Origin of the sequence: Acidovorax benzenivorans (assembly GCF_028680575.1) — a bacterium.
In the GTDB taxonomy this organism is placed as follows: domain Bacteria; phylum Pseudomonadota; class Gammaproteobacteria; order Burkholderiales; family Burkholderiaceae_C; genus Acidovorax; species Acidovorax benzenivorans.
Map to the genome: position 1 here is coordinate 399756 of NZ_JAPCKI010000003.1, position 56561 is coordinate 456316.

Here is a 56561-nt window from a genome sequence, read left to right on the forward strand (position 1 = left end):
CGCCCACCAGCAGCTTGTGGGTGCGGCCGGCCACCTGCACCGGCGTGGCCAGGAAAGCGTCGTAGTTGCGGGTGCGCACGTGGAAGTCCCCGTCCACCGTCTCCATGGTGAAGCTGCCGTTGGCGGCCAGGGCGCTGTTGGCGCGGGCCGACCGGTAGAACGCCGTGCGGTCGATGTCCCGCGCGGACAGGCGCACCAGGCCACCGCCGTCCAAGCGGTGCTCCAGTTCCGCGAAGACGTCGGTGGTCTCCAGGTCTTGCCGGTTGGCACGCAGGCCGGCGAAGGCGCTGCGGGGCAGGTCGGCCAGGCGGCCATCGGCGTAGGTGGGCAGGCCTTGGTCGATGGCGGCTCGCACACGCTGCTGCGCTGCGCCTACCGACACGGTGGTGGAGGGGGCGATGTCCCATTCCAGCGTTCCGTAGCCCAGGCGCTTGTTGTTGAACAGGGTGTCTACAAAGCTGTCCTTGTTTTCCACCACGGCAACGGCACGCGCGCGGATCGTGCCTTCGGCATTGAGTCCGCCGCCCACATCCACCGTGCTGCGGCGCAGTCCGAAGGAGCCCACGGCCGCATCTGCACCGATGGCCAGCTTGGCCTGCGCGCGCTTGCGCACCAGGTTGACGGTGCCACCGGGTTCGCTGGCACCCTGCAGCAGCCCGGCCGGGCCGCGCAGGACTTCAATGCGGTCGTAGATGGCGGTATCCAGCGTGCTGTAGTTGCCTTGGGGAATCGGCACGCCGTCGAGCTGGATGGACCCCAGATCGAACCCGCGCGACTGGAAGCTGTTGTAGTTGCCCGCCCCGTCAAAGCGCGTGACCGTCATGCCCGTGCTGAGCTTGACCGCGTCTTCCACCTTGGTCAGGTTGCGGTCATCCAGTTGCTGGCGCGTGACCACGCTGATCGACTGAGGTGTTTCGCGCGGCGCCAACGGCATCTTGCCCACGTTGACCTCGCGTGCGACGTACTGGCCCGAGCCCTCGGTGGCCGCGCTGTCTGCCCCGTCGGTCACTTTCACTTCGGGCAGCGCAGTGGTGGTCTGCGCTTGGGCCGTCGCCATCGTGGCCAGCAGCGAGACCGCAAGGGCCAGTGGGTGCATGTGCATGATGTTTCTCCTCCTCGTCATTTGATTATTTGCTATCAAAAATAGAGCTAATAGCGCTTATGGATAAAGCGCTATAGGCCAATTTCATTGGTAAAACGTGCTCGAACGAAGCGCACGTACGCTGGCGTGCGCTGGTCAGAACCGCGTCCGCAACGTCACCTGCAGCGCGCGTGGCGAGCCGGGCAGGATCAGGTTGTCGTTGCTGCCGTGGGCCGATACGTAATATTTGCGGTTGGCCAGGTTCTTGATGTTCACGTCTACATCCCACTGGCCCAGCGTGTACTGCAGGGCCGCGTCCAGCGTGGTGTAGCTGGGCAGGGTGACCAGGTTGGTCAGCGAGGTGAAGCGCGCACCCACATAGTTCACACCGCCGCCCACGCGCAGGCCGTGGCCCAGGTCCTTCATGGCCCACAGGAAGGCCGAGTTGCGCGGCGTGAGCGCGGGCACCTTGCCTTGGGCTGCGATGGCTGCGGTGGGCAACTGGGTGGACGTGGTGGTGGCCAGCGACTTCGTCATGCGGCCGTCCAGCCAGGCGTAGCCTGCGCTCACATCCCAGCGGCCGGGCAGGCGGCCGTTGGCGGTCAGCTCCAGGCCGTTGGTGCGCTGCGTGCCCACGTTGATCTGGCGGCCAGGGTTGGCGGGGTCGGTGTTCTTGATGTTGGTGCGTTCCAGGTTGAACAGCGCACCGGTCACGTTCAGGCGGCCGTCCAGCAGGTCGAGCTTCACGCCGATTTCCTTGTTCTCGGTGATCTCGGGTTCGGCGCCCGTGTTGTTGGCCGCCAGCGCAAATGCCTCGGCCGAGGGCTGGAAGGATTTGCTGTACGACACGTAGTACGACACCGTATCGCTGGGCTGCCAGACCAGGCCTGCGCGGGGGCTGAACTTCTTGTCGGTGCGCTCGAGCGTGGCGAGCTTGCGGTCAAACGCGGTCTGCTGTTTGAACACGTCGTAGCGTGCACCCACCAGCGCTTTCCACTGCGGGGCCAGCGTGATCTGGTCTTGCCAGTACAGCGCGGCGGTGTCCTGTGTGGTGTGGCTGGGGATGGCGTTGTCGGCGTTGTAGTTGGCCGCCGGGATGACGGGCGCCGCACCGGTGGGGTTGAAGATGGACACGCGGTCCGCACCGCCCGATACCGATTCAGAGCGTTTTTTCTGCTGGCCCAGTTCCATGCCCATCAACCATTCCTGCTTCAGGCCACCGAGCTGGTTGCGCCAGGTCACGTCGGTCTGGTTGAAGACCCCTGTTTCGTCGCGCAGGATGAAGGCCCGGGTGCGGCCCACCGTCAGGTTCACCGGGTTGGTCGTGCCGCCGGGCAGGGTGTTGTAGCGGTCCAGCGCGTAGTCGTACAGGCGCGTGACGTTGCGCACTGACCAGTCGTCATTGAAGCGGTGGTTCAGCGTGGCCGCGAGCGACTGCATGGTGCTGGTGGTGGTGTCGTCCTGCGCGGCGTTGCTGGAGCCGTAGTAGGTGCCTGCGGGTACGTTGACGGGGCGGCCGTTCAGGGCGGGGATGCCGAAGTCCGTCAGGCGCTTGTCGCGGGCGTTGGTGTATTGCAGCAGCAGATCGGTCTGCGCCGCGAGCTTGAGCGCGAGCGAGGGTGCGAAGTTGTGGCGCTTGACGAACTGCTGGTCGCGGTAGCTGCCCGAGTCTTCCACGGCGGTATTGATGCGGAAGGCGGCGGTGTCGCTGATGCCCACGTTGACGTCGGCGGTGGCGCGGCGGTAGTCAAAGCTGCCCAGGCCCAGCGATGCCTCGCCCGAGGTTTCGCCAAACTTGGGTTTCTTGGTCACGCGGTTGATGAGCCCGCCCGACGAGCCGCGCCCGTACAGCACGGCGGCGGGGCCCTTGAGCACCTCCACGCGCTCGATGTCGGCCAGATCGCGGAAGTACAAGGCATCGTCGCGCACGCCATCCACAAACTGGTCGGCAATGGCGGTGAAGCCGCGGATCACCACCTGGTCGCGCTGGCCGTCGCCATGGCTCATGGCCACGCCGGGCACGTTGCGCAGCGCGTCTTCCATCGAGCGAGCGCCCTGGTCACGCATGAGCTGTGCGGGCACCACGTTCACGGCCTGGGGCACGTCGCGCAGTGGCGCGCTGCCCTTGGTGGCCGTGCTGGCGGCGGCGGGCGAATAGCCATCGTCCTCCGCGCTGGACTGCACGGTGACTTCGCCCAGTGTCTGTGGCGTGGTCTGCGCCAGCGCAGTGCCACACAGCGTGGCAAGCAGGGCGGCCACCAGCGGGTGGAGGCGATGGGGGGTTGGTGTGTAAGCGTGCATGGTTTTCCTTGGAGTGAGCGCAACGCGGTTGGCAAAAAGCCCTGCACCCCATGGCCTGGCGCGGGCCACGACGGGCCGCTGTCTGGGAGGTGGTGGGGGCCGTGAAAACAGAAAAGCGAGATCGAGCCGGGGAGGGCTCAGCACGGGGCGGCGCGTGCGCTGCGCCCGGCCGTCACCACCCCAGGGCGCGGGCCAGCAGGCCCGCCAGCAGGGCAGCGCCACCCATCTCGGGTGTGCGCCGGGGCTGCCAGGTGACGGTGGCGGTGACTGCCACAGCAGCCATCGACAGGGCCACTGCCCATGCCGCTACGCCCAGTGACGCAGGCACGCCCCCCGGCGGGTGTGCCGTGGCCAGCCACAGCGAAAGCACCAGCAGCAGCCAGCCCGAGCGGCGCAGCGCCGCCAGGCGGGGCACGGCGCCCTCATGGCCCAGGGCGTCTTCGTGGTGGCGGTCCATGCCCAGCGCAATGGCCGACCAGGCGGCAAAGCAGAGAAGAAAGGCGGACATGGCTCAGGCTCCCGAGGTGGAGGTTTCGGCGGGCGCTACGGGCGCTATGGGCACCGATGGGGCAGGCCGTGCGGGCCGTGCAGTTTGTGCAGGCCGGGCGGTGGGTGCGCCGCGCCGGGGCGTGCGGCCAGGGCGCACACGCCACGCCAGCCAGCCCAGCAGCAGCCCGGTGGCCAAAAACGCCAGGTCCATGCTGGCCCACACCCATTCGCGCGCGGGCAGGCTCACGCCCAGGTGGGTGTGTGTGGTCAGCGCGTTGATCAGTGGCAGCGCTGCCCACACCAGGCCTGCAGCGGCCAGCGGCACCGTCCAACCCATGCGGTGTGGGCGCGCCACCGCGCAGGCCAGCGCCCACAGCAGCGTGAGGCCCCAGGTGCTGAAGAACCAGGCCAGCTCTGTATCTGCACGGCCTTCTATGCCCACGGGGATCAGGCGGTTGGCGGCCAGGTACACGCCACAGGCCAGCGGCAGCCCGGCCAGCGTGGCGATGTTGATGCCAGCCACCAGTCGTTCGCCAAACGGCGCTTTGGTGGGGGCGATGTTGGCGGCCCCTTGGCGGCTGGCTTGCGTTTGCGACTTGGCGCTGCGCTTGACCGACCACAGCACCATGCCCGTGGCAATCATCAGGCTGCCCAGCACCCCAAACCCAAACAGTGCCCAGCGCAGGCCCACATCGGCAAACCGCGCCATGTGCAGGCCGTATAGCACGCCATAGGTCTTGACGGCGGGGCTGGTGGCATCGGCCTGGTCCAGCCATTGGCCGGTGGTGGCATCAAACAGCAGGCGCGGGGGGCGGTACTGCAGGCGGTCGCCTTCGTGGCGCGTGACCTCCACCACGGCGCGACCGTTGGCATCGCGGAGGCCCTGCAGGCTGCCGATGCGCCCGCCCTGCCAGCGGGTGGTGGCCGCGTCGATGATGGGCTGCAGGGTGATGGCGGGCAGGGGCTCCATCTTGTCGGTGGCGCCACGGCGGGGGCGGCTCTCGGGCTTCTCACCTTGCAGGTCGGCAAAGTAGGCGTTGGAGTCCACGCCTTTCTCGGTCTTGTAGGTGTTGGCAATGCCCGCAGGCATGTACAGCGTGTGGAAGATCATCAGCCCGCTGAAGGTGATCAGCAGATAGAAGGGCAGCACCAGCACACCGGTGACGTTGTGTGCGTCCAGCCAGGCGCGCTGCCCGCCTTTGGTGGGGCGGAAGGTGAAGAAGTCCTTGAAGATGCGGCGGTGCGTGATGACGCCCGTGATCAGCGCCACAAACATCAGCATCGTGGCCACGCCCACCACCCAGCGGCCCTGCAGGGCCCAACGGCCTTTTTGCGCGGTGCGCAGCTCGAAGTGAAAGCGGTAGAAAAAGTCACCCCCCATGGTCTGGCGCGCCTCGATGGGCTCGCCGGTCTGCGGGTTCATGCGCAAGGTTTCAAACCGGCCGTTGCTGGTGTCGCGCCACAACATGTTGACGGCCGGGTCGCGGTCATCGGGCAGGTGCAGGATCCATTGGGTGACGTCGGGTGCCTTGCGCACCAGCGCGTCCAGCGACTTCTGAGCCACCTGCGCATCGGCCGCGTCGGTGCTCGGCAGCCCGTGCATCTCGGGCCGCATCCACAGGTTGAACTCGTTCTTGAAGAACGACAGCGTGCCCGTGAAGAAGATCGCAAACAGTAGCCAGCCCAGGATGAGCCCGGCCCAGGTGTGTAGCCACGACATGGCCTGGCGAAAGCCCTCGCGGTCGGCACTCTTGCGCGTGGAGGTGGAGGTGGCTGTTGTCATGGCGCGCCCCTCATCCATTGCGGCGCCATGGCGCACGCGCCCAGCACCAGGGCGGGTAGCAGCGTGCCGCCCCAGGCGCCCCAGGCCGTGCGCGCATAAAACGCCCAGCCAGCGGCGATGGCATAGACCAGCCAGGCCAGCATGGTGGCGGCCAGCACGGCCTCGACACGCGGCATGCATTGCGCCAGCGCGAGCGAAAGCGCGGCCGCGAACCCCGCCGCCAATGCATACCCACCCCCGATGGCCGCCACGGCGCGGGAGGTGACGCCCAAGCGGTAGCGCCAGTCAACGCGGGCCGCTTTCATGGCCGGCCTTCGGCGGCGCCAGATGTGGCGCGACATGCAGGAAACGAGAGAAACAGAGGCCCCGCAGTGCAGGGGCTGGCAGCGCTGCGCAGCATCAGAAAGGCTCCAGGCAGTGTTGGTGTACGGCAAAACGTACCAACGCTGGCTGCAGCGGCGGAGAGCCCGGCTGACTGGCTGGCTAGGTGTGGAAGAGATTCATTGGATCGGGCGCCATGCAGGTGGGCTGCAAATTGAATGGCACCGATCGCAAAAAATGTATTCTACTTTTGTTGAGAAGCATTCGCATTTATAAAAATGCTATTTGTGTTGTTTTGATGTGTGGTTGCAACAGCTTGTGACGGGCATGACAGGCGGAGTTTTCACGGGAGGCTCACTGTTGCCCCACATTCGAGGCCCCCCACGTTCAGATGGACGAAGCTTTGCGTCTAACACGACTGGTTTTGACCAAACGCAAAAACGCACATCTGCCGCTGTGTTGCTTCCGGGGCTTCCGGGCTTCAAGGGTGAGATCACTGAGTCACTTTGAGACCGTGCCCGAACGCATTTCACGCTTCCCCAGGGCCAAGCGGGCAACCTGAATCAGGTTGGCCTGCAGATTAGCGCCCCATAAAAAAACGGGCCGAAGCCCGTTCATTCCACTCTGCTGGCGAAGCGTCTTGTGAGACCTCTTCGCGCCGTGCAGGCGTTGCGGTGGATTACTCCACGTCACCCATCTGCGACTGCAGGTAGTTCTGCAAGCCCACCTTGCCGATCAGATCGATCTGGGTTTCCAGGAAGTCGATGTGCTCCTCGGTGTCGTCCAGGATCTTTTGCAGCAGGTCGCGCGAGACATAGTCACGCACCGTTTCACAGTGGGCGATGCCGTCCTTGATGGTGGCCTGGGCGCCTTGTTCGGCGCGCAGGTCGCAGGCCAGGATCTCTGGCACGTCTTCGCCGACCTGGATTTTGGCCAGGTCCTGCAGGTTGGGCAGGCCGTCCAGCATGAAGATACGGTCCATGAGCCAGTCGGCGTGCTTCATCTCGCCGATGGATTCCGAATACTCCTTCTTGGCCAGCTTGTCGAAGCCCCAGTGCTTGAGCATGCGGTAGTGCAAGAAGTATTGGTTGATGGCCGTGAGTTCGTTCTTGAGCTGGGCCTGCAGATGGCCAATGACCTGTGCGTCACCTTTCATGGGGGACTCCTTGTAGTGTGTGGATTCGGCGTCGATTGTCGTGACCCGCACCCAGCAGCGCAAGGCAAGCCCCTGTTGCGCCGCGCGGGCTGCGGGTGATGCTGAGAGGTGTTCGCGTTTACATGCGCTGTGCCCTGGTTTTGCGTGGGCGGGCCATGCGATCTACTCTGTCGTTGTATAGTAATAAACAATTGATTCAATGAAATCAATTAATTGGATTGATGGCTGCGAAATGCCTAAACTTCAGTCCTGTTCAGTTAACCAACCACCAAGGAAACAGCAATGTCCCTGATCAATACGCAAGTTCAGCCCTTCAAAACCACCGCTTTCGTCAACCGTGACGGCAAGGGTGAATTCATCGAAGTGACCGAAGCCAGCCTGAAGGGCAAGTGGTCCGTGCTGATCTTCATGCCTGCAGCTTTCACCTTCAACTGCCCCACCGAAATCGAAGACGCTGCCGACAACTACGCTGAGTTCCAGAAGGCCGGTGCCGAGGTCTACATCGTGACCACCGACACGCATTTCTCGCACAAGGTGTGGCACGAAACCTCCGACGCCGTGGGCAAGGCCAAGTTCCCCCTGGTCGGCGACCCAACGCACCAACTGACCAACGCTTTCGGCGTGCACATCCCTGAAGAAGGCCTGGCACTGCGTGGCACGTTCGTGATCAACCCCGATGGCGTGATCAAGACTCTGGAAATCCACTCCAACGAAATCGCCCGTGACGTGTCGGAAACCCTGCGCAAGCTCAAGGCTGCCCAGTTCACCGCTGCCAACCCTGGCCAAGTCTGCCCCGCCAAGTGGAAGGAAGGCGCCAAGACCCTGACGCCTTCGCTGGACCTGGTCGGCAAGATTTAAGAAGGTGTGAGAGAACCCACCTTCTAGGCTTTTTTTCGGCCCCCCCAAAGCCGGACAGCGTCATGGTGCTATTGCGCCATGCCGTCCGGCTTTTTTACGCCCGGAAGTTGATACGCAGGCTTGAACTGCCGCCCGTTTGGCTTCAACCTTCCAGACAACACAACTCGAATTTCAAAGGACACCACCATGCTCGACGAACAACTCAAGACCCAACTCGCCGCCTATCTGGAGCGCGTGCAGCAGCCGTTTGAGCTGGTGGCTTCCCTGGACGACAGCGAGACAGCGCGCGACATGCGCGAGCTGCTGACGACCATTCAATCACTGCGCAGCGACAAGATCACCCTGCGCACTGATGGCAACGATGCGCGCAAGCCCTCGTTCAGCCTGCAGCGCGTGGGCGCCACCAACAGCCTGCGCTTCGCCGGCCTGCCCTTGGGCCATGAGTTCACCTCGCTGGTGCTGGCCCTGCTGTGGACGGGCGGCCACCCACCCAAGGTCGAGCAGGACGTGCTCGACTCCATCAAGGCCCTGGATGGAGACTTCAATTTCGAGGTCTACATGAGCCTGACCTGCCATAACTGCCCGGACGTGGTGCAGGCGCTGTCGCTCATGGCCATCGTCAACCCCCACATCAAAACCACCGTGATCGAAGGCGGCGCCTTCCAGCAAGAAGTGACCGAGCGCGAAATCATGGCCGTGCCCATGGTGTTCCTGAACGGCCAAGTCTTTGGTTCTGGCCGCATGACGATTGAAGAGATCGTGGCCAAGCTGGACACCGGCTCTGCCGCCCGTGAAGCCGCCAAGCTCAGCGCCAAGGCGCCGTACGACGTGCTTATCGTCGGTGGTGGCCCCGCAGGCGCCGCAGCCGCTGTGTATGCTGCCCGCAAGGGCATCCGCACCGGAGTGGCTGCCGAGCGATTTGGTGGCCAGGTGAATGACACGCTGGCCATTGAGAACTACATCTCGGTGCTCGAAACCGACGGCCCCAAGTTCGCTGCCGCGCTCGAAGCCCACACCCGCGCCTATGGCGTGGACATCATGAACCTGCAGCGCGCTGACAAGCTGATCCCGGCGGCCGAGCCCGGTGGCCTGATCAGCGTGCAAATGGCCAACGGCGCCACGCTGCAGTCCAAGACGGTGATCCTGTCCACCGGCGCGCGCTGGCGCAACGTGAACGTGCCCGGTGAAGCCGAGTACAAGAACAAGGGCGTGGCCTACTGCCCGCACTGCGACGGCCCGCTGTTCAAGGGCAAGCGCACGGCGGTCATCGGCGGCGGCAACTCGGGTGTCGAGGCTGCCATCGATCTGGCTGGCATCGTGGCCCACGTCACGCTCATCGAGTTTGCCGACCAGCTCAAGGCCGACGCCGTGCTGGTCAACAAGCTCAAGAGCCTGCCCAACGTGACCATCCACACCAACGCGCAGACCACCGAAATCACCGGCGCCGATGGCAAGGTCAACGGCCTCAAGTACAAGGACCGCGCGACGAACGTGGAGCACACCGTGCAGCTCGAAGGCGTGTTCGTGCAGATCGGCCTGGTGCCCAACACCGAATGGCTCAAGGGCACGGTGGAGCTGTCGAAGTTTGGCGAGATCATGGTGGACTCGCACGGTCGCACCAACATCCCCGGCGTGTTTGCGGCGGGCGATTGCACCACGGTGCCGTTCAAACAGATTGTGATCGCGGCAGGAGACGGATCGAAGGCCGCGCTGAGTGCGTTTGACCACCTGATCCGCATGCCCGTGGTGGCTGCCGAAGGGGCCAAGACCCAGGCTCCGCAGCCCGAAGCGGTCGCTGCCTGATTCCGCTCAGGCGCGAGGGGCACTACGTATGCCCCGGCATGCCGGGCGGTCCGCTTCGTTGGCCGCTTGGGGAGCGCTGGTGCGGGCTTTTGCCCCGCACGCCACTTGGTCAGCGCCGCCCTAAAGCCCCTCGACTTGGACTGGGCGATTCGCTTTTTTGGCGGTGGGTTCTGAAAACCTCCATAGAATCCCGCTGCCCATGCGCCGCTTGCTGTTGATCTTCCTGTTGGTGTTTATGCCGCTCCAGTCCATCTGGGCGGCGGCTTCGCCATATTGCGGGCACGAAACGGTGTCGCAGTCCTCGCACTTCGGCCACCACGCGCACGAGCACGCAGCCGACGAATCCCCTGCTGCGGCCAAGGCATCCACTGCTACTGCGGCCGACATGGACTGTCACACTTGCCATGGCGCTGGTTGCGGCCTGGCGCACAGCCCCAGTGCCCAGGCCATCGTGGTGGCCACGGTACACCCGCCAGGCCATGCTGTGTCGGCTTGGCCACCGGTCCCCCTCGCACGCCCCGAACGCCCCAACTGGTCCGTCCTCGCCTGAGCGGCGAGGCGGGGGCGTGGGCCGTCCCGTTTTCATTTTGTTGATGGTGTTGGAGACCTGCCTTCTGAGGCAGTCGCGGTGCGTGCGCTGGCGCTTGCTGGCGCATGCCGCTGATCGTTTCTTCCGTCCATCGCGCCTCGCCGATTTCAACCTGTGGCCCCTGGCCACTGCAGAGGAATCGGATGCAACCAACGAAACAACGACAACACGCATCGGCCGCCGCTTTGGCGGCCATGGCGCTGGGCTGGGCACTGCTGGGCAGTGCTGCGCAGGCCCAGGCCGCAATAGCCACCACACCCACCATACCCACCCCATCCACCTCACCGCCACTCACACTCCAGGCCCTGTTTGAGCAGGCCTGGCAGCGCCAGCCTGAGGCACAGTCTGCCTCCCTGCGGCGCGAGGCCGCGCAGGCCACGCGCAACGCGGCAGCAGCCTGGACCGCCGAGCCTGTGGTGCTGGAGCTGGCCACCAAAACCGACCGCCCTGGCAGCAACCACGGCAACCGCGAAGCCGAAGTGGGCCTGGCCTTGCCGCTGTGGTTGCCGGGTGAGCGCACACGCAAGGCCGCGCTGGCCGACGCTGAAGTGCAGGCACTGGAAAGCCGCCGACAAGCCGCGCAGCTGCAGCTGGCCGCCACTGTGCGCGAGACCTGGTGGGCGGCGCAACGTGCGCAGGCCGACTGGGCTCTGGCGCAAGACCGGCTGCTGAACGCCCAGCGCCTGGCCGCCGATGTGGCGCGCCGCGTGCGCGCGGGCGATCTGTCGCGCGCCGACCAGGCGCAGGCCGACGGCGCGGTGGCCCAGGCCGAAGCCGCCATGGCCGAGGCCCAGGGCGCGCGCGACGTGGCACAAGCCGCGCTGGCCGCGTGGGGGGTAAAAGCCGCGCCAGACTTGACGCTGGCTGACGGTGCCGAGTCCGAACCCGCCGTGCCGGGCGCCATGGCACCGCCCGCCCAGCACCCCGCCGTGGCCGACTGGCTGGACCAGGCCGAGGTGGCCCGCCGCGCTGCCGACCTGGCCGCCGTGCAGACCCGTGCCAACCCCGAACTCACGCTGGCTGCCACGCGCGGGCGTGAGCAGGCGAGCGACCGCTACCAGCAGACCTTCACCGTGGGCCTGCGCGTGCCTCTGGGCGGGGGCGACCGCGCGCAGGCCAAGCAGGCAGCGGCCCGCGCCGATGCCCTGGCTGCCGAGGCACGCGCCGCTGTGGAGCGTGACCGCCTGGCCGCTGACATAGCCGCCGCAGTGGTCCGCGTGAAGGCCACCCAGGCCCAGCGCGACGCTCTGGCCCGCCACGCGGCGCTGGCGCAGGGCACGCGCGGTTTTATCGATAAGGCCTTCCGACTGGGCGAAGCCGACGGGCCTACCCGCTTGCGCGTGGAGCTGGAAGCCGCCCAGGCCGAACGCCAGCTGGCCCGTGCCCGCATCGACGCCGCCGCCGCCATCTCTCACCTGCGCCAGGCCCTGGGCCTGCTGCCGCAGTGAACCACCTGTGGACCCCGACAAGCTTTCTATGACAACCATGACACTCTCTTCCACTTTCTCCACACTGGGCCTGGCCCTGCTGCTGGGCTTGCTACCGCCGACAGCGCTGGCCGGTGATGGTCACGACCATGGCGAAGCCCCCGCTGCCGCAGCGGGCACGGCCCTGCCGCGCTTTGCTGCTACCTCGGACCTGTTTGAGCTGGTGGGCGTGCTCGACGGGCAAAAAATCGCGCTCTACCTGGACCACGCGGGCGACAACAGCCCCGTGAAAGACGCTCGGCTGGAGCTGGATATTGCGGGCACCAGCGTGCCCGTCACCCGCGTGGCGGAGGGCGAGTTCCAGGCCACCCTGGCCGCGCCGCTGGCCGAAGGCGTGAGCCCCGTCACCGCCACCGTGGCCGCAGGCAATGACACCGACCTGCTCGCAGGCGAGATCGACCTGCACCCCGCCGCACATACCGATGCCGCACCCGCAGGACTGGCCCGCCGTACCGCGCTGATCGCGGGCGCCGTAGTCGCCGTGCTGCTGGCGCTGGCCGCCGCATGGGGACTGCGCCGGGGCCGAGTTGCCCGCACCGCGCACAGCCAGCGCGTGGGAGGTGCCGCATGAAGCGCCTCACCCCCATGCCTTCTCTGCTGGCCCTGCTGATGGCGGCCGCCCTGTGGACGCCGCTGCCCGCCATGGCAGGCCCCGGCCACGACCATGGCGATGCGCCCGCCGCAGCCACCGGCAACGGCCCCAGCCGCCAGCCCGATGGCAGCGTGTTTCTGCCCAAACCCGCACAGCGTCAGCTGGGTGTGCGCACCCTGGTCGTGGATGCAGGGCAACACGCCAAGGCCTTTGAGCTGGCAGGCACCGTGGTGATGGACCCGAATGCGGGCGGCAAGGTGCAGGCCCTGCTGGCCGGGCGGCTGGAGGCCGGGCCCAAGGGCCTGCCTGGCGTGGGCCAGGCGGTGCGAAAGGGAGAGGTGCTGGCGTATGTGGTGCCCACGGCGGGCGCCATCGATCGCTCCAACCAACTGGCCCAGCAGGCCGAGCTGCGCGCTGCCCGCGACCTGGCCGCACGGCGTGTGGCGCGCTTGACGGAGCTGGCAGACACCGTGCCGCGCAAGGACATCGAGGCCGCCGAGAGCGAGCTGCAGAGCCTCACCCAGCGCCTTGGCGCCGTGGGCGCGGGCCTGGCCACACGCGATGCGCTGGTGGCCCCTGTGTCGGGCGTCATCGCCTCGGCCAATGCCGTGGCCGGGCAGGTGGTGGATGCGCGCGAGCTGGTGTTCGAGGTGGTAGACCCATCGCGCCTGCGCATCGAGGCCCTGGCCTACGACCCGGCCCAGGCCCAAGGCGTGGCCGGTGCCACGCTGGCCGTGGGCGGGCAGCGCGTGCCGCTGCGGTTTCTGGGCGCGGCGCGCAGCCTGCGCGAGCAGGCATTGCCGCTGCAGTTTGCGGGCGACTCAACCGTGCTCGGAACACTCGCGCTGGGCCAACCCGTGCGCGTGTTCGTGCAGTCCACCAACAAGGTCGATGGCGTGCAGGTGCCCGCCGCTGCGCTGCTGCGCAACCCGGCCAACCAGACCATCGTGTGGGTCAAGGAGTCGCCCGAGCGCTTTGCGCCACGGGTGGTCACGGCGGTGCCGCTGGATGGCACCTCGGTGGCCGTGACTTCGGGCCTGCAGCCCGGCGACCGCGTGGCCACGCAAGGTGCCACGCTCATCAACCAGGTCCGCTAAGGAGCCACCGCAATGTTCAAGTGGCTTCTAGAAAACAGCCTGGTCAACCGGCTGCTGGTGCTCATCGCCGCCGCCGTGCTCATGGCCTACGGCGCCTTCACGCTCTCGCGCACACCGGTGGACGTGTTCCCTGACCTCAACAAACCCACGGTCACCCTCATGACCGAGGCGGGCGGAATGGCCGCCGAAGAGGTGGAGCAGCTCATCACCTTCCCGCTGGAGACCACGATGAATGGCCTGCCCGGTGTGGAGAGCGTGCGCTCCACCTCCAGCGCGGGGCTGTCGTTCATCTACGTCACCTTTGACTGGAGCACCGAGATCTACCGCGCGCGCCAGATGGTGTCTGAACGCCTGTCGTCCATGGAAGAGGGCCTGCCCAGCGGCATCACGCCGCGCATGGGGCCCATCAGCTCCATCATGGGCGAGATCATGCAGGTGGCCATCCCCATCGACGCGGCCAAGACCACGCCCATGGCCGTGCGCGAGTACGCCGACTGGGTGCTGCGCCCGCGCCTCATGGGTATCCCCGGCGTGGCGCAGGTCATCCCCATCGGCGGCGAGGTGCGCCAGTTCCAGGTGCTGCCCGACACGGCACGCATGGCGGCGCTGGGCATCACGCACGACCAGCTCACAGGCGCGCTCAAGGGCTTTGCGGCCAACACCTCGGGCGGGTTTCTGGAGCTGGGCGGGCGCGAGTACCTCATCCGCCACCTGGGCCGCACCTCGCGGCTGGAAGACTTGCAGAACCTGGCCCTCACCGCCAAAAACGGCCAGAGTGTGCTGCTGCGCCAGGTGGCCGATGCCACCTTTGCCGCCGCCACCAAACGTGGCGACGCGGGCTTTGAAGGGCAGGGCGCCGTCATCCTGGGCATCCAAAAGCAACCCACGGCCGACACCATCGGCCTCACGCGCAGCATCGAGGCCGCTCTTGTGGACTTGAAAAACTCGCTGCCCAGCGGCATGGAGGCGCCGCGCGTCACCTTCCGCCAGGCGAGTTTCATCGAGGCCTCGGTCACCACGCTGCAGGGCAAGCTCATGGGCGCCTCGGTGTTTGTGGCAGTGATTTTGTTCGTCTTTTTGGGCACGCTGCGGCCCACGGTGATTGCGCTCACGGCCATCCCGGTGTCGATCTTCATCACGGCGCTGGTGTTCAAGTATTTCGGCCTGTCCATCAACACCATGACGCTGGGTGGCCTGGCCATTGCCATCGGCGGCCTGGTGGACGACGCCGTGGTGGATGTGGAAAACGTGCTGCGCCGCCTGAAGGTGGACCGCGCCAAGCACCCGAACCACCGCCTGCACCCCATCGAGGTGGTCAAGCTCGCGTCGATGGAGGTGCGCTCGGGCATTCTGTATGCCACGGCCATCATCGTGCTGGTGTTCTTGCCGCTGTTTGCGCTGCCGGGCATCGAGGGGCGGCTGTTTGTGCCGCTGGGCATTGCGTTCATTGTGTCCACGCTCGCGTCGCTGATGGTGTCGGTTACGGTCACTCCGGTGCTGGCGTTCTACCTGCTGCCGCGCATGAAGAACCTGGACCATGGCGACACCCGCGTGGTGGCCTGGCTCAAGGCGCGCTATCGCAACGGGCTCACGGGTGTGCTGGCGCGCCCGCGCACGGCCCTGGCCGTGAGCGCGGTGGCCGTGGTGCTTTCGTTGGCAGCGGTGCCGTTCTTCCCGACCACCTTCTTGCCGCCGTTCAATGAAGGCACGCTGCTTATCGGCATGCGCTTGAACCCAGGCGTGACGCTGGCCGAGTCGACTGCCCTGGCCCGCCAGGCCGAGGTGCTGGTGCGCCAGGTGCCCGAGGTCACGCACGTTGGCCGGCGCAGCGGCCGCGCCGAGCTGGACGAACATGCCGAAGGCGTGCACGTGAGCGAGCTGGATGTGGGCCTGCTGCCTGCGGCCGAGCTCAAGCGCAGCATGGCCGAGGTGCAGGCCGACATCCGCAGCCGCCTCGCGCACCTGCCTGCCGCCATCGCCATCGGCCAGCCCATCTCGCACCGCATCGACCACATGTTGTCGGGCGTGCGCTCGCAGATCGCCATCAAGCTCTTTGGTGACGACCTGGACACCCTGCGCGGCCAGGCCGAGGCCCTGCGCGCACGGCTGGCGGGCATCCCCGGCCTGGCCGACCTGGAGGTGGAGAAGCAGGTGCTGGCGCCGCAGATCACCGTGCGCGTGGACTACGCCGCCGCTGCGCAAATGGGCGTGCCCGCACCCCAGGTGCTGGCAGCGCTGCAGACGCTGGTGGAGGGCGAAAAAGTGGCCCAGGTAGTGGAAGGCAGCCGCCGCTTTGCGCTGGTGGTGCGCCTGCCCGACAGCGCACGCTCCATCGACGGCCTGGCGCGTGTGCTGATCGACACGCCACGCGGCCCCGTGCCGCTGTCGCGCCTGGCCACCATCGAAGAGGGCGACGGCCCCAACCAGATCAGCCGCGACGATGGCAAGCGCCGCATCGTGCTGTCGGCCAACGCGCAGGGCAGGGCGCTGTCCGACGTGGTGGCCGACATCCGCCAGGCCGTGGGCGACACCCGCCTGCCCGAGGGCTACTTCATCACCCTGGGCGGCCAGTTTCAGGCGCAGGAAGAAGCCAGCCGCCTGGTGGGCCTGCTGGCCATCGTCTCGCTGGTGCTGATGTTTGTGGTGCTGTACACGCGCTACCGCTCGGCCACGCTGTCGGCCCTCATCATGGCCAACATCCCGCTGGCGCTGGTGGGTGCGGTGCTGGGGCTATGGGTGTCGGGCCAGCCGCTCTCAGTGGCGGCGCTGATCGGCTTCATCACGCTGGCGGGCATCTCGGTGCGCAACGGCATTTTGAAGGTGAGCCACTACCTCAACCTGATGCGCGTGGAAGGCGAGCGCTTTGACACCGCCATGATCGTGCGCGGCTCGCTGGAGCGCCTGAGCCCCGTGCTGATGACCGCCCTGGTCACCGCCTTTGCCCTGGCCCCGCTGCTGCTGGAGGCCGAGCGCCCCGGCACCGAAATCCTGCACCCGGTGGCGGTGGTCATCTTCAGCGGCCTCATCAGCTCCACGCTGCTCGACACCTTCCTCACCCCGGCCCTGTTCTGGCTGTTTGGCCGCAAAGACGCCGAACGCCTGCTGGACGACAAGAACGCCGAGGCGTTCTGAGCTTTTCTTGTTTTGTATTTGTTCTCTTTATTTGTTCGTTTGCTTTTTCATTCACCCTTTGAAAGGACTCTCATGAAAACTACCCGCCAACTTTTCGCCGCCCTGGCCCTCGCAGCTGTGGCCACCACCGCCGCTTACGCCGCTGGCGACCACGGCGCAGGCCACGACCACAAGCCCCAACACGGCGGCATCGTGGCCGAAGCCAACGACATGGACTACGAACTCGTCGCAAAGCCCGACACCATCACCCTGCACTTGCGCGACCACGGCAAACCCGCCAAGACGGAGGGCGTGAGCGCAAAGCTCACCCTGCTGAACGGCACCGAAAAAACCGAGGCTGTGCTTGTACCGGCAGGCGAGGGCAGGCTCGAAACCAAAGGCATCTTCAAGGTCGCAGCAGGCACCAAAGTAGTGGCACTGGTGACACAGCCGGGCAAGAAGGCGGCGAATGTGCGGTTTGCGGTGAAGTAAGTCAGCGCCAAAGATAGCAAGCGTTGTGCACCACGCGCCGCCGCGCTGGCTTTTGCTGGCGTGGCGGTGTGTGGTCTGACTCAGTCGCAGTGCACCATGAGTGCGGCCGAGGTGGGTGCGCGCGTGGTTTCAGTGGTGAGGTATGGTGAAATTTGAAAAAAAATTGGGATCTACCGCCTATCTGTAAAGCGCCTGTAGCTATCAAATTGATAGTGATGTGGTTGATGCTGGGCGCAAGGCGATGAGCTTCCGTGGGCGGGAATAGGCAGATATTTCGGGGGCGGAGTGTCTGGTTGTTTGGGCTGATTGCGGTCGGTCAGCATTGAATGGGCACTGACCGGTAAGTGGACACCAGTCATGCATAAGTTTGTAGACCGGATGTCTGGTGGGCTAAGAAAGTCGAGTTGTGTGCGGTCGCGGTAGTGCGCTTACAGTTTGCGCAGTCATTGGCAGCCCAACTCAACGGCCGATAGCACTGTTCGGAAAGCGATTGCTGATACTGCAGCAGTGCATCATTAAACCGGTCAACCCTCCTTGAAAAGCCAGGGCTTAAATAGTTTGGTGAGTCTGGGGGCCACCACCCACGTCATCAGCAGCACAACCGCAAACGTCAGCAGTGCCGTGCGGGGAAACAGCCACCAGGTTTTCATTGAGTCCCCTACGGCTAGAAACAGCAAATAGACCGTGGGGCAAATGCCTAGCCAAGTAACCACTGCAACTTTCCATCGTGGTGGGGTGGGTGTGGGCGTGCGATACCAGAGTCCAAGGCCTGTCATTGACTTGAATCCCATTTCGCCGTCGATAAATGGTTCTGCCGCAGCGAGTCCGAGCTTACGTTGCGGCGAGTCGCGCCAAAAATGTAGATTTCTCTCGCTATCGAACGCCAGAACCACATGGTGCAGGGGGTCGTCAATATCCGGGTCTTCACCAGAATGAACCAACTGTGCCCCCAGATATCCCCTGAATCCTGAGGCGACCTGCACCATGTCCTGTGCGATACGTTCGAAGCCGGCCTCGCAACCTGCCCTTACTTTGCGAGTGATCAAAACCGTCACGGCATGCTCGCTCATCACATTCCTTCTGGGCTTAGTTCTAGGTGCACGCAGATTGACTTACCGAGTCAGTATGACGATCTTGCCCTGTGCCTCGTTTGCTTCCATCAGCCGGTGGGCTTCCACAATCTGGTCGATATTGAACACGCGCCCGATCGCCACCGGCAGAGTGCCGGCGGCGACCTCATCAAGAAGCTTCTGAAAGGGCATGTTCATGAAGTCCAGGATGTCCCCGGAATAGGTCGTCAGCGATACCCCGGTAGGGATCACTTCCATTGGCGAAAACTCCTTGAGTGTCCACTGATCGCCAACCATGCCCGCCATGCAGACGGTGCCTGGTTCACGGGTTGCGCGAAGAGAGTCTTTCAAAGTGCCCGTGCCCACTAGTTCCAGTACCTTGTCTGCTCCATCGCGCCAGACCGATTGCACGGCACTGGAGATATCGCCGTCATCCAATAGGAAATGGTGTGCACCGGCTTTCTCTATCAGCGCCCTGGATTTTTCCTGGCGCGCAGTGGAGGCCACCTCCGCGCCGTGGGCCCTGGCAACGGCTGCGGCTGCAAGGCCCACGGACGTCGTACCACCGCGAATCAGCAGACGTTCACCTTTGCGCAATCGCAGACCTCTGAACAGTGCTCCCCATGCGGTCTGGAGCATTTCGGGGAGAGCTCCAAGTGTTTGCCAAGGCAGTGGTGAATTGAAGGCCTGAACCTGCTTCGCAGGCACGAGGGTGTATTCCGCGTAGCCACCATCGAATGACCTGCCCATTCCCCCCATGACAGTCGCCACCATCTGACCTTGCGCAAACTCGCAGCCTGGCGACTCAGCGACTGTGCCCACAGCCTCGATGCCCAGTACCCTGGGAAAAGCAACGCTAGGCGAGTGTCCCTGCCGGGTAAACAGCTCGGAGCGGTTGAGTCCGAATGCTTCGATGCGAATCAACACCTGGCCAGGAGCCGCCTGTGGGATAGGTCGCTGTTTAACCCTGAGCACCTCCGGTCCACCCGGCTTGAGCATGACTACCGCTTTCATCGCCTTTGTTGCCATGGCTTTCCCTTCAATTCATGGCTATCGACGCTCCAGGAACGAGCGCAGATCCCCAACAAATTTGACAGGATTCTTGAACATCAGGAAGTGGTCTCCCTGTGCGGCCGCAGTGTATGAGAACAGGACTGCTCCTGGAATCACAGATTGCGCCCCAGCGCAGACTGGGCAAGTTGTTGCTCTCGTCACCGGAAAAAATCGCAGCGGGGATATCGATTTTCTGCGCCACCACATCTCGCCAATCGTTGACCGCATGGTTAAACAACACACGCGCCAGAGCCTTGGAATCGTTTTTCACAAACTCCGCAGCAAAACGTTCCGAATTCTCAAAGTATGGCGAGTCCATCAACTGCGCGCGCTCAAAAGGCTTCAGATCTGTTGTTAGCCTGCTGGCGGGCCCGCCCGTGGTGAAAGCCGCAACCATACGTTCGGGAGATGTAGTTGAGCCGCCTGCTTCGGAGCGCTCTTTTTCCATCCAATCTTCGTGCGCATAAATCGAGATCGGCTCGTCCACAAACGCAACTTTGCGAATCCCGGAAGTACCAAAAAGATCGATATAGCTCCAGAGCACCGCTGCGCCCATCGAGTGACCCACGTAGTTGGCCGACTTGATGCCCAGATGATCGCCAAACTCCTTCAGATCCATAGAGAACCGCGCTATGCGCCCACCGCGTTCGACGCGCTGCGACAGGCCTTGGTTGCGAGGATCCAGTACATAGACATGGTAGTGGCGTGCCAGGAGAGCCATCAAGTTGAAGTACTGTGCGCCGTTGGCAGACCAGCCTGGAACAAAGATCAATGGCTCGCCAGAGCCCGCCTCCCAGTAAGACAGCTTCACTCCATCATTGGTGGTGAAAGAGTTGATCTCTAGCCCGCTGAACTGCGAGAGCTTTGCAGGAACATTCGGCAAGCTATGCGGAAACTCGAAATCCCGCCCCAGAACCTTGAGCGCCGGAGCACCCGCAGCACCGATACACGCCACGGCGATAGAGAGGGCAAGTGCTGCTTGGCAAAGTTTTGACATGCGAGCATCCATTGCGCATTCAACCTGCCATGTTGTCTGCGGATGCCCCGAACAGCTTGCCTGCACCTGCCCAGTCAGAAGGCTTTACGTCTTCAAAGATCACATAGATGTAATTGGGATCAGTCGCCGTGTTGCGCACGATGCTTTCCGTGATCTCCGCTGCGACCTTTTGCTTTTGCGCGTTGTCCTTGCCTTCAAACCAGCTCACTCTTACGACGGGCATGTTCCACTCCTTCAGTTGGATTTACTGCAAAACCTGGAGGCCAACGTTGGCGGTCCGGGCTGCATCTCAAATGCTAAAGTAGAAGTGTTTGACAATTGTCATCAATATTTCCCATCAAAGTAGAATCAAAATCTACTATGCAAGACCTTGATCCGCTCGCTGGCATATCCGTTTTCGTGACCGCAGCGCGCAGTGACAATTTCACGCAGGCGGCTGATCGCTTGGGTCTCACCAAATCGACGGTGGGCAAATCGATTGCGCGGCTGGAGCAACGTCTCGGCGTCAAGCTGTTTCATCGCACTACGCGTCTGACGCGATTGACGGCCGATGGTGAGGCATACCTTTCGGCCTGCACGTTGGCCTTGGAAGAGATAACCGCTGCGCAGGCGGCGCTGTCATCGAGCAACCAAGTTCTGAGCGGTCGGGTGCATATCGATATGCCGGTTGCGTTCGGACGTCGCGTGGTGTTGCCGACATTGGTGGAGATCGCTCGTCCCCATTCGGGCCTGCAACTGAGCCTCACCTTCACCGATGCGACAAGCGACTTGCTTCAGGAGGACGTGGACATCGCAATTCGCTTTGGATCACTGAAAGACACGAGCCATCTTGTCGCGCGTAGACTGGCTAAACAGCCGCGTGTGATCTGTGCATCCCCCGGATATCTTCGCGATCATGGCGAACCCAAGACTCTCTCTGAGCTTTCGGCACATCGGTGTGTCGTCGGTGCTCTGCGAGGCCCGCCCATGGTCTGGTATGTCAGGGACCAAGGAATAGAGCGGCGCATTACACCGCCATCTACACACCAGATTAGCGATGGTGAGGCGATGGTGGATGCAGTCACCCAAGGTCTTGGTCTGGCCCAGCTCCCAATATCGATGGTGCGTGAGCATGTGGGCGATGGTCGTCTTCGGCTCGTGCTCCATGAATACGCGGGCAGCCACATCGATATCCATGCAATTTGGCCCAAACGCGCCCATCTCAGCCCGCGTGTGCGCTACATCGTTGATGGACTCATGGCTTGTGCAGCGCAGGGACGATTCGATTGAACCGAGTCGGTGGGGCAGCTCATGTTCGTTTGTTCCCATTTCGGAGCTGTAAACCACGCGCACACCAGTAAGTGCCTGGTAATAGAACCCCGGACACGATGAGCTCTTCACAAACCCTTGTAAGAGCTCATGCAAAAACTCCAACTCCCCGCAGCCCACCGCTCACTGCGTATTCACACCGTCGCCGCCGCCGTTTTTTGCACCGTGGGGTGCGCTACCGCTGGCGCCCAGGTGCGATCAGATGCTGGGGCGGCTGGAACCCCAGAAAACTCCTCAGCCTGGGGGCTGGGTCTGGGTATTTCATCTGCCCAACGCCCGTATCCCGGTGTGGAGAACAAGAACAGCGCCATTCCTCTTTTGTACTACGAGAACGCCTGGCTCCGGGTCAACAGCGGCATTGCAGACATCAAATTTGCGAACAAGGACTTTGGCTCCAACGGTTCCTTGGCTTTTGCGGGGCGATTGAAGTACGAGGACAGCGGCTTCAAAGCCGATGATTCGCCATCGCTCACCGGGATGGACGAGCGGCAAGGGGGACTATGGGGCGGCGCTGCTGTAACTTGGAGTCATCCCGTGGTCCGGGTCTCGGGTGAATGGCTTTCTGATCTCTCGAGCAACAGCAAGGGGCAAAAACTGCAACTGCAGGTGGACCGCCGATTTGGATTTGGCAATTTTGCCGTCACGCCACGGCTCCAGGCCCAATGGCTCGACAAGAAGTACGTCGACTACTACTTCGGCGTACGGGCGCATGAGGCGCTGCCAGGGCGCTCTCAGTTCACAGGCAAGGCTGCCTCTACGCTGGAAGTGGGTGTCCGGATGGACTACATGTTCCGGCCGAAGCAAACGGTCTTTGTGGATGTCAGCGCCACGAGCCTGCCCGAAGAAATCAAGAGCAGCCCCATTGTGGGCCGCTCCAGCGTCTCGCGGGTGTCTGTTGGCTATCTCTACCGGTTCTGAGATGCGGGGCTGCGCGCTCGCTTTCGCACGGCCCATTCCTGGTGGGGGGCCGGTCGGCACAGACATGGGGCTGTCATTGGCACGGTCCAGTGTCTTCGCGTGCATGCCGCCTTTCAGCAGACAGGTCCACGACATTGCGCTGGATGAGCTCTTTGAGTACCACGTTTCTCTGTTCCGTCATGCCTTGGAAGATGCGCTGGGCGCGGAAGCCCCTGGCCCTGCGCGGCATGTTCGGGCCTATGTCCGGGCGGTATGCGTCAGCGCTATAACCATGGGACCGAACGAGCGTGCTGCAGTGGCTTCGCTGATGTGCGCTCCCGAGTATCGGGTGATCTGGTCAGATTTCATCGACGAGGTCTGCAGTGGCGACGCTGTGGACCCTGCCACGCAGATGACCTGTCGCTACGCTGCGGAAGGTCTTTGGCTAGACCATGCCCTGGAAAGGATGTCTGGGCCAGATCACGTCGCCGATGTACAGCAGCGCCTCCTGGCGTTGACGAACGCATGAGATGGTGTGCCAGCCAGACGGCTGTTGATTTGTCAGCGGCATTCCCAGCATGCATGCACTAAGCTTGGCGCTCCCTATTGATACAAAGATGAACCGCATCGCACTGGTGGAAGACCACGAACGCCTAGCCGACCTGGCCCGCCAAGCCATGGTGGGCGCAGGAATTGGCGTGGACGTATTCCCGGACATTGAGTCAGCATGGCTTGCCTTGCGAGACATCAGCTACGGTGCCTTGGTGGTGGACCGGGGGCTGCCAGACGGGGATGGACTCCAACTGGTCCGACGCCTTAGATCGGCGGACAACACCATCCCGTGCCTGATGCTGACGGCCAGGGACGCATTGCATGACAGGGTCGATGGCTTGGAGTCCGGGGCGGACGACTACCTCACCAAACCGTTCTCCATGGAAGAGCTGATTGCCAGGGTGCGGGCGCTGCTGCGGCGTCCCGCCGCCTTGCGGGCGATGAACCCGGCGTTAGGAGATCTGTGTCTGTACCCGGACCAAGCCCGTCTGGCATGCGGCCAAGAGTCCATCACGTTGCCGCCCGCAGAGATGCAGATCATGCTGTGCCTGATGCGAAAGACGGACCAAGTCGTGCGCAGGTCTGCGTTGGAGGCTGCAGCATGGGGCATCTCTGAAGCAGTCACCCCCAATGCGCTGGACGTGGCGTTGCATCGCCTGCGCAGAAAACTCCTGGCGATCGGCTCGCACATGGAGATCGTGAACATCAGAGCCCATGGCTATGCGCTTCGTGACCATTCGGTGGCCTCGTAGTTTCCGCGCGCGCCTGCTGCTCGTTTATGTGGCAGGCATGGCACTGAGCGCTGCCCTCGTAGGCGTCGTTGTCCTGGTGCTGGCTGAACCCTTCAACCGGTACATGCTGGAGAGCGGAGCCGTCGACAAGGCGCAGCAGATTGCAGCCAGGGTGCAGTTTGATGCCACGGGAGTTCCAACGGGGTTTGATCACACGGTGATCGAGCATTGGGCGTTCAGCAGCTTGCAGGAGGAAGTTGCTGCGCGCATCCTCGACAGCCAAGGTGTGGTGCACTTCACCTCAGACGGCAACAAGCAGCCGTTGGCACCCGAGGGTGCGCAGTTTGATCCTTCGAGAAAGGCTTTCCAACTGGTTCGCCACGGTGTGGTCATGCACGCTGCAACCGTGCCCGCAAGGCGTGGCGATACCACCTGGTACGTGCAGTTTGCCCTCAGCGACCGCCTGGTACTGCAGGTGCAGCAAAGCATTGGTCGGCCGGCCCTGTTTCAGGGCGTTGTGGCGACCTGCGTGACGTTTCTGGTGGTCTTTCTGATCACTACACAATTTACGCTACAGCGTGCACTCAGGCCTTTGCGGGTTGCATCGCTCAAGGCGCAGCGCATCACGCCGCAATCGCTGGGTGATCGTCTTGATCTGCAGAGCCTCCCTAGCGAACTGGTCCCGCTGGTCGATGCATTCAATCGGGCCCTGGACCGCCTCCAGTTGGGGTTTCAGACCCAGCAGGAATTCCTCGCCAATGCTGCCCACGAACTCAAGACACCGTTGGCGCTGATTCGGGCGCAGGTAGAGATGGAAGCGCCAGAAACGCGCAATCCGCATCTCCTTCAGGACATCGACCGAATGGCACGCCAGGTGCAACAACTACTGCTTCTGGCCGAAGCCAGCGAGGAGCGGAACTACCGCATGGAGGCATGCGATCCCCGCGTGGTCATGATGGAAGCATCTGATTTCATGGACCGCGTAGCGCAGCGCGGCCATGTGCAGATCAGCCTGATTTTCGAGGATGCGGTGGGAACAACCTGGATGGCGGATCGCGGAGCCGTGTTCACGCTCCTCAAGAATTTGCTGGAGAACGCCATTCAGCACAGCCCGGCCGGTGGCACGGTGTATTTGCGGGTTCACGCCAACGGATTTTCCGTCTCTGACCAGGGGCCTGGTGTCGCTCCCGAGCACCTGGAGAAGCTCTTTGAACGCTTCTGGCGGGGCGCATCCAGGCGCGATGAGGGCGCGGGACTCGGGCTATCCATTTGCCAGGAGATCGTTTCGGCGCACGGATGGCATATCGAAGCACGGCTCGGTGACTCCGGGCTGCAAATGCACGTGTTGATTCCTTCCTTGGCGATCAACAAGTTGGTCGAGTAAGTATCTAGCAATACAGGCGGCATGAGGATGGCGTTTCGTCGCGTGGGCAAACCCACGCGGATTCTGAACCCCCCCTCTGGAAGGACTCCATGCCGAACCTCGCATCCCCACGCACGCACCTGAGCGCGCGAACTCCTATCCTCCTTTGTATTGCAAGCGCTGCGGCGATGCTGTTCTCAGGCTGCGCCACAACAACGCAGCCGGACCCGCTGGAGTCAGTGAATCGAAAGATGTTTTCTTTCAATGAAGGCGTGGACAAGGTGGTGCTCAAACCAGTGGCCTCGGCCTACAAACAAGTAGTGCCCGCTGCGGCCCAGACAGGCATCTCGAATTTTTTCTCGAACCTGCGGGAGCCGTGGTCGTCGGCCAATCTGATGCTCCAGGGACGGGTCGGTGATAGCGCCTCAACACTCGCCCGTTTTGGGACGAACTCCACCGTGGGGGGCCTGGGACTGATGGATGTCGCTACAGGTTGGGGCATGCCCGAGAAGAAGGAAGACTTTGGTCTGACATTGGACACCTGGGGTGTTGGCACCGGTCCCTATATGGTGCTGCCCATCTTTGGCCCCTCGAATCTCCGCGATACGTTGGCCTCACCCGTGGACAGCATGGGCAATGCAAAGGGGCACATTGCAAGCGTATCGGTGCGCAACACAATGACCGTGGTTCAGGCCGTCAGTGGCCGCGCGGAGCATCTGGAAGCTAGCAGACTGATGGACCAAGCAGCTTTGGACAAATACCTGCTGCTCAGGGACCTTCATTTGAAGCGACGCAATCGAGCGCATGGTGATGAAGATGTCGTTGCCCAACGAAATGGCGACGTTGGGGAGGGGCGACTTCCTGAATGAGTTCAGACAAGGTTGTGGCGCATCGACTATTGGTGATACAAACCTGCCGCCTGACAACCGCCAGGGTGCAGATTTGAGGTGGCGCGATAGTCTGGTCCCACAGTGTGCGCCTTCGCCTATAGGTGCGTTGCTTCGTTCGTGACCTGCTGGCACACATTGCGCAATGGTGCACGGAAACGGACATACCGTGATTTCGGTCGGCACGGCGGTGTGACATTGCCACCAACGTGTCGATACCCGCCTCTGGGTCACCCCAAGTTTGACTCGCTCTTGCCACCTCCCTGTAGCCCGGCCTTGGGCACATTGAGAGCAGTTAACAAACCTCAGCGAAGTGATCTTAGCTTGGCGTTCCGCCGCAGACAGTATGAGTAGTACGACAAGACGGGACAACATCGCCTGTGGAGTTTTGTTTGCCGTTCTAAATCGAAACTTTGCGCAGCAATCTCCCAAGTCTCCCAAGTCTCCCAAGTCAGTGTGAGAGGTCATATTCATGCTGGTGATGTTGAACATCACCAGCGTTCCATTGACTGATATTGCAGTGGAGGGAATGATCGATCCCCAGGCGCTGGATGCACTCGCTTCGGCCCCAATTGGCTTTCACAATAAAGGAGACGCCCATGCATGAATGCCCCGTGACCGTGTTCCCGCAGCAGATCCGCTGGGAGACGGATGGCACCAGCCGCATTCCTTTTAAGGCCTATACCGATGAGGCGCTGTACCGCAAGGAGCTGGACCGTTTGTTCTACAACGGGCACTGGTGTTATGTCGGCCTGGAGGCAGAGATTCCCAACGCGGGGGATTTCAAGCGCACGGTGATTGGCGAGCGCTCGGTGCTGCTGGTGCGTGACAAGGATGCTTCCATCCACGTGGTGGAAAACGTGTGCGCCCATCGGGGCATGGCGTTCTGCCGCGAGCGGCATGGCAACCGCGAGAGCCTGACCTGCCCGTACCACCAGTGGAACTACACCCTGTCGGGTGACTTGCAGGGCGTGCCGTTTCGGCGTGGCGTGAAGCAGGATGGCAAGGTCAATGGCGGCATGCCTGCGGACTTCAACCCGGCAGAGCATGGGCTGACCAAGCTCAAGGTGGCCACCCGTGGCGGCGTGGTGTTTGCGTCGTTTGACCACAGCGTGGAGCCGCTGGAGGAATTTTTGGGCCCCACCATCCTGGGCTACTTTGACCGGCTGTTCAATGGCCGCAAGCTCACCATCCTGGGCTACAACCGCCAGCGCATTCCGGGCAACTGGAAGCTGATGCAAGAGAACATCAAAGACCCGTACCACCCCGGCCTGCTGCACACCTGGTTCGTTACCTTTGGGCTCTGGCGTGCCGACAACAAGTCGCAACTGCTGATGGATGCGCAGCACCGCCACGCGGCCATGGTCTCGACCCGTGGCGCGGCGGGCAAGGCGGCGGATGTGACCCAGGTGTCCAGCTTCAAGGCGGGCATGGAGTTGAACGACCCGCGCTTTTTGGACATTGCGCAGGAGGACTGGTGGGCGGGGCCACCCCCGGTTGCCAGCAGTGGTGATGCAGCGGTGCCCAGCGCGCCAGCATCGGTGCCCACGGCCGTGATGATGACCGTGTTCCCCAGCGTGATCTTTCAGCAGCAGGTCAATAGCGTGTCCACGCGCCACATCCAGCCAGATGGCAAGGGGGCTTTTGATTTTGTGTGGACGCACTTTGGCTTTGAAGACGACAGCGAGGAGATGACGCAGCGCCGCCTGCGCCAGGCCAATCTGTTCGGCCCGGCGGGCTTTGTGTCGGCCGACGATGGCGAGGTGATCGAGTGGTCGCAAGAAGGCTTTGAGACCAAGCCCGCGCACCGCACGCTGGCCGAGCTGGGCGGGCGCGATGTGGGCGACACGGACCACATGGTGACCGAGACGCTGATCCGGGGCATGTATGAATACTGGCGCAAGGTGATGGAGGCGGAGGCTTGACCATGGACTTCCAGACTTACTTCGAACTGAACCAGCTCTACGCCCGCTACGCCCGCGCACTCGACGCGGCGGACTGGGAGGCGTGGCCTGAATTTTTCATCGACCACTGCGTGTACAAGCTGCAGCCGCGCGAGAACCACGAGCGCGGGTTTCCGCTGGCCACGTTGGCGTTTGACAGCAAGGGCATGCTGAAAGACCGCGTCTACGGCATCCGCGAGACGCTGTTCCACGACCCCTACTACCAGCGCCATGTGGTGGGTGCGCCGCTGGTGCACAAGGTGGATGCGGATGGCCGCATCCACTGCGAGGCCAACTATGCGGTGCTGCGCACACGGCTGTCGAAGGAATCGACGGTGTTCAACGTGGGGCGCACGCTGGATGAAGTTGTGCCCACGCCCGAGGGGCTGAAGTTCGCATCGCGCCTCGTCGTTTACGACAGCGAGATGATCCCCAACTCGCTGATCTACCCCATCTGAGGAGCCGCCATGACGACGATGACGACAAACTGGATTGACGCCGCAGCGCGGGACGATGTGCCCGAGGATGACGTGATGGGCTTGGCCGTGGCCGGGCGCGACATTGCGCTGTATGGCGTGGGCGGTGAGGTGTTTGCCACCGACAACATCTGCACCCACGGCCATGCGCGCCTGTGCGATGGGTTTCTGGAGGGGCACGAGATCGAATGCCCTTTGCACCAGGGCAAATTTGATGTGCGATCAGGCCAGCCCACCTGCGCGCCGGTGACCGAGCCGCTGCGCAGCTACCCCGTGAAGATCGAGGGCGGCCGAGTGTGGCTGGCCCTGGACTGAGAGTCTCTGAGCGCAGCAACCCCTTTCAAGGAGACCCCCATGACTGCCGAACGACCTCAGGTCGAGGCCGCCGCATTGCCGCATGAAGGCGCTAACGCCCACCAGGCTTCCACCATCGTGATCGTCGGTGCGGGCCAGGCAGGCGGCTGGGCGGCGCAAACGCTGCGCAGCGAAGGCTTTGCGGGCCGCGTGGTGCTGATTGGTGATGAAGCCCACCCGCCGCACGAGCGGCCACCGCTGTCGAAGGCGGTGCTATCGGGCGCAGCCGCGCCGGAGACCGCGCGCCTCATGAAGCCCGAGGCCTTTGACGCCCTGGCGGTGCAATGGCGGCCCGGTATGCAGGTGCACCGCATTGACCACGCGGCCAAGCAGGTGCTGCTGTCGGATGGCACCGCGCAGCCCTACGACAAGCTCATCCTGTGCACCGGCGGGCGCGCCCGGCGGCTTGCCTTGCCGGGGGCAGACCAGGTGCCGCTGCACACGCTGCGCACCATTGAAGATGCGCAGGCGCTGGCCCCGGCCCTTCGGCCCGGCCGCACCGTGGTGGTGGTGGGCGGTGGCTGGATCGGCCTGGAGGTGGCGGCCACCGCACGCCAGCAGGGCGCGGAAGTGGTGGTGGTGGAGACGCAAAGCCGCTTGTGCGAGCGCACCGTGCCTGCAGAGGTGTCGGCGTACCTGCTGGCGCTGCACCGCGCCCAGGGCGTACGCGTGCTGCTGGACGCGGGGGTGCGGGGCTTTGCCCGCGCTGCTGATGGCGCAGACGGCGCAGATATTCGCTCGGAGGTCTTGCTGGCCGATGGCAGCGCGCTGGAGTGCGACACCATCGTGCTGGGTGTTGGTCTGGTGCCCAACGACGAGCTGGCGCGCGCGGCGGGCCTGGCTTGCGAAGGTGGCGTGCTGGTCGATGCGCAATGCCGCACGTCCGACTCCGACATCCTGGCCGCAGGCGATGTGGCCGTGGCACCCAACCCCTGGGCGGGCCGCAGCCTGCGGCTGGAGTCGTGGCAGAACGCGCAAGAGCAGGGCATGGCCGCTGCGCGCTCGGCCCTGGGCCAGGCGGTGGACTACCAGCCGCTGCCCTGGTTCTGGTCCGACCAGTACGGCATGAACCTGCAGATCTACGGCATGCCCACGCCCGCGCACTGTGTGGTGCAGCGCGGCGACCCGGCCAGCGGCAGCTTCGTGCTGTTCTACCTGGCGGGCGACGTGGTGCAGGCCGCTGTAGGGGCCAACGCAGCGCGTGACCTGCGGTTTGCCCGCAGGCTGATCGAGCAGCGCAAGCCGGTGGATGCCGAGCGGCTGGCAGACCTGAACACGTCGATGGCAAAGCTGTGAACCCAGCTGGATGCCGCGCAGCACCGAGGCATGCACCCCCACCCAAGCCCACAAGAAACCGAACACGACAACCCGCTAAGGAAACCGCCGATGACCGCAACCACGTCAACCACTTACCTCTGGACCCCGCCCCCCGTCTATTCGCTGCCTGTGCGTGGCCGCAGCGAGCGCCTGCCCATCCACCGGCTGTTCTTTGTGGGCCGCAACTACCACGCGCATGCGGTGGAGATGGGGCGCCCGGTGGACAAGTCGGTGGAAGTGCCGTTCTATTTCACCAAGGCACCCTCCACGCTGGTCGAGTCTGGCGCGACCGTGGCCTACCCACCCGGCACCCAGAACTACCACCACGAAATGGAACTGGTGCTGGTCATTGGTGCGCCCGGTTTTCGCGTGAGCGAGGCCGATGCGCCCCGCCTTGTCTATGGCTATGCCTGCGGCCTGGACATGACGCGCCGCGACCTGCAGCTGGTGGCGCGGGATAAGGGTCGGCCTTGGGACCTGGGCAAGGATGTGGAGCAGTCGTCCGTGGTCTCCGAGATCGTGCCTATGCCGCAGTTAGTGCTGGGCCAGGGCGACCTGGAGCTGTCGGTCAATGGCACCGTGCGCCAGAAGTCCGACCTGTCCAAGCTGATCTGGAACATCCCCGAACTGATTGCCGACCTGTCCAAGTTCTACCACCTGCAGCCGGGTGACCTGATCTTTACCGGCACGCCCGAGGGCGTAGGCCCCGTGCTGGCAGGCGACCGCATTGAAGGCCACATTGAAGGCGTGGGCAGCATCGTGCTCCACGTTGGCCCGGCGGAATAAGAAAAACCACATCCAGGAGACAACCCCACCATGACCATCGACCTCACGCCTTCCCCCGTGCGGCTGCATGCCGTTGCGGGCAAGGGCCAGCCCGATCCGACGCCCGAGCTGGAAGAGCTCTACCGAGGCTTCGAACAAGAGCTGTTGGTGCCGCTCTGGACGCAGATCGGCGACCTGATGCCCCGCCAGCCCCAATCCAAGGCCGTGCCCCATCTGTGGCGCTGGGACCGCTTGAAAGCCCTGGCCGCACAGGCGGGCGCCATCGTGCCCGTGGGCCGTGGCGGGGAGCGCCGTGCGATTGCGCTGGCCAACCCGGCGCTGGGCGGGCGCCCCTTTGCCACCCCCACGCTGTGGGCCGCCATCCAGTACCTGATGCCCGGCGAAGACGCCCCCGAGCACCGGCACACGCAGCACGCGTTTCGTTTTGTGGTGGAAGGCGAGGGCGTGTGGACCGTGGTCAATGGCGATGCCGTGCGCATGTCGCGGGGCGACTTTCTGCCCCAGGCCGGCTGGAACTGGCATGCCCACCACAACGCTGCTACCGAGCCCATGGCCTGGATCGACGGCCTGGATATTCCGTTTTCGTACTACACCGAGAGCCAGTTCTTCGAAGTGGGGCGCGAGAAGCTCCCACCCGCTGAGCGCACCACCGCCGAGCGTTCTTATTCCGAAAGGCTGTGGGGCCACCCTGGCCTGCGCCCGGTATCGATGGTGCAGGCCCAGCCCGCCACGCCCCTGCTGGCTTACCGCTGGGTGGATACCGACCGTGCACTGGCCGATCAGCTCGCGCTGGAAGACGAAGACCAGGCGGGCACGCTGAGCCCTGGGCACGCGGCGGTGCGCTTTACCAACCCCACCACCGGCGCCGATGTGTTGCCCACCATGCGGACCGAAATGCACCGCGTGCGCGCGGGCGGTGCAACGCGGGTGCTCCGTGAGGTGGGTTCGTCCGTGTTCCAGGTGTTTGACGGCAGCGGCACCGTCACGGTGGGTGAGCGCACCTGGCAGGTGGCGCGGGGCGACTTGTTTGTGGTGCCGTCGTGGCAGCCGTTCTCGGCCCAGGCATCGGCCGCTGGCGCGCTCGACCTGTTCCGCTTCAGCGATGCGCCGATTTTTGAGGTGCTGCATGTCCACCGTGCTCAGGTTACTGGCTGAGCCAGCGACCTGCAGGACGCACGCCTTTCATGTTCAGCCGCGCGATCACCCCCAACCGTTCACGCTGAGCTCGTCGAGGCGCCGCGCAGGGCTTCGACAAGCTCAGCCCGAACGGGTGTTTCTAGTTCAAACACCCATTTCGCCCACTTCCATAACTTCAAAGAGAGACAACGTGATGTTCACCACCCGACACTACGCCCTACGCACCCCAATGTCCCGCAGTGGCAAAGCGCTTTGCGCCCTGGCCCTCTTGGTCCTATCGACCGCCGCGAGTTTGTCCAACGCCGTGGCGCAGACCTTCCCTGCCAAGCCCGTCCGCTCCGTCGCGCCGTATTCGCCCGGCAGCGGCCCCGATGCGGTGATGCGCATCCTTAGCGAGCGCTTGTCGCGCAACTGGGGGCAGCAACTTGTCATCGACAACAAGCCGGGTGCCAATGGGTTCATTGCCATCGGCGATGCCAAGCGCGCAACGCCAGACGGCTACACGCTGCTGCAGGTGGACAACACGCACATGGCCTTGCAGCCGCATGTGTTCAAGCAGTTGTCCTACGACCCCGTCAAAGACTTTGAGCCCGTGGCGCCGGTGTATTTCACCAACTTTTTTGTGGTGGTGGCGGCCAACTCGCCCTGGAAGGATGTGGGCGATTTGATCAAGGCGGCCAAGGCGGCGCCAGGGGACATCACCTACGGCTCCTGGGGCATTGGCAGCGTGGCCCATGTGGGCGCGGCGAGTCTGGAGGCAGCAACGGGCACAAAGATGATGCATGTGCCGTACAAGGACATGGGCAGCGTCTACACCTCTGTGGCCACGGGCGACATCAAGTGGGCGTTTGGCACGGCAGCGACGGCCGGGCCCATGTACCAGGCCAAGAAGGTGAAGTTTCTGGCCCTGGCTGCGCCCCAGCGTCTGGCGGGCTTCACCGACATTCCGACCATGGGCGAAGCGGGCGGGCCGGCCGGGTTTGAAGTGAAGACCTGGGTGGGCCTGTTCGCGCCTGCTGGCACGCCGAAGGCAGCCATCGAGAAGATCAATGCCGATGTGGGCAAGGTGCTGGCCACCTCGGAGGTCAAAGAGCGCTTGGCGACCTTCGGGTTTGAGCCCTACATCGGCCCGCCCGCTGAACTCACCAAGGCCATCGAACGCGATTCGCGCACGTTCGGTGAAGTCGTCAAGCGCGCCAAGATTGCACTGGACTGACCATGAAGCTCTATTCCTTCTTCCGCAGTGGAACATCCCACCGCTTGCGCATTGCGCTCAACCTCAAGGGGCTGGCCTACGAACAGGTTGCGGTCGATCTGCGGAGCGAGGAGCATCTGGGCGAGGCCTTCAAAGCGATCAATCCGCAGCAGTTCGTGCCTGTTCTGGAGGCTGACGAGCGTCTGATGATCCAGTCGCCCGCCATCATCGAGTGGCTCGAAGAACGCTATCCCACCCCACCGCTGTTGCCCCGCGATGCAGGTGATCGTGCCCAGGTGCGCGCCCTGGCGGCCATCGTGGGCTGCGACATCCACCCCATCAACAACCGCCGCATTCTGGAGGCGCTGCGCCACCGCTTTGGTGCCGACGAGGCTGTCGTGAACGACTGGTGCGGCACCTGGATCAGCGCGGGCTTTGACGCCGTCGAAGCGCTGCTGTCAAAGGACTCGCATCGCGGTGATTTCTGCTTTGGCAGCACCCCCACGCTGGCCGATGTGTACCTGGTGCCGCAGGTGGAGAGCGCGCGCCGCTTCAAGGTGGACCTGACGCGCTGGCCGCTGGTTCAGGCGGTGGATGCCGCCTGCGCCCAGCTGGAGGCGTTTCGCAAGGCGGCGCCCAGTGCGCAGCCGGATGCGGGCTGAGCCTGTCGAAGCCCCTCGCGGCGCTTCGACCGCGCTGAGTGAGTGGTTCAAGTGGATTCAGGCGACTCCAAGAACTTCATTCCGTTTCCAAATCATTCGTGTCTAGGCGCGAAGCCGCAGACAGTGCTGTAGCACGGCAAGGCGAAGCAACAACGACACGGATGATTTGGAGACGGAATCAGTCGCCCTGCAGGTAAAAAGCCTCGGCATGGAGGTGAGCCGCCTCCAGGCCTTTGCCCAGCGCCAGCAGTGTGGTGGTCTCCACCATCGGCGGCGATCCGCACAGATACGCCTGCCAGCCGCGCAGGCTGGCGTGGTCCTGCTCGATGGCTTGGGTCACCAGCCCGCGCCGCTGTGTGGTAGGGGCGGCGCCCGAGGCCACCACCACATGCACCTGCAGCGCCGGGTGCACGCTGCGCAAATGCTCCAGCCATGCCAGGCCATACAGCTCGCGCGGCGAGCGCAGGCCGAAGTACAGGTGAATGGGGTTGCGCATGCCCGCAGCCACTGCGCCGCGCACCACCGACAGCACCGACGCCAGCCCGGTGCCCCCAGCCACGCACAGCATGGGCCCCGTGTGCTGTTGGCGCAGATACGCCGCACCCAGCGGCCCGCTGACCTTGACCTTGTCCCCCACCTTCAGCTGCCCGGCGATGTAGCCGCTGACCCGGCCCTGGGGCATGAGTTGCACATGAAACTCCAGCAGCGGTTCGCCGGGCAGGTTTGCCATGGAGTAGGGGCGCACATGCGTCGGCGTGAATCCCAACTGCACGTACTGGCCTGGCGAAAACGCAATCGGTTTTGCCACCTTGAGCAGCAGGCGCCGGATGTCTGCCGCCAGCGGCTCGATGGCCACCACGGTGGCCTTGGCCACGCGCGCACGGTGCACCACAGCTTCGCCGGGGGCGGGCACTTCGATGGTGCAGGGCTCGGTCACATAGGTCTGGCAGGCCAGCACGGCACCGTCCACGCCGTCCAGCGGGCGCTGCTGCTCGCGCCCGCCATCCAGCACCTCACCAGACAGCACCCGGCAGCGGCAGATTCCGCAGCGGCCCGACAGGCATGAATACGACATCGGAACCTGCGCTGCGCGCAGGGCGTCGAGCAGGTTCACGCCGGGCTCGGCGCGGATCACGCGGTTAAGCGGCTGAACGAGGATGTCCATGGCGGGCTGCGTTCGATTTCATCCAGCCCATTGTGCCCACGAAAGCGCCTGCGAATCACTGACTGCAATACCATCGCCACTTCATATCACCCAAGCTGATGGAGTGGAGATGGAGCTATCGGATATCGACCTGAACCTGCTGGTGCTGTTTCAGCAACTCATGGTCGAACGACGCGTGTCGAAGGTGGCCGACAACCTGGGGCTGACACAGCCTGCCGTCAGCAATGCGCTGGCCAAGCTGCGGCGTATTTTTGACGACGAGCTGTTCTTGCGCACCTCGGGTGGCATGGTGCCCACGCCTTTTGCCGAGCAACTGAGCGAGTCCGTGGGGTATGCGCTGGGCATGATCCACAGCGGGCTGAACCAGCGCACACAGTTCACGCCCGCAACGCTCAAGCGCACCATCACCATCGGTATGACAGACATTGGCGAGATCGTTTTCCTGCCAGCGTTGCTGGAGCGCCTGGGGCGGGAGGCACCCGGCGTCACGCTGAACACCGTGCGCAACAATGCGGCCCATCTGCGCGAAGACATGGAGGCTGGCAAGGTGGACCTGGCCATCGGCCTGCTGCCGCAGCTGAAAGCAGGGTTCTTCCAGCGGCGCTTGTTCCGCCAGCGCTATGTGTGCCTGTTCCGCAAGGGCCACGCGCTGGACCGGCCCAAGCTGCTGCTGTCGGACTACAAGGCGGCAGAGCACCTGATGATCGTGTCTGCAGGCACGGGGCACGGCAAGGTGGACGAGCTGATCCAGAAGGCCGGCATCGATCGCCTGGTGCGGCTGAGCGTGCCGCACTTTGTGAGCGTGGGCCACATCCTCCAAAGCACGGCGCTGGTGGCGACGGTGCCGGAGCGGCTGGCGCTCAAGCTGGTCGAGCCCTTTGGCCTGGTGCTACGCACGCATCCGGTCAAATTGCCCGACGCGCCCATCAGCGTGTTCTGGCACGCCAAGGTGCACCGCGAACCCGTCAATCAGTGGCTGCGCGGCATGGTGTTTGAGCTGTTTGGGGGCGATGGCTCCGCTGGCGGTGGTTTGCTGTGATCTGTGGCCAGGATCTTTGGCGTGGTCTAGCACGCGCCGAAGATCCTGGGTGCTATGCTATTCATAGCTAATTGCGCTCTTCTGTAGGGCGCTAGAGCCTGGTTTTGTATAAATTCTGCCGCCGTTCCGACAGATCTGATGGCCGCTTTGTGGTGCGTTGCCATGCAACGCTGCTTAATACACCAGCCGCTCGGGCCGCACCTCTTGCAGGATGGTGGTGGCGATTTCCTCGATGGACTTGGTGGTGGTGGACAACCACCGAATGCCCGCGCGGCGCATCATGGCCTCGGCCTCAGCCACTTCGGTGCGGCAGTTTTCGATGCTGGCGTATTTGGAGTTGGGTCGGCGCTCGGCGCGGATCTCGGCCAGGCGGTCGGGGCTGATGGTCAGGCCAAAGATCTTGTTGCGAAACGGCACCAAGGCCGGGGGCAACTGGCGGCGCTCGAAGTCTTCGGGGATCAGCGGGTAGTTGGCCGCTTTCAGTCCACACTGCATGGCCAGATACAGGCTGGTGGGGGTTTTGCCGCTGCGGCTCACGCCGACCAGGATCACGTCGGCACCGGCCAGGTCGCGGTTGCTTTGGCCGTCGTCATGGGCCAGGCTGAAGTTGATGGCCTCGATGCGGTCGGTGTACTCCTTGCTGCGGCTCACGTCGCTGAAGCGCCCCACGCGGTGGTGCGACTTGATGCCTAGCTCCTGCTCCAGCGGGTGCACAAAGGTGCCGAACATGTCGAGCAGCATGCCCTTGCAGCCGTCCTGAATGACCTTGAGCACGTCCATGTTGACCAGTGTGGTGAAGACGACGGGCTTCTTGCCCTCGACCTCGCCGGTGTGGTTGATCTGCCGCACGGCCTGGTGGGCCTTGTCCACCGTGTCGATGAAGGGCAGGCGCACATGGCGCGGCTTCATCTCGAACTGGGCCAGGATGGCGTTGCCGAAGGTTTCGGCGGTGATGCCGGTGCCGTCAGAGACAAAAAATACGGTGCGCGAATGCATGGAGCCCCTTTTTTTTGGATGCGGCTTGCGCGGGCGGGGTGGACACCATAAAGAAGTGGCGATTCCCCGTTTTGCGTCAGTCGCGTGAAAGCGTCAGCCCGTTGCCAGATGCACGGGCCTACAATTGTCACAATTATCCAATTCTCACCATGCACACCGTCGGCCTACAACCACAACGACAAAGCTGCAGCCTGTGCATGGCCGCTCGCCCATCGCTTCTCTATACAGCAAGAGGCGGGCGCGCAGACCCAGTTTCAACTTCTGGAGCTTTCCCATGTCTGCACTTTTCAGCCCGACCGCCCTGGTCGTACCGTTTGAAAACCTGAGAATGACCGATGTCGAGGCCGTTGGCGGTAAAAACGCCAGCCTCGGCGAGATGATCTCCCAACTGCCGCAGGGCGTGCGCGTGCCCACGGGCTTTGCCACCACCGCCCACGCGTTCCGCGAGTTCCTGGCCTACGACGGCCTGGCTGACCGCATCAGCGCCAAGCTCAAGAGCCTGGACACCGAAGACGTGCGCGCCCTCGCGCAAGTCGGCGCAGAGATCCGTGCCATGGTCGAGGCCCAGCCCTTCCCGGCCGACCTGCAAAAGGCCATTGCTGACGAGTTTGCCAAGCTGAGTGCTGGCAACCCCGCCGCATCATTTGCCGTGCGCTCCTCCGCCACGGCCGAGGATTTGCCCGACGCATCGTTTGCCGGCCAGCAGGAGACCTTCCTGAACGTGGTGGGCATCGACGAAGTCATGCACAAGATGAAGGAAGTGTTCGCGTCGCTGTACAACGACCGCGCCATCTCCTACCGCGTGCACAAGGGTTTTGAACACGACGTGGTGGCCCTGTCCGCCGGTGTGCAGCGCATGGTGCGCTCTGACCTGGGCGCGGCCGGCGTGATGTTCACCATCGATACCGAATCCGGGTTTGAAGACGTGGTGTTCATCACCAGCAGCTACGGCCTGGGCGAGACGGTGGTGCAGGGCGCCGTGAACCCTGACGAGTTCTATGTGCACAAGCCCATGCTCCAGGCGGGCAAGAAGGCGCTGATCCGCCGCAACCTGGGCAGCAAGCTGATCCAGATGGTGTTCTCTAGCGCCGAAGAAAAAGCCGCCAGCGGCAAGCTCGTCAAGACCGTGGACGTGCCCACCGAGCAGCGCAACCGCTACTCGCTGACCGACGCTGACGTGGAGCAGCTGGCCCGCTACGCGCTGGTGATTGAGCAGCACTACGGCCGCCCCATGGACATCGAATGGGGCAAGGATGGCACCGACGGCCAGCTTTACATCCTGCAGGCGCGGCCTGAAACCGTGAAGAGCCAGGCCAAGGGCCAGGCCGAGCTGCGCTACAAGCTCAAGGGCCAGGGCACCGTGCTGGCCGAGGGCCGCGCGATTGGCCAGAAGATTGGCACTGGCCCCGTGCGCCTGGTGCACAACATCTCCGAGATGGACAAGGTCCAGCCCGGCGATGTGCTGGTGACCGACATGACTGACCCCAACTGGGAGCCCGTGATGAAGCGCGCCAGCGCCATCGTCACCAACCGGGGCGGGCGCACCTGCCACGCCGCCATCATCGCGCGCGAACTGGGCATTCCGGCCGTGGTGGGCTGCGGCGACGCGACCGAGCGCCTGAAGGACGGCACGCTGGTCACCGTGAGCTGCGCCGAGGGCGATACCGGCCACATTTACGACGGCCTGCTCGAAACCGAAGTCACCGAAGTGCAGCGCGGCGCGATGCCCCCCATCAAGACCAAGATCATGATGAACGTGGGCAACCCCCAGCTCGCCTTTGACTTTGCCCAACTGCCGAATGAAGGGGTTGGTTTGGCGCGCCTTGAGTTCATCATCAACAACAACATCGGCGTGCACCCCAAGGCCATCCTGGACTACCCCCAGATCGATGCCGACCTGAAGAAGGCCGTGGAATCCGTGGCCCGTGGCCATGCATCGCCCCGCGCGTTCTACGTGGACAAGGTTGCTGAAGGCGTGGCCACCATTGCGGCCGCCTTCTGGCCCAAGCCCGTCATCGTGCGCCTGTCGGACTTCAAGTCCAACGAATACCGCAAGCTCATTGGCGGCAGCCGCTACGAGCCGGAGGAAGAAAACCCGATGCTGGGCTTCCGTGGCGCGGCCCGCTACATCAGCGAGGACTTCGGCGAAGCCTTTGCGATGGAGTGCGAGGCATTGAAGCGCGTGCGCAACGACATGGGCCTGACCAACGTGCAGGTGATGGTGCCCTTTGTGCGCACGCTGGGCCAGGCCGAGCGCGTGACCAAGCTGCTGGCCACCCATGGCCTGCAACGGGGCAAGGACGACCTCAAGGTCATCATGATGTGCGAGGTGCCCAGCAACGCCATCCTGGCCGACCGCTTCCTGGAGTTCTTCGACGGCTTCTCCATCGGCTCCAACGACCTGACCCAGCTCACGCTGGGCCTGGACCGCGACTCGGGCCTGGAGCTGCTGGCAAAAGACTTTGACGAGCGCGACCCGGCCGTCGAGGCGCTGATCCACCAGGCCATCAAGGCCTGTCTGGCCCAGGGCAAATACATCGGCATCTGCGGCCAGGGCCCCAGCGACCACCCTGACTTTGCGCAGTGGCTGGCCAAGGAAGGCATCTCGTCGATCTCGCTCAACCCTGACAGCGTGATTGCCACCTGGCAGCAACTGGCAGGCTGACGCACCGACCGAGCTGCCATGCGCCGACTGCACCACCCGCCATCGCGTCCGTGATGCCGCGCCAGTGATGCCGTTGCAGCAGCCCGCTACCCGCCCCGCCGACGCCGAGATGGCGGGGCCGTTCCCCCCGGACTTGCACGACGTGCGCCACCTGTGGCTCAAGGCAGGACTGCTCCTGCTGTGGGCCCTGGTGTCGTTTGGTTCCACCTATTTCGCCCGTGACCTGCAAGTGCTGGTGTTTGGGGGGTGGCCCCTGGGCTACTGGATTGCAGCCCAGGGCGCCGTGCTGGTGTTCATTGCCATCGTAGTCGCCTACGGCTGGGCCATGAACCACCTAGAGCGGCAGGACCAGATGCGCCGTGAGGCGCAACTGCAGCAACTTCAGCAGCAACAGCAGTCCGCCACCTCGGCGGCAGATCGTGCCCATGGCTGAGCGCAAGCCAGGCAGCGCAGAGGCGGATCGCGCCTACCTGTGGCGGCTGCACCGCATCCTGGCGCTGTATGTGGCGGGGGTGTTGGGTTTTCTGGCGCTGATGATCTGGGCCGAGCACCAGGGGCTGTCGCGCCACTGGATCGGCCCGATCTTCCTGTTTCTCACTGTGATGGTCTATGCCGGCATCGGCGTGTATGGCCGCACGACGGACCCCGAGGACTACTACGTGGCGGGGCGGCGTATTCCGCCCATGTACAACGGCATGGCCACGGCGGCCGACTGGATGAGTGCGGCGTCGTTCATCAGCCTGTCGGGCGCGCTGTACCTGCAAGGCTTTTCGGGCACGCCGGGGCAGGCCGGTGGCCTGGCCTACCTGCTGGGATGGACAGGTGGCTTTTGCCTGGTGGCCATGCTCATCGCCCCACACCTGCGCGCCATGGGCCTGTACACCGTGCCCGACTTCTTTCACGTGCGTTTTGGCGGGCGCTGGCCGCGTGTCATTGCCGCGCTGGCGGCCGTGTTGTGTTCGTTTACCTACGTGGTGGCGCAGATCTACGGCGTGGGGCTGATCGCCTCGCGCCTCACCGGCGTGCAGTTCGAGATCGGCATCATGCTGGGCTTGGGGGGCGTGCTGCTGTGCTCGTTCCTGGGCGGCATGCGGGCCATCACCTGGACGCAGGTGGCGCAGTATGTCGTGCTGCTGCTGGCGTTCATGATCCCAGTGTCATGGCTTGCGTACAAGCAACTGGGCAACCCGCTGGCGCCGCTGGTGTATGGCGCGCAGATCAGCAAGATTGCCGATCTGGAGGCGCAGTTGCTCGACTCCCCGGCCGAGCACCAGGTGGTACAGGTCTACCTGCAGCGCGCCAAGGACTTCGAAGAGCGCTTGCAGGACGTGGAGGCATCACTGAAGCGCGAGCGCGAAAAGGGGCGTGAGCGCATCCGGGCCCTGCGTGCCCAGAACGCCGATGTAGGCCTGATCGTCACAGCCAGCCGCGAACTGGCGGCGTTGCCGCGTGATGCGGCCTCGGCCCGCGAGCGCTGGACCCGTGAAATGCGCGAAAACTACGAGCGCGCACGCCCTCTGGGTGGACTACCGCCTCACAGCCAGGCCTATGCGGGCGACCCGAACGGCACACCCGAGGAGCAACGCGACTACGACCTCACGCGCCGCAACTTTTTGGCGTTGATGTTCTGCCTGATGGTGGGCACCGCCGGGCTGCCTCACCTGCTGACCCGCTACTACACCGCGCCCTCGGTGTCAGCGGCGCGCGCCTCGGTGGGTTGGTCCTTGTTCTTCATTGCGCTGCTGTACCTCAGTGCGCCTGCACTGGCCGTTCTGGTGAAGTTCGAGGTCATGCAGAACCTGGTGGGCAGCAGTTTTGAGGCGCTGCCTACCTGGATGGCGCAGTGGGCGCGGGTAGACAGCTCTCTGCTGTCGGTGGAGGACGTGAACGGCGATGGCCTGATCCAGTTTGGCGAGATCCGGCTGGGGGCAGACCTCATCATGCTGGCCACGCCCGAGCTGGGCGGACTGCCGTATGTGGTGTCGGGCCTGGTGGCGGCGGGCGGGCTGGCGGCGGCGTTGTCCACGGCCGACGGCTTGCTGCTCACCATCAGCAATGCGCTGGTGCGCGACCTGTACTTCCAGGACACACGCCGCCAGGCGTCGCCCGAGCAACGGGTGATTTTGACCAAGTTCACGCTGCTGGCCGTGGCCCTGTCGGCTGCGTTTGTAGCGGCGCTCAAGCCGTCCGAAATCTTGCCCATGGTGTCGGCTTCGTTCTCGCTGGCGGCATCGGCCTTTGTGCCGGTGATGGTGCTCGGTATCTTCTGGCGTGGCACCACGCGGCAGGGGGCGGTGGCTGGCATGCTGGGCGGGCTGGCCATCACGGTGTACTACATGCTGTCCCATGTGCCTGCCATGCAAGTGCTGCCGCGCTGGCTGTTGGCCGACGGGTTGTGGTTCGGCATCCAGCCCATTTCGGCCGGGGTGTTCGGTGTGCCGTGTGGCCTGCTCATTACCCTGGTGGTCAGCTGGATCACCAGGCCTCCGCCGCCACCGCCACGCATTCGCTCAGAGATGTAGGGATGCGTCGCGCCGGGGGCATCGGGGTTATGTGTAAACCCTGATTTGCAGAGGTGCCAAAACATGGGATTCTGGTTTGCAGGTGATCGCCTTGCGGCGTTCTCCACCTTTGCTCATTGCTAGGAGATTCATGGTTCTCGTCAAAACCCCCGCAGGCCAGGAAGCACTCAAGGACCGTCACGGCAGCCTAAGCTCGCGCCAGCGCTCGGCCTTCATTCTTTTTGACGGCAAGCGCACCACGGGGGAGATTTTGGCGGCCACGGCGGCCATGGGCATCACGCAGGACGACGTGCAGGCCATGATCGCCCAGGGGCTGTTGGCGCCAGTGGGGGGGCAGATGTCTGCTGCCGCCGTGAGCCCCGTTGCCACCAGTGCAGCACCTGCACCCGCCACGCTGGCAGAAGCTCCAGCCACCGATCTGGGCACGGTAGCGTCGCCCATCGAAGGCTCGGGGCGGTCGCCCATGGAGCGCTACCAAGCGGCCTACCCGATTGCCACCGAGCTGACAGCGGCTCTGGGCTTGCGCGGGTTTCGCCTGAACCTGGCGGTGGAAGGCGCAGGCAGTTTTGAAGATCTGGCGACCCTGGCCCCCAAGATCCGGGAGGCGGTGGGTGATGCCAAGTTCGAGCGGCTGGACAAGGCGCTGTTTGATTGAGGTCTGCTGAGCCGCTGCGCTACTCTGGTCCTCTGAGGTCGATGGCTTGGGTGACCCCGTTCACAGGAATCAATGGGCCAATGGGTCGTTGGCCTGGGAGCCAACTTCACGCGCTTGGTGCGTCGGCATGAAAAAGCGGCCCGTGGGCCGCTTTGGTATTGGTTGCCGCAAGGGGCTACGATCAGCGGCCGACCTTGAGCAGTTCCACGTCGAACTTGAGTGTGGCGTTCGGGGGGATCACGCCACCCGCACCGCGTGCACCGTAGCCCAGGGCGGCTGGGATGATCAGGGTGCGCTGGCCGCCAATCTTCATGCCTTGCACGCCTTCGTCCCAGCCCTTGATGACCATGCCGGCGCCCAGTGCAAATTCAAAGGGGTCGTTGCGGTCGCGGCTGGAGTCGAATTTGGCGCCTTGCTCGCCGTTGTTGTACAGCCAGCCGGTGTAGTGCACCGACACGTTCTGGCCTTTGGTGGCTTCGGCGCCTTCGCCCACGGTGGTGTCTTCGTATTGCAGGCCGGATGCGGTGGTGGTCAGTGCCATGGAAATTCCTTGTTTGCTATTAAAAATATAGCTTCAAGCGCTTGTGTTGATTGCGCTTGAAGCTATTTTGACCCCTATTTTAACGAAAGCCCCGCTCGGAGGCCGGGCGGGGCTTTTGCCTGTGTGAGCAGGGCGGTGTGCGTCAGGCCTTCTTGGCGCGGCCTGCGACCCAGCGGGTGGCAAAGGCCTGCACGTCCGACAGGCGCTTGAGCAGGTCAGCGCCCGAGGGGGTGACGGTGTAGCCGTCGCTGCCATGGTCCACAAAACCGGCTTCGCGCAGCTCTTTGATGCGGGTGTTGAGTGTGTTGGGGGTGATGCCACCCACGCTGTCCTGCAGCAGGCGGAACGTCTGGGGGTGGCCGTCCTTCAGGGCCCACAGCACGCGCAGCGCGTAGCGGCATTCAAGTCTCTCGAAGAGCTGGTTGATGGAAGCATTTTCTTTGGAGCTCATGGACGCTTCTCCTCGCGCAAGTGTTGGATCTGGATTCAGTGCGGGTGGCCGCCAACCGGGCCCGCTGATGCGCTGAGACTATAGCGCGGAACCCATTTTGCTACAAGTTTAGTAGCTCAGAACGCACAGCACACATGCGCTAGTGGCGAAAAATACAAGGTTGCGTATCAAACTGTTGCGACAGGGCCACGGTTTGCACGGGGTTTGTTGGTGGTTCTAGGCCCGCCCCAGCCCCGCCAGATGTCGCACCAGCAACTGGGCCGCAGGGGGCAGCCACTGGGCGCTGCGGTAGCAGATGGCAAAGCGCCGCTGGGCCCACGGGTCGCTCAGCGGGACGATGCGCACCGGCGCCAACTGGGCAAACGGCTGGGCCACCTCGCGCGGCACCACGCTGATGGCCAGGTTGGCGCGCACCACCCGCAGGGCGGCGTCAAAGTTGGACACCAGCACCCGGTGGGCCAGCATTTTCCCCTCGACGGCCGCAGCGCGCGCCAGCAGCACCTGCACCGCGCTCAGCGCGGGCATGCTGACGAATTCATGCTCCAGCACGTCGGCAAAGCGCACGCTTTCCAGTTGAGCCACGGGGTGCGACTGGTGTGCCACTACGGCCAAGTGGTCGCTGCGGTAGGCGCTGGTCTCCAGGCCCGAGAGGTCGGCGGCATCCCAGCAGATGCCGATGGACGCGCTGCCGTCACGCACGCCCTGCACCACGTCGGGGCTCACCCGTTCTTCCAGGCTGATCTGGATGTTGCGGTGCGCCGGGTCTTGCAGAAAGGCCGCCACGTCGTCCGCCAGCGACTCGGCCATGACCGACGCCGTGACCAGCATGCGCACATGGCCCCGGGTGCCGGTGGCGTAGGCCGCCATGTCGCGCTCGATCTGCCCCACACTGGCCAGCATGGTGCGGGCATGCTCCAGCAGCGTCTCGCCCGCCGGGGTGGGCGCCACGCCCCGGCGTTTGCGCACCAACAATTGGGTGCCCACGGCATCTTCCAGCTGCGCCAGCCGCTTGCTGATGGCCGAGCCCACGATGGATTCTTGCTCTGCCACGCGCGCAATGCTGCGGTGCTCGCACACGGCGGCAAACAGCCGCAAGGTCTGCAGATCCAGGTCACGCATGGCAAGCCTCCAGAGGTGGTGGGTGATGTTCCGTTTGGGAATGTTATGGCTTCCGAAATGTATTTTCTGATTCTGTTGGGAATTTTTAAAATCTCGCTCAGACCCACCCGAAAGAGGCATCCTGTGAGCACTTCCCCGATCCCGTCCGCCCTGCCGGGCGTTGTGGCCCACGCCATGGTCCGTGAGGTGGGCCTGCGCGACGGCCTGCAAAGCATTGCCACCGTGGTGTCCACCGCGCACAAGATCGAATGGATCAACGCCGCCTACGCCGCCGGCCAGCGCGAGATCGAGGTCGGCTCTTTCGTGCCCGCCCGCCTGCTGCCCCAGTTGGCCGACACGGCCGAGGTGCTGGCCCATGCCAAAACGCTGCCCGGCCTGGTGGCCTCGGTGCTCGTGCCCAATTTCAAGGGCGCCGAGCGCGCACTGGAGTGTGGTGCCGACCTGATGGTGGTGCCCTTGTCTGCCAGCCACGCCCACAGCCTGGCCAACCTGCGCAAGACGCCCGACGAGGTGGTGGCCGAGGTGGCCCGCATCCGCGCGCTGCGCGACGCCAGCGGCAGCCGCACCCTGATCGAAGGCGGCGTGGGCACGGCCTTTGGCTGCACCCTGCAGGGCGAGGTGGCCGAAAGCGAAGTGCTGCGCCTGATGCAAGCGCTGCTGGATGCGGGCGCCGACCGCGTGAGCCTGGCCGACACGGTGGGCTATGCCGACCCCGCCTCGGTCGCCCGCCTGTTTGGCAAGGCCCGTGCGCTGGTGGGTGACCGCCTGGCCTGCGCGCACTTCCACGACACGCGCGGCATGGGTCTCGCCAATGTTTACGCGGCCTGGCAGGCGGGCATCACCCGCTTTGACGCCTGCCTGGCGGGCATTGGCGGCTGCCCGCACGCACCGGGCGCCAGCGGCAACGTCACCACCGAAGACCTGGTGTTCATGCTGGAGCGCATGGGCGTTGCCACCGGTATCGATGTGACCGCGTTGCTCGCGCTGCGCCAGCGCGTGGCCGGATGGTTGGCGGGCGAGACCCTGCATGGCACGCTGTGGCAGGCGGGGCTGCCGCAGAATGCCGCACCCGCCGCGCTGCGCGAAGCCGCAACGGCCTGAACTCCTTTTTTGAACGCTCTGAACATGAACGACGACACACCAGCCGCACCCTCGTCCCCCCGCCTGCCGCTCGAAGGCTTGCGCGTGGTGGAGTTCACTCACATGGTCATGGGCCCCACCTGCGGCATGGTGCTGGCCGACCTGGGGGCCGAGGTCATCAAGGTCGAGCCCGTGGACGGCGACCGCACGCGCCACCTGCTGGGCGCGGGCGCTGGTTTCTTCCCCATGTTCAACCGCAACAAGAAGAGCATTGCGCTCGACCTGCGCAGCCCCGAGGGCCTTGCGGCGGCGCGCAAACTGGCGGCATCGGCCGACGTGGTGGCGCAGAACTTCAAGCCCGGCGTGATGACGAAATACGGCCTGGACTACGCCGCGCTGAGCCAGATCAACCCGCGTCTTGTCTACGTCAACCACACGGGCTTTCTGCCCGGCCCGTACGAGCACCGCACGGCACTCGACGAGGTGGTGCAGATGATGGGCGGCCTGGCCTACATGACCGGCCGCCCCGGCGACCCGCTGCGCGCGGGCAGCAGCGTGAACGACATCATGGGTGGCATGTTTGGCGCGATTGGTGCGATGGCGGCGCTGATGCAGCGCGGCATTACCGGGCGTGGGCAAGAGGTGGACTCGGCCCTGTTCGAGAACAACGTGTTCCTGGTCGGCCAGCACATGATGCAGTACGCCGTCACCGGCAAACCGGCGGCCCCCATGCCCGACCGCATTTCGTCGTGGGCCGTATACGACGTGTTCAGCGTGAAGGACGGCGGGCAGATCTTTCTGGCCGCCGTGAGCGATGCACAGTGGCAGACCTTTTGCGACGCCATGGGTTATGCCGACCTGAAGGCCGACGCTGGCCTGACCACCAACAACGACCGCGTGCGCGCCCGCCCCACGCTGATGCCCGTGCTGCGCGAGCGCCTGGCCACGCACACCGCAGATGAACTGGCCGCGATCTTCGAGCGCCACGGCCTGCCGTTTGCGCCCATCCGCCGCCCCGAAGAGCTGTTTGACGACCCGCACCTGCACGCTACGGGCGGCCTGGCCGACATCACACTGCCCGATGGCGATCGCGCGGGTCAGACGGCGCAGATCACGCTGATGCCGCTGCGCATGGCGGGCCAGCGGCTCGATGTGCGCTGCGACCCGCCGCGCCTGGGTCAGCACACGGCAGAGTTGTTGCAGGGCCTGGGCTACTCGGCCGAGGATGTGGCTGCGCTGCACGCGGCCGGGGCCATCGCCTGATTTCTTGACGCCATCCTTGGGCATAGCTACGTGGCGCAGACCACCGCCCAGGGTTCCCTGACCACGACCGGAGACAAACCCATGCCGCGCATCACCACCGCCCCCGCTTCACCCCACGCCACGTCTGCCGCCCGCAGCGTGCTCACACGCCGCCAGGCCCTGACCACCGGTGCGGCCGCACTGGGCGCCGCCGCCTGGGGCCTGCCGCGCATGGCGCGCGCCCAGGGCGACGGCAAGCCGCTGCGCGTGATCCTGCCGCTGTCGGCGGGCTCAGGGGCCGACGGCGCCATCCGCGCCATCAGCACCAGCCTGGCCAAGGCGCTGGGCCAGCCCATCGTCATCGAGAACCTGCCGGGCGCGGGCGGCATCACCGGCACCACGCAGATCGTGCGCGCGCCCAAGGACGGCTCGGTGATCGGTGTGGTGTCCAACAACCATGTGGTCAACCCCAGCGTGTACAAGAACATCCCGTTCGATTCGCTGGCCGACATCACGCCCATCACCATCCTGGGCGCCACGCCGTTTGTGCTGGTTGCGCACCCCTCGGTTCCCGCCAAGACGGTGCAGGAGCTGATCGCCCTGGCCAAGTCAAAACCCGGCGTGCTCAACTACGGCTCGTCCGGCAACGGCACCATCCTGCACCTGGGTGCGGCCATGTTCGTGGACCAGGCCAAGCTGGACATCAAGCACATCCCTTACCGGGGCATGGGCCCGCTCATGAACGACATCCTGGGCGGGCAGGTGCAGCTGGGTGTGGTGGCGGTGGCCCCGGCTGCTGCGCACATCAAGGCGGGTGCGCTGCGCGCGCTGGGCGTGACCACGGCCACCCGTGTGGCTGCATTGCCGGGCGTGCCCACCATTGCCGAGCAAGGTCTGCCTGGTTATGAGCTGGATGGTTGGATCGCCCCGGTGGCGCCTGCGGGCCTGCCCAAGGCCGAGCTGGCCCGGCTGTACAACGGCTTCAAGGCCGCCATGGAGATGCCTGAGGCGCGCGATGCGCTGATTGCGCAGGGCTACGAGATCAAGCTCACGCCGCCCGAGCCTGCCGCCGCCTTCTTCCGCAGCGAAGCGGCCCGTATGGCCCAGGTGGTGAAGAACGCGAACGTGAAGATCGACTGAAGCAGCGCAGGGGCTGCCTGCGGTGTGTTTTCGCAGGGCGTCAGGCAGGTTTTGAGGGTTTTCGGGCTCTTGCGCTAGTGCAATATGCCTGAATAGCTATTGTATTGATAGCGATTACATCGCCGCCGTGGCCCTGCGCCCGCAGGGCTGCGGTGCCATCGCAGGGGCGGTGTGATGTGCAACTGCCTTGCGCCCCCGTGTCAGGCACGCGGCGCGGGCAACGCGTGGTGGGCCTGGCGCAGACGGAACACCTCCACGGCCTCCACCAACTGGCGGGCCTGCCCGCTCAGGCTGCCTGCCGCAGCGGCGCTTTCTTCGACCAGTGCGGCGTTCTGCTGCGTGGCCTCGTCCATGCGCACGATGGCCTGCGTCACGCGCAGCATGTCGCTGGTCTGCGCGGCGCTGGCCTGGCTGATTTCCTCCATCAGCGCGCTCACGCCCTGAATGGATGACACCACCTCGGCCATGGTGGTGCCCGCATTGCGCGCCAGGTCCGAGCCAGCCTGCACGCGCTCCACGCTGGTCTGGATCAGTTGCTTGATCTCGCGCGCGGCGCTGGCGCTGCGGGTGGCCAGGTTGCGCACCTCGCTGGCCACCACGGCAAAGCCCCGGCCCTGTTCGCCGGCGCGCGCGGCCTCCACGGCGGCATTGAGCGCGAGGATGTTGGTCTGGAATGCGATGCCGTCGATGACGCCAATGATGTCGGCAATGCGGCGTGAGCTGTCCTGGATGCCTTGCACCACCTCGACCATCTGCGTGACCACGTCGCCGCCGCGCTGCGCCACCGAGGCACCGTTTTTGGCCAGCTCGTTCGCGCGTTGGGCGTTGGAGGCGTTTTGCTGCACCGTGGATTGCAGCTGCTGCATGGAGGACGTGGTTTCGTCCAGCGACGATGCCTGCTCTTCGGTGCGATGGCTCAGGTCGGCGTTGCCCTGGGCGATTTCGGCACTGGCGCTGGCCACCCCTTCGGCATTGCTGCGCACGCCGGAGACAACGTCTTCCAGGTTGTCCTGCATGGCGCGCAGGGCCTCCAGCAGACGCGCGGGCTCGTCCTTGCCATCGACCTCGATGGTGGTCGTGAGGTCACCCGCCGCCACCTTGTGTGCCACCGACACCGCCACGCCCAGGGGGCGAACCACCGACCGCGTCAGCAGCCAGCCCGCGCAGGCGCCCAGAGCTGTGACCAGCGCGAGTGCCACCAGGCTGCTGACCAGCGCACGCCGGGCGTCCTGCGCGGCCTCCTGGGCGATGGCTGCGCTGCTGGCGGCCACCTGCTGGCTCAGTTCGGTGAGCAGCTTGGCGGGGCCCTGGTCGATGTCCGCCACGTCCGCATCGCCTGCTGAGGGCACAAAGCCCAGCGACTGGAACACCTCAAAGCCCTTGCGGTAGCCCTGGGCCATCTGCGCGTGGGCCTGGGTGAACTTTTGCAGCGCGGCCTTTTCCTGCGCGTCGATCAGTTGGGGCTCCAACGCCTTGGCGGCGTCGGCCACGCGCTTTTCGCTGGCCTGGAAGGCGTTCCAGTGTTGCTCGCGCTTGCGCGAGTCCTCGCCGCGCAGCAGGGTGTTCTTCCACTCCAGCACCTGGGTCTTGAACTCGCTTTCCATGCGGCTCACGGCGCGTTCCTGGGCCACACGCTGTTGCACCGTGGTGTCGTACGTGCCCAGGGTTTGGTACAGGGCGGCAATCCCGAACAGTGCGGCGCCCAGCAGCAGGGCAAGCACCAGGCCCAGGCCCGTGGCCATGCGGGCACCGATGGAGTGGTTGGACATTTTCATCAGAGGCTCCAAAGGTTCTGCAGCGGGCCCGGAGGGCCTAGTGGTGAGATCAGGCCTTCAGCTTGAGCAAATAGACCATCACGCGGGCGGTGGTGAGGTCCAGCTCCATGAACTCTGCCAAATCCTTGCCGGTGAGCCAAGAGGGTTCCCACCGGTTCTGCTTGAGGGTGCGTGTCCACGATTCATGGTGGGTGGCGGCTTCGATGGCGGCCAGCATCTCTGCCGCCCGCGCAGGTGCCACGCCCTTGCCTGTGAACACGCCGCGCCAGTTGGCCATGACGGCGTCCAGCCCCTGTTCGCGGAACGCGGGCAGGCCAAACGCGCTGCGGCGCGACGAGACGCCGATGGCCCGCAGCTTGCCCGCCGCCATGGCGTCGCTGAACTCGCTGTAGCCCGACAGGCCCACGGCCGCGTTGCCGGACATCACGGCTTCGACCACCTCGGCACCGCCCGGAAACGGCTTGTAGACCAGTCCCTCCGGGTTGGCCTTGGTGGCACGCGCCAACACGCCCGCAAAGATATGGTCCACGCCCCCGGCAGAGCCACCGGCCACGGGCACCGCCTTCAGGTCTGCACGCATGGCATCGGCCAGGTCCTTGGTGGTCTTGATGGGCGATTGCGCCGCCACCGCCGCCACCAGGTAGTCACTGGTCAGGCGCGCCAGGGGCTGTATCTGGCTCATGTCCACCGCCGGTTTCTGCAGCGCCACGGCGCCCACCATCACCATGCCACCCATGAACAGGGTGTTGGCATCGTTGCCATATTTTTCAGCGTACTTGGCCAGGCCAATGGTGCCGCCCTTGCCGCCGATGTTTTCGTACTCGACCTGGTCCGCAGCCCCGGCGCCCACGAGCGCCGCGCCCAGCGCGCGACCGGTCTGGTCCCAGCCGCCGCCCGGGTTGGCGGGGATCACGATGCGCAGCGTGCCCGCCAGCTTGGGCACTTTGGGCGGCGCGCTGCGCGCGGCAGCGCCTGCCTGGGCCCAGGCGGAGGTGGCAAACGGGGCCCCGAGTGCGCCAATGGCGCCCGTGGCTGTGGCGCGGGCAAGGATCTGGCGGCGGTTGAAGGAGGTCGTCATACGGTCTTTGGCAAAAAAAGGGGGGATGCAGATCGTTGGGTCGGCCTGTGCGTATTGCGACAGGAGATTGCCGAACTGCATGGCAGTCTCCTTCAGCCGTGTGGCAATGGTCACCATCCAAGCTGTCAGTCTGCTGTCGGTGGCATGGGGGTAAACGTGGGGGCTTCGCTGAGCAAAGCCCTAAAAAAACGCCCTGCGCCGCAGTTGCGGGGCAGGGCGTCGGGGCCTGGGCAGGCCACAGTGCGGCCGGTGGGGCTTGTGCTGGCTTACAGCGAGTCGATGAAGCTGCGCAGCTTGTCCGAGCGCGATGGGTGCTTGAGCTTGCGCAGCGCCTTGGCTTCTATTTGGCGAATGCGCTCGCGGGTCACGTCGAACTGCTTGCCCACTTCTTCCAGCGTGTGGTCGCTGGTCATTTCGATACCGAAGCGCATGCGCAGCACCTTGGCTTCGCGGGGGGTCAGGCCATCGAGGATGTCTTTGACCACATCGCGCAGGCCGGCCTGCATTGCGGCTTCGATAGGCGCGGTGTTGGCACCGTCCTCGATGAAGTCGCCCAGGTGGCTGTCGTCGTCGTCGCCGATGGGGGTTTCCATGGAGATCGGCTCTTTGGCGATCTTCATGATCTTGCGGATCTTGTCCTCGGGGATTTCCATCTTGGCCGCCAGGATGGACGCATCGGGCTCAAAGCCAAACTCTTGCAAGTGCTGGCGGCTGATGCGGTTCATCTTGTTGATCGTCTCGATCATGTGCACCGGGATACGGATGGTGCGCGCCTGGTCGGCGATCGAGCGGGTGATGGCCTGGCGAATCCACCACGTGGCGTACGTCGAGAACTTGTAGCCACGGCGGTATTCGAACTTGTCCACCGCCTTCATCAGGCCGATGTTGCCTTCCTGGATCAAATCGAGGAACTGCAGGCCACGGTTCGTGTACTTCTTGGCAATCGAGATCACAAGGCGCAGGTTGGCCTCGATCATTTCCTTCTTGGCATCGCGCGAGGTGGCTTCACCTTCGTTCATGCGCTTGTTGATGCCCTTGAGTTCGGTCAGCGGCACGACCACGCGCGACTGCAGGTCCATCAGCTTTTGCTGCAGGTCCTGAATGGGCGGGATGTTGCGCGCAATGATGGACGACCAGGGCTTGCCAGCGGCGGCTTGCTTCTCGACCCACTGCAGGTTCAGCAGATTGGGCGGGAAGTCCTTGATGAACGTCTCCTGGGGCATGCCGCACTTGTCCACGATGATGCGGCGCAGCTCGCGCTCCTTCTTGCGCACATCGTCCACCTGGCCGCGCACCATGTCGCACAGCTTCTCGATGGTCTTGGCGGTGAAGCGGATCGTCATCAGCTCGGCCGACAGGGCGTGCTGGGCCTTCACGTACGCAGGGGTGCCGTAGCCTTCCTTGTCGTACACCTTGTGGACCTTCTCGAACAGCTCGCGCAGCTTGTCAAAGCGCTCCAGCGCCTGCTTCTTGAGTTCTTCGAGCTTCTTGGTCAGTGCCTTGGAGCCGCCCTTGCCGTCGTCATCGTCGGCTTCGTCGAATTCGTCGAAGTCTTCTTCGGCCACATAGTCGTCGGCCTCGTTGGGGTTGGAGAAACCGTCCACGATGGTCGAGATGACGACCTTGCCTTCGCGGATTTCCTCGCCCATGTTCAGGATCTCGGCGATGGTGGCGGGCGATGCGCTGATCGCCTCCATCATGGCCATCAGCCCGCCTTCGATGCGCTTGGCGATTTCGATTTCGCCTTCGCGGGTCAGCAGCTCCACGGTGCCCATTTCGCGCATGTACATGCGCACGGGGTCGGTGGTGCGGCCGAATTCCGAGTCCACGGTGGACAGCGCGGCTTCGGCAGCTTCTTCGGCTTCTTCTTCGGTAGCGCCTGCAGGAGCGTTGTCCGTGATGATCAGCGCTTCGGCGTCAGGCGTTTGCTCGTACACCGCCACGCCCAGGTCGTTCAGCGTGGTGATGACGGCTTCGAGGGTTTCGGCATCGACCAGCTTGTCGGGCAAGTGGTCGTTGATTTCAACGTGTGTGAGGTAGCCGCGTGTCTTGCCCAGCTTGATCAGGGCCTTCAGGCGCTGGCGGCGCTTTTGCATGTCTTCTTCGGACAGGACGGTTTCGTCCAGGCCGAATTCCTTCATCAAGGCGCGTTCCTTCGCCTTGCTGATTTTCATGCGCAGCGGCTTGACCTTTTCGACCGTGGCGGTCGCTTCAGGAGTTTCCTCGACTTCGCCTTCCAGGTCCGATTCGATGTCGGACAGGTCGGTGTCGTCACCGCTCTCATCGCCACCGGCAGCTGCCTTGGGCTTGCGGCCCCGTTTGGCGGGGGCCTTGGCTTCGGCGGCACCTGCTGCCTTGGCAGGGCGGCCAGGGCGTTTTTTGGGGGCGTCTTCGTCTTCGGAGGCTGCCGCAGCCTTGGCGCGGGCAGGTTTCTTCTTCAGCAACTCATCGGCAGCTTTGATCAGCTCGGCGGTACTTTTCACGGGCACAGTTTTCACTTTCTTGGCGACCGGGGCGGGCGCGGCAGCAGCGGCCTTTTTGGGGGCCGCCTTGGCCGGCGCTTTGGCCGCGGTTTTGGAGACAGCCTTTGCGGCGGTGCCTGAGGCAGACTTGGGCGACTTCGCGGACTTTTGAGCGGGCATGGAGCAACCTCAGAATCAAAAACGGACACAAAGAAAACGCAAGCGCCTCAGATCCCGGCGCGGGTGGCAACGCAAAGCAACAAGGGCTTTGCGCCTGGAGGGGACACCCTCAGCGGCAAGATGTCTGGGCGATCATTTGGTGTGCAGTCCTTGCGATAAGTGGACCCATCAGCGCATAGGTGCGCGTTTGTCACGGTGGTCCGGCTCGGAGGTGCTGCTGTCGCTCTTGCCAATAACTAACCTTATATTATACCGCCTGAGCTCTATTCAAGCGGGTTTTAGCGCTATTTGCTCCAGTTCCTTGCGCTTTTCGGCCAGCGCTCGGTAGCGCTCCAGGGCTGACGGGTCTTGCGCCACCTGCAGCACCAACACCTTTTGCTGCTCCTTGATGTCCTCTATCTGCATGCGGCTGAGCAGGTCGCGCAGCTCCAGTCGCAGTTCGTGCAGCTCGCCTTCGGTCTGCGCATGCGAGCCGGTCATGACCTTCACGGCCAGCGCCTCGCACTCGTGGTCGCGCAGGCTCTCGCGCAGCACGGCCCAGGCCAGGGGGCCGTGTTCGTGAAACTGCGCCTCCAGCCACGCAAACAGCGGCCCATGGGGCGCGGGCTGGGCAGACAGCGTGGTGTGGTCCTCGTGTGTCAGCTCTTCCAGAAACGCCATGTGCGACAGCAGCAGCCGCGCCGCGTGGTCGGCCCGGCCCATGGCCGGTGTGCGGGGCAGGCGGGGCTGGGGCGGCCAGGGGGCGTCCTTGTCGCGTTTTTTCCAGTTGCCACCGCTTTTCCAGTCACCCCCTTTGCGAAACGGGGGCTTGCTGCTGCCTGGGCCGCCATAGCTGCTTTGCCCGCCATAGCCACCCTGGTTGCCGTAACTGCCGTAGCCGGGGTCGTAGGCGGGGCCTGCCGACTCGCTGTGGGGTTGCCATCCGTCGGCCTCGGGCGGGGCATCCCAGCTGGGTGCGTCATCAGGGGCGGGGCGGGGCTGGTGACGCTGCGGGGGCGCGTGGTGTGCGGCGCGCAGGCCGTCGCGGGCGGCGGCCTGGCCCCACAGGTCGGACAGGTCGCGGGCATTGAGCTGGGTCAGCTCGGCCAGCTCGCCCAGCAACTGGCGCTTGAGCACGCCGTCGGGCAACGCCGTCCACAGCGGGCGTGCATTGCTGGCCATGTGCGCGCGGCCTTCGGCGGTGGCCAGGTCACAGCCCTCGCTGGCCGATTCGACCAGGAAGCGGCTCAGCGGCATGGCGTCGCCCACGTGGCGCGCGAAGGCGTCGGTGCCATGGTCGCGGATGAAACTGTCCGGGTCGTGCTCGGCGGGCAGGAACAGAAACTTGATGCTGCGCGTGTCGGTGGCATGGGGCAGGGCGCCGTCCAGCGCCTTGCGGGCCGCGCGCCGTCCGGCGTTGTCGCCGTCAAAGCTGAACACCACCGCGTCGGTAAACCGCAGCAGCTTTTGCACATGCTCTGGCGTACACGCGGTGCCCAGCGTGGCCACCGCGTTTGGAAAGCCCAGTTGCGCCAGGGCCACCACGTCCATGTAGCCCTCGGTAACCAGCGCGTAGCCCGCCTCGCGGATGGCGGTGCGGGCCTCGAACAGGCCGTAGAGCTCGCGCCCCTTGTGGAACACCGGGGTTTCGGGCGAGTTGAGGTACTTGGGCTTGTCGTCCCCCAGCACCCGGCCGCCGAACCCGATGTGCTCGCCCTTGACGTTGCGGATGGGGAACATCACCCGGTCGCGAAACCGGTCGTAGCGCTTGCCGCCGTCTTCGTCGTTCACGATGACCAGGCCGCTTTCTTCGAGCAGCGGGTCGTCGTAGCTGGGAAACACGCTGGCCAGGCTGCGCCAGCCTTCGGGCGCATAGCCCAGGCCGTAGCGCTTGGCCACAGCGCCAGAGACGCCCCGGCCCTTGAAGTACCCGATGGCGCGTTGCGATTCGCGCAGGTGGCGGCGGTAGGCGTCGGCGGCTTTTTCGAGCACATCGTTCAGCGTGGCCTGTTTCTGGCGCGCGGCGGCAGCACGTTCCTTTTCGTGGGGGGAGATGTCGTCGTCGGGCACTTGCAGGCCCACGCTCTGGGCCAGGTCTTGCACGGCCTCGACAAACCCCATGCCGGCGTGGTCCATCAGAAAACTGATGGCGTTGCCGTTCTTGCCGCAGCCAAAGCAGTGATAAAACTGCTTGGCGGGACTGACGCTGAAGGACGGTGATTTCTCCCCATGGAAGGGGCACAGCCCCATGAAATTGGCGCCACCCTTCTTGAGCTGCACGTAGCGCCCCACGATGTCCACCACGTCTACACGGGTGAGCAGTTCCTGAATGAAAGACTGAGGGATCGTCACACGGCCTATTGTCCGCGTAAACTCTTTGTAACCAGTTATTGCTGGAAAGGTTTTGGCATGGGTTTTACGGCGTGTCGGCAGGCATTGACGGGCAGGGCGCTGCAAAGGTGGCGCACCAGCCTGCCTGTGCTGCTGGTGGCCCTGGCAGGGCTTGCGCTGCTGCCGGGGGGCTCGCAGGCTGCGACGGTGCTCAGGGTGCTGGCCTGGCCGGGTTATGCCGACCCGGACTTTG

The 56561-nt window shown here is 64.4% G+C and carries 51 protein-coding genes (2 of these 51 cut by a window edge); 32 read left to right on the top strand and 19 right to left on the bottom strand.

The window, feature by feature from the left end:
• The 6 genes from OIN59_RS07710 to bfr form a co-directional block, all read right to left on the bottom strand.
• Positions 1 to 1102, bottom strand: the 5' portion of a protein-coding gene (locus OIN59_RS07710) for a TonB-dependent siderophore receptor (protein ID WP_274108874.1). Its footprint begins 1004 nt before the window's first position; only the first 1102 of its 2106 coding nucleotides appear in the window; it begins with the start codon at positions 1100 to 1102; its stop codon lies off the left edge, out of view.
• Between the two features lie 135 nt (positions 1103 to 1237).
• On the bottom strand, positions 1238 to 3382 hold the full coding sequence (locus tag OIN59_RS07715) for a TonB-dependent receptor (protein WP_274108876.1): 2145 nt from the start codon (positions 3380 to 3382) through the stop codon (positions 1238 to 1240).
• A 172-nt stretch (positions 3383 to 3554) separates the two neighbouring features.
• Positions 3555 to 3890, bottom strand: a complete 336-nt coding sequence (locus OIN59_RS07720) for a DUF3325 domain-containing protein (protein WP_274108878.1) — start codon at positions 3888 to 3890, stop codon at positions 3555 to 3557.
• A gap of 3 nt (positions 3891 to 3893) precedes the next feature.
• Positions 3894 to 5654, bottom strand: a complete 1761-nt coding sequence (locus OIN59_RS07725; protein ID WP_274108880.1) for a PepSY domain-containing protein — start codon at positions 5652 to 5654, stop codon at positions 3894 to 3896.
• The gene (locus OIN59_RS07730; protein ID WP_274108882.1) at positions 5651 to 5959 is read right to left on the bottom strand and encodes a DUF3649 domain-containing protein; all 309 of its coding nucleotides are present in this window, start codon (positions 5957 to 5959) and stop codon (positions 5651 to 5653) included. The genes OIN59_RS07725 and OIN59_RS07730 overlap by 4 nt, the downstream gene beginning before the upstream one ends.
• A gap of 695 nt (positions 5960 to 6654) precedes the next feature.
• On the bottom strand, positions 6655 to 7131 hold the full coding sequence (gene bfr / locus OIN59_RS07735) for a bacterioferritin (protein ID WP_274108884.1): 477 nt from the start codon (positions 7129 to 7131) through the stop codon (positions 6655 to 6657).
• A 282-nt stretch (positions 7132 to 7413) separates the two neighbouring features.
• On the opposite strand from bfr, the gene ahpC reads away from it, so the two are divergent.
• The 8 genes from ahpC (at position 7414) to OIN59_RS07775 (ending at position 17160) form a co-directional block, all read left to right on the top strand.
• Positions 7414 to 7989 carry an alkyl hydroperoxide reductase subunit C gene (gene ahpC, locus OIN59_RS07740; RefSeq protein WP_274108886.1) on the top strand — a complete coding sequence of 192 codons (576 nt, stop codon included), beginning with the start codon at positions 7414 to 7416 and terminating at the stop codon, positions 7987 to 7989.
• A 186-nt stretch (positions 7990 to 8175) separates the two neighbouring features.
• On the top strand, positions 8176 to 9792 hold the full coding sequence (ahpF, locus tag OIN59_RS07745; RefSeq protein ID WP_274108888.1) for an alkyl hydroperoxide reductase subunit F: 1617 nt from the start codon (positions 8176 to 8178) through the stop codon (positions 9790 to 9792).
• Positions 9793 to 9991: 199 nt separating this feature from the next.
• Complete coding sequence (locus OIN59_RS07750; protein ID WP_274108890.1) at positions 9992 to 10342, top strand: hypothetical protein; 351 nt, start codon at positions 9992 to 9994, stop codon at positions 10340 to 10342.
• Positions 10343 to 10524: 182 nt separating this feature from the next.
• Positions 10525 to 11829 (top strand): TolC family protein, encoded by a 1305-nt coding sequence (locus OIN59_RS07755; RefSeq protein WP_274108892.1) that lies wholly within the window; start codon positions 10525 to 10527, stop codon positions 11827 to 11829.
• A gap of 37 nt (positions 11830 to 11866) precedes the next feature.
• Positions 11867 to 12439, top strand: a complete 573-nt coding sequence (locus OIN59_RS07760) for a hypothetical protein (protein ID WP_274108894.1) — start codon at positions 11867 to 11869, stop codon at positions 12437 to 12439.
• On the top strand, positions 12436 to 13557 hold the full coding sequence (locus OIN59_RS07765) for an efflux RND transporter periplasmic adaptor subunit (RefSeq protein ID WP_274108896.1): 1122 nt from the start codon (positions 12436 to 12438) through the stop codon (positions 13555 to 13557). The genes OIN59_RS07760 and OIN59_RS07765 overlap by 4 nt, the downstream gene beginning before the upstream one ends.
• 12 nt (positions 13558 to 13569) lie before the next feature.
• Positions 13570 to 16689 carry an efflux RND transporter permease subunit gene (locus OIN59_RS07770; RefSeq protein ID WP_274108898.1) on the top strand — a complete coding sequence of 1040 codons (3120 nt, stop codon included), beginning with the start codon at positions 13570 to 13572 and terminating at the stop codon, positions 16687 to 16689.
• Between the two features lie 72 nt (positions 16690 to 16761).
• Positions 16762 to 17160, top strand: a complete 399-nt coding sequence (locus OIN59_RS07775; RefSeq protein WP_274108900.1) for a hypothetical protein — start codon at positions 16762 to 16764, stop codon at positions 17158 to 17160.
• Between the two features lie 524 nt (positions 17161 to 17684).
• Here the strand turns inward: OIN59_RS07775 and OIN59_RS07780 are convergent.
• From OIN59_RS07780 to OIN59_RS07795, 4 genes are read right to left on the bottom strand one after another with little or no spacing between them, the layout of a single operon-like run.
• Positions 17685 to 18230: an antibiotic biosynthesis monooxygenase gene (locus tag OIN59_RS07780; RefSeq protein ID WP_274108902.1), complete on the bottom strand. Its 546-nt coding sequence runs from the start codon at positions 18228 to 18230 to the stop codon at positions 17685 to 17687.
• Positions 18231 to 18272: 42 nt separating this feature from the next.
• Complete coding sequence (locus OIN59_RS07785; RefSeq protein ID WP_274108904.1) at positions 18273 to 19259, bottom strand: zinc-binding alcohol dehydrogenase family protein; 987 nt, start codon at positions 19257 to 19259, stop codon at positions 18273 to 18275.
• A 10-nt stretch (positions 19260 to 19269) separates the two neighbouring features.
• Positions 19270 to 20292 (bottom strand): alpha/beta fold hydrolase, encoded by a 1023-nt coding sequence (locus OIN59_RS07790; RefSeq protein WP_274108906.1) that lies wholly within the window; start codon positions 20290 to 20292, stop codon positions 19270 to 19272.
• Positions 20293 to 20299: 7 nt separating this feature from the next.
• Complete coding sequence (locus OIN59_RS07795; RefSeq protein ID WP_274108908.1) at positions 20300 to 20503, bottom strand: tautomerase family protein; 204 nt, start codon at positions 20501 to 20503, stop codon at positions 20300 to 20302.
• Between the two features lie 137 nt (positions 20504 to 20640).
• Here OIN59_RS07795 and OIN59_RS07800 point away from each other — a divergent pair, with 137 nt between their 5' ends.
• From OIN59_RS07800 to maiA, 15 genes are all read left to right on the top strand, one after another.
• On the top strand, positions 20641 to 21549 hold the full coding sequence (locus tag OIN59_RS07800) for a LysR family transcriptional regulator (protein ID WP_274108910.1): 909 nt from the start codon (positions 20641 to 20643) through the stop codon (positions 21547 to 21549).
• A gap of 129 nt (positions 21550 to 21678) precedes the next feature.
• Positions 21679 to 22506 (top strand): MipA/OmpV family protein, encoded by an 828-nt coding sequence (locus OIN59_RS07805; protein WP_274108912.1) that lies wholly within the window; start codon positions 21679 to 21681, stop codon positions 22504 to 22506.
• A gap of 103 nt (positions 22507 to 22609) precedes the next feature.
• Positions 22610 to 23014, top strand: a complete 405-nt coding sequence (locus OIN59_RS25335) for a hypothetical protein (protein WP_407655071.1) — start codon at positions 22610 to 22612, stop codon at positions 23012 to 23014.
• Positions 23015 to 23102: 88 nt separating this feature from the next.
• A complete protein-coding gene (locus tag OIN59_RS07810) occupies positions 23103 to 23789 on the top strand; it encodes a response regulator transcription factor (protein ID WP_274108914.1) in 687 nt (228 codons plus the stop codon).
• Positions 23752 to 25152 (top strand): sensor histidine kinase, encoded by a 1401-nt coding sequence (locus OIN59_RS07815; RefSeq protein ID WP_274108916.1) that lies wholly within the window; start codon positions 23752 to 23754, stop codon positions 25150 to 25152. The genes OIN59_RS07810 and OIN59_RS07815 overlap by 38 nt, the downstream gene beginning before the upstream one ends.
• An 89-nt stretch (positions 25153 to 25241) precedes the next feature.
• Complete coding sequence (locus OIN59_RS07820; RefSeq protein ID WP_274108919.1) at positions 25242 to 26000, top strand: MlaA family lipoprotein; 759 nt, start codon at positions 25242 to 25244, stop codon at positions 25998 to 26000.
• A gap of 490 nt (positions 26001 to 26490) precedes the next feature.
• Positions 26491 to 26625 carry a hypothetical protein gene (locus OIN59_RS07825; RefSeq protein WP_274108921.1) on the top strand — a complete coding sequence of 45 codons (135 nt, stop codon included), beginning with the start codon at positions 26491 to 26493 and terminating at the stop codon, positions 26623 to 26625.
• On the top strand, positions 26618 to 27943 hold the full coding sequence (locus OIN59_RS07830; RefSeq protein ID WP_274108923.1) for an aromatic ring-hydroxylating dioxygenase subunit alpha: 1326 nt from the start codon (positions 26618 to 26620) through the stop codon (positions 27941 to 27943). Before OIN59_RS07825 ends, OIN59_RS07830 begins: the two co-directional genes overlap by 8 nt.
• Before the next feature lie 2 nt (positions 27944 to 27945).
• A complete protein-coding gene (locus OIN59_RS07835; protein ID WP_108499844.1) occupies positions 27946 to 28419 on the top strand; it encodes an aromatic-ring-hydroxylating dioxygenase subunit beta in 474 nt (157 codons plus the stop codon).
• 9 nt (positions 28420 to 28428) lie between these two features.
• Positions 28429 to 28752 (top strand): non-heme iron oxygenase ferredoxin subunit, encoded by a 324-nt coding sequence (locus OIN59_RS07840; RefSeq protein WP_274108926.1) that lies wholly within the window; start codon positions 28429 to 28431, stop codon positions 28750 to 28752.
• A 39-nt stretch (positions 28753 to 28791) separates the two neighbouring features.
• Complete coding sequence (locus OIN59_RS07845) at positions 28792 to 30087, top strand: NAD(P)/FAD-dependent oxidoreductase (protein ID WP_274108928.1); 1296 nt, start codon at positions 28792 to 28794, stop codon at positions 30085 to 30087.
• Between the two features lie 90 nt (positions 30088 to 30177).
• On the top strand, positions 30178 to 30894 hold the full coding sequence (locus OIN59_RS07850; protein ID WP_274108930.1) for a fumarylacetoacetate hydrolase family protein: 717 nt from the start codon (positions 30178 to 30180) through the stop codon (positions 30892 to 30894).
• 30 nt (positions 30895 to 30924) lie between these two features.
• Positions 30925 to 32049 (top strand): cupin domain-containing protein, encoded by a 1125-nt coding sequence (locus OIN59_RS07855; RefSeq protein WP_274108932.1) that lies wholly within the window; start codon positions 30925 to 30927, stop codon positions 32047 to 32049.
• Positions 32050 to 32224: 175 nt separating this feature from the next.
• The gene (locus OIN59_RS07860; protein WP_274108934.1) at positions 32225 to 33247 is read left to right on the top strand and encodes a Bug family tripartite tricarboxylate transporter substrate binding protein; all 1023 of its coding nucleotides are present in this window, start codon (positions 32225 to 32227) and stop codon (positions 33245 to 33247) included.
• A 2-nt stretch (positions 33248 to 33249) separates the two neighbouring features.
• Positions 33250 to 33888 carry a maleylacetoacetate isomerase gene (gene maiA, locus OIN59_RS07865; RefSeq protein WP_274108936.1) on the top strand — a complete coding sequence of 213 codons (639 nt, stop codon included), beginning with the start codon at positions 33250 to 33252 and terminating at the stop codon, positions 33886 to 33888.
• Between the two features lie 178 nt (positions 33889 to 34066).
• On the opposite strand, the gene OIN59_RS07870 is transcribed toward maiA, so the two are convergent.
• A complete protein-coding gene (locus tag OIN59_RS07870; RefSeq protein WP_274108937.1) occupies positions 34067 to 35053 on the bottom strand; it encodes a 2Fe-2S iron-sulfur cluster-binding protein in 987 nt (328 codons plus the stop codon).
• Between the two features lie 109 nt (positions 35054 to 35162).
• Between OIN59_RS07870 and OIN59_RS07875 the strand changes: the two genes are divergently transcribed.
• Complete coding sequence (locus tag OIN59_RS07875; protein ID WP_274108939.1) at positions 35163 to 36092, top strand: LysR family transcriptional regulator; 930 nt, start codon at positions 35163 to 35165, stop codon at positions 36090 to 36092.
• A gap of 174 nt (positions 36093 to 36266) precedes the next feature.
• Here the strand turns inward: OIN59_RS07875 and ppsR are convergent, their stop codons facing one another.
• Positions 36267 to 37088, bottom strand: coding sequence for a posphoenolpyruvate synthetase regulatory kinase/phosphorylase PpsR (gene ppsR, locus OIN59_RS07880; protein WP_274108941.1), 822 nt, complete (start codon positions 37086 to 37088; stop codon positions 36267 to 36269).
• A 274-nt stretch (positions 37089 to 37362) separates the two neighbouring features.
• Here ppsR and ppsA point away from each other — a divergent pair, with 274 nt between their 5' ends.
• The 4 genes from ppsA (at position 37363) to OIN59_RS07900 (ending at position 42930) form a co-directional block, all read left to right on the top strand.
• Positions 37363 to 39753 carry a phosphoenolpyruvate synthase gene (gene ppsA, locus OIN59_RS07885; protein WP_274108943.1) on the top strand — a complete coding sequence of 797 codons (2391 nt, stop codon included), beginning with the start codon at positions 37363 to 37365 and terminating at the stop codon, positions 39751 to 39753.
• 67 nt (positions 39754 to 39820) lie between these two features.
• Positions 39821 to 40186 (top strand): DUF4212 domain-containing protein, encoded by a 366-nt coding sequence (locus OIN59_RS07890; protein ID WP_274108945.1) that lies wholly within the window; start codon positions 39821 to 39823, stop codon positions 40184 to 40186.
• A complete protein-coding gene (locus tag OIN59_RS07895) occupies positions 40179 to 42275 on the top strand; it encodes a VC_2705 family sodium/solute symporter (RefSeq protein WP_274108947.1) in 2097 nt (698 codons plus the stop codon). Before OIN59_RS07890 ends, OIN59_RS07895 begins: the two co-directional genes overlap by 8 nt.
• A gap of 130 nt (positions 42276 to 42405) precedes the next feature.
• Positions 42406 to 42930 carry a hypothetical protein gene (locus OIN59_RS07900; RefSeq protein ID WP_274108948.1) on the top strand — a complete coding sequence of 175 codons (525 nt, stop codon included), beginning with the start codon at positions 42406 to 42408 and terminating at the stop codon, positions 42928 to 42930.
• A 181-nt stretch (positions 42931 to 43111) separates the two neighbouring features.
• On the opposite strand, the gene OIN59_RS07905 is transcribed toward OIN59_RS07900, so the two are convergent.
• From OIN59_RS07905 to OIN59_RS07915, 3 genes are all read right to left on the bottom strand, one after another.
• Positions 43112 to 43471, bottom strand: coding sequence for an FKBP-type peptidyl-prolyl cis-trans isomerase (locus tag OIN59_RS07905; RefSeq protein WP_056061897.1), 360 nt, complete (start codon positions 43469 to 43471; stop codon positions 43112 to 43114).
• A 142-nt stretch (positions 43472 to 43613) separates the two neighbouring features.
• Positions 43614 to 43922, bottom strand: a complete 309-nt coding sequence (locus tag OIN59_RS07910) for a winged helix-turn-helix transcriptional regulator (RefSeq protein WP_056639856.1) — start codon at positions 43920 to 43922, stop codon at positions 43614 to 43616.
• A 216-nt stretch (positions 43923 to 44138) separates the two neighbouring features.
• Positions 44139 to 45041 (bottom strand): LysR family transcriptional regulator, encoded by a 903-nt coding sequence (locus OIN59_RS07915; RefSeq protein WP_274108955.1) that lies wholly within the window; start codon positions 45039 to 45041, stop codon positions 44139 to 44141.
• A gap of 174 nt (positions 45042 to 45215) precedes the next feature.
• On the opposite strand from OIN59_RS07915, the gene OIN59_RS07920 reads away from it, so the two are divergent.
• The 3 genes from OIN59_RS07920 to OIN59_RS07930 all read left to right on the top strand — a co-directional run bounded on the left by OIN59_RS07920 (position 45216) and on the right by OIN59_RS07930 (position 48503).
• Positions 45216 to 46142 (top strand): hydroxymethylglutaryl-CoA lyase, encoded by a 927-nt coding sequence (locus tag OIN59_RS07920; RefSeq protein WP_274109069.1) that lies wholly within the window; start codon positions 45216 to 45218, stop codon positions 46140 to 46142.
• A gap of 24 nt (positions 46143 to 46166) precedes the next feature.
• On the top strand, positions 46167 to 47384 hold the full coding sequence (locus tag OIN59_RS07925; RefSeq protein ID WP_274108957.1) for a CaiB/BaiF CoA transferase family protein: 1218 nt from the start codon (positions 46167 to 46169) through the stop codon (positions 47382 to 47384).
• 81 nt (positions 47385 to 47465) lie between these two features.
• Entirely contained in the window at positions 47466 to 48503 is a 1038-nt protein-coding gene (locus OIN59_RS07930; RefSeq protein WP_274108959.1) for a tripartite tricarboxylate transporter substrate binding protein, read from the top strand.
• Positions 48504 to 48703: 200 nt separating this feature from the next.
• On the opposite strand, the gene OIN59_RS07935 is transcribed toward OIN59_RS07930, so the two are convergent.
• From OIN59_RS07935 to dnaG, 4 genes are all read right to left on the bottom strand, one after another.
• Entirely contained in the window at positions 48704 to 50278 is a 1575-nt protein-coding gene (locus tag OIN59_RS07935; protein WP_274108961.1) for a methyl-accepting chemotaxis protein, read from the bottom strand.
• A 49-nt stretch (positions 50279 to 50327) separates the two neighbouring features.
• A complete protein-coding gene (locus OIN59_RS07940; protein WP_274109071.1) occupies positions 50328 to 51356 on the bottom strand; it encodes a Bug family tripartite tricarboxylate transporter substrate binding protein in 1029 nt (342 codons plus the stop codon).
• Between the two features lie 266 nt (positions 51357 to 51622).
• Positions 51623 to 53998 carry an RNA polymerase sigma factor RpoD gene (gene rpoD / locus OIN59_RS07945; protein ID WP_274108963.1) on the bottom strand — a complete coding sequence of 792 codons (2376 nt, stop codon included), beginning with the start codon at positions 53996 to 53998 and terminating at the stop codon, positions 51623 to 51625.
• Positions 53999 to 54265: 267 nt separating this feature from the next.
• Positions 54266 to 56329: a DNA primase gene (gene dnaG, locus OIN59_RS07950; RefSeq protein WP_274108965.1), complete on the bottom strand. Its 2064-nt coding sequence runs from the start codon at positions 56327 to 56329 to the stop codon at positions 54266 to 54268.
• A gap of 57 nt (positions 56330 to 56386) precedes the next feature.
• Between dnaG and OIN59_RS07955 the strand changes: the two genes are divergently transcribed.
• A protein-coding gene (locus tag OIN59_RS07955) for an ABC transporter substrate-binding protein (RefSeq protein ID WP_274108967.1) crosses the window boundary here: on the top strand, positions 56387 to 56561 show its start. Its footprint extends 920 nt past the window's final position; 175 of the gene's 1095 nt are visible here — the first part of the coding sequence; it begins with the start codon at positions 56387 to 56389; its stop codon lies beyond the right edge, outside the window.

Bases quoted from the DNA above. Each gene is read 5' to 3' on its own strand.
- OIN59_RS07925 (WP_274108957.1), top strand. From the start codon at position 46,167: ATGAACGACGACACACCAGCCGCACCCTCGTCCCCCCGCCTGCCGCTC.
- ppsA (WP_274108943.1), top strand. From the start codon at position 37,363: ATGTCTGCACTTTTCAGCCCGACCGCCCTGGTCGTACCGTTTGAAAAC.
- OIN59_RS07930 (WP_274108959.1), top strand. From the start codon at position 47,466: ATGCCGCGCATCACCACCGCCCCCGCTTCACCCCACGCCACGTCTGCC.
- OIN59_RS07935 (WP_274108961.1), bottom strand. From the start codon at position 50,278: ATGAAAATGTCCAACCACTCCATCGGTGCCCGCATGGCCACGGGCCTG.
- OIN59_RS07770 (WP_274108898.1), top strand. From the start codon at position 13,570: ATGTTCAAGTGGCTTCTAGAAAACAGCCTGGTCAACCGGCTGCTGGTG.
- OIN59_RS07850 (WP_274108930.1), top strand. From the start codon at position 30,178: ATGACCGCAACCACGTCAACCACTTACCTCTGGACCCCGCCCCCCGTC.
- OIN59_RS07810 (WP_274108914.1), top strand. From the start codon at position 23,103: ATGAACCGCATCGCACTGGTGGAAGACCACGAACGCCTAGCCGACCTG.
- OIN59_RS07720 (WP_274108878.1), bottom strand. From the start codon at position 3,890: ATGTCCGCCTTTCTTCTCTGCTTTGCCGCCTGGTCGGCCATTGCGCTG.
- OIN59_RS07755 (WP_274108892.1), top strand. From the start codon at position 10,525: ATGCAACCAACGAAACAACGACAACACGCATCGGCCGCCGCTTTGGCG.
- OIN59_RS07845 (WP_274108928.1), top strand. From the start codon at position 28,792: ATGACTGCCGAACGACCTCAGGTCGAGGCCGCCGCATTGCCGCATGAA.
- OIN59_RS07750 (WP_274108890.1), top strand. From the start codon at position 9,992: ATGCGCCGCTTGCTGTTGATCTTCCTGTTGGTGTTTATGCCGCTCCAG.
- OIN59_RS07825 (WP_274108921.1), top strand. From the start codon at position 26,491: ATGCTGGTGATGTTGAACATCACCAGCGTTCCATTGACTGATATTGCA.
- OIN59_RS07895 (WP_274108947.1), top strand. From the start codon at position 40,179: ATGGCTGAGCGCAAGCCAGGCAGCGCAGAGGCGGATCGCGCCTACCTG.
- OIN59_RS07715 (WP_274108876.1), bottom strand. From the start codon at position 3,382: ATGCACGCTTACACACCAACCCCCCATCGCCTCCACCCGCTGGTGGCC.
- OIN59_RS07790 (WP_274108906.1), bottom strand. From the start codon at position 20,292: ATGGATGCTCGCATGTCAAAACTTTGCCAAGCAGCACTTGCCCTCTCT.
- ahpF (WP_274108888.1), top strand. From the start codon at position 8,176: ATGCTCGACGAACAACTCAAGACCCAACTCGCCGCCTATCTGGAGCGC.
- OIN59_RS07920 (WP_274109069.1), top strand. From the start codon at position 45,216: ATGGTCCGTGAGGTGGGCCTGCGCGACGGCCTGCAAAGCATTGCCACC.
- OIN59_RS07765 (WP_274108896.1), top strand. From the start codon at position 12,436: ATGAAGCGCCTCACCCCCATGCCTTCTCTGCTGGCCCTGCTGATGGCG.
- OIN59_RS07915 (WP_274108955.1), bottom strand. From the start codon at position 45,041: ATGCGTGACCTGGATCTGCAGACCTTGCGGCTGTTTGCCGCCGTGTGC.
- OIN59_RS07860 (WP_274108934.1), top strand. From the start codon at position 32,225: ATGTTCACCACCCGACACTACGCCCTACGCACCCCAATGTCCCGCAGT.
- OIN59_RS07870 (WP_274108937.1), bottom strand. From the start codon at position 35,053: ATGGACATCCTCGTTCAGCCGCTTAACCGCGTGATCCGCGCCGAGCCC.
- OIN59_RS07835 (WP_108499844.1), top strand. From the start codon at position 27,946: ATGGACTTCCAGACTTACTTCGAACTGAACCAGCTCTACGCCCGCTAC.
- OIN59_RS07725 (WP_274108880.1), bottom strand. From the start codon at position 5,654: ATGACAACAGCCACCTCCACCTCCACGCGCAAGAGTGCCGACCGCGAG.
- OIN59_RS07855 (WP_274108932.1), top strand. From the start codon at position 30,925: ATGACCATCGACCTCACGCCTTCCCCCGTGCGGCTGCATGCCGTTGCG.
- OIN59_RS07830 (WP_274108923.1), top strand. From the start codon at position 26,618: ATGCATGAATGCCCCGTGACCGTGTTCCCGCAGCAGATCCGCTGGGAG.
- OIN59_RS07840 (WP_274108926.1), top strand. From the start codon at position 28,429: ATGACGACGATGACGACAAACTGGATTGACGCCGCAGCGCGGGACGAT.
- OIN59_RS07900 (WP_274108948.1), top strand. From the start codon at position 42,406: ATGGTTCTCGTCAAAACCCCCGCAGGCCAGGAAGCACTCAAGGACCGT.
- maiA (WP_274108936.1), top strand. From the start codon at position 33,250: ATGAAGCTCTATTCCTTCTTCCGCAGTGGAACATCCCACCGCTTGCGC.
- OIN59_RS07805 (WP_274108912.1), top strand. From the start codon at position 21,679: ATGCAAAAACTCCAACTCCCCGCAGCCCACCGCTCACTGCGTATTCAC.
- OIN59_RS07785 (WP_274108904.1), bottom strand. From the start codon at position 19,259: ATGGCAACAAAGGCGATGAAAGCGGTAGTCATGCTCAAGCCGGGTGGA.
- OIN59_RS07820 (WP_274108919.1), top strand. From the start codon at position 25,242: ATGCCGAACCTCGCATCCCCACGCACGCACCTGAGCGCGCGAACTCCT.
- OIN59_RS07940 (WP_274109071.1), bottom strand. From the start codon at position 51,356: ATGACGACCTCCTTCAACCGCCGCCAGATCCTTGCCCGCGCCACAGCC.
- OIN59_RS07875 (WP_274108939.1), top strand. From the start codon at position 35,163: ATGGAGCTATCGGATATCGACCTGAACCTGCTGGTGCTGTTTCAGCAA.
- OIN59_RS07815 (WP_274108916.1), top strand. From the start codon at position 23,752: ATGGCTATGCGCTTCGTGACCATTCGGTGGCCTCGTAGTTTCCGCGCG.
- OIN59_RS07800 (WP_274108910.1), top strand. From the start codon at position 20,641: ATGCAAGACCTTGATCCGCTCGCTGGCATATCCGTTTTCGTGACCGCA.
- bfr (WP_274108884.1), bottom strand. From the start codon at position 7,131: ATGAAAGGTGACGCACAGGTCATTGGCCATCTGCAGGCCCAGCTCAAG.
- ahpC (WP_274108886.1), top strand. From the start codon at position 7,414: ATGTCCCTGATCAATACGCAAGTTCAGCCCTTCAAAACCACCGCTTTC.
- OIN59_RS07905 (WP_056061897.1), bottom strand. From the start codon at position 43,471: ATGGCACTGACCACCACCGCATCCGGCCTGCAATACGAAGACACCACC.
- OIN59_RS07910 (WP_056639856.1), bottom strand. From the start codon at position 43,922: ATGAGCTCCAAAGAAAATGCTTCCATCAACCAGCTCTTCGAGAGACTT.
- OIN59_RS07795 (WP_274108908.1), bottom strand. From the start codon at position 20,503: ATGCCCGTCGTAAGAGTGAGCTGGTTTGAAGGCAAGGACAACGCGCAA.
- OIN59_RS25335 (WP_407655071.1), top strand. From the start codon at position 22,610: ATGCCGCCTTTCAGCAGACAGGTCCACGACATTGCGCTGGATGAGCTC.
- OIN59_RS07775 (WP_274108900.1), top strand. From the start codon at position 16,762: ATGAAAACTACCCGCCAACTTTTCGCCGCCCTGGCCCTCGCAGCTGTG.
- rpoD (WP_274108963.1), bottom strand. From the start codon at position 53,998: ATGCCCGCTCAAAAGTCCGCGAAGTCGCCCAAGTCTGCCTCAGGCACC.
- OIN59_RS07760 (WP_274108894.1), top strand. From the start codon at position 11,867: ATGACACTCTCTTCCACTTTCTCCACACTGGGCCTGGCCCTGCTGCTG.
- ppsR (WP_274108941.1), bottom strand. From the start codon at position 37,088: ATGCATTCGCGCACCGTATTTTTTGTCTCTGACGGCACCGGCATCACC.
- OIN59_RS07890 (WP_274108945.1), top strand. From the start codon at position 39,821: ATGCCGTTGCAGCAGCCCGCTACCCGCCCCGCCGACGCCGAGATGGCG.
- OIN59_RS07780 (WP_274108902.1), bottom strand. From the start codon at position 18,230: ATGAGCGAGCATGCCGTGACGGTTTTGATCACTCGCAAAGTAAGGGCA.
- OIN59_RS07730 (WP_274108882.1), bottom strand. From the start codon at position 5,959: ATGAAAGCGGCCCGCGTTGACTGGCGCTACCGCTTGGGCGTCACCTCC.